The organism is Euryarchaeota archaeon (genome assembly GCA_016207515.1).
In the GTDB taxonomy this organism is placed as follows: Archaea; Thermoplasmatota; SW-10-69-26; order JACQPN01; family JACQPN01; genus JACQPN01.
This window is the reverse complement of the sequence record JACQPN010000025.1, coordinates 1-57,671: the sequence shown is the minus strand read 5'-3', so window position 1 is coordinate 57,671 and position 57,671 is coordinate 1. Positions and strand designations below refer to the sequence as shown.

At 63.6% G+C, this 57,671-nt stretch carries 23 protein-coding genes (1 of these 23 running past the window's edge); 18 read left to right on the top strand and 5 right to left on the bottom strand.

Features of this window, described 5'->3' with window-relative positions:
• The 3 genes from HY556_11060 to HY556_11050 all read left to right on the top strand — a co-directional run.
• Window positions 1-237 carry the 3' portion of a hypothetical protein gene (locus HY556_11060; protein ID MBI4394313.1) on the top strand. It extends 441 nt beyond the left edge of the window, so only the last 237 of its 678 coding nucleotides appear in the window; its start codon lies off the left edge, out of view; it ends in the stop codon at window positions 235-237.
• Complete coding sequence (locus HY556_11055) at window positions 237-695, top strand: hypothetical protein (protein ID MBI4394312.1); 459 nt, start codon at window positions 237-239, stop codon at window positions 693-695. Before HY556_11060 ends, HY556_11055 begins: the two co-directional genes overlap by 1 nt.
• A 570-nt stretch (window positions 696-1,265) precedes the next feature.
• Window positions 1,266-3,590, top strand: coding sequence for a hypothetical protein (locus tag HY556_11050; protein MBI4394311.1), 2,325 nt, complete (start codon window positions 1,266-1,268; stop codon window positions 3,588-3,590).
• Between the two features lie 872 nt (window positions 3,591-4,462).
• Here HY556_11050 and HY556_11045 read toward each other — a convergent pair.
• Window positions 4,463-4,747, bottom strand: a complete 285-nt coding sequence (locus tag HY556_11045; GenBank protein ID MBI4394310.1) for a hypothetical protein — start codon at window positions 4,745-4,747, stop codon at window positions 4,463-4,465.
• A gap of 39 nt (window positions 4,748-4,786) precedes the next feature.
• Between HY556_11045 and HY556_11040 the strand changes: the two genes are divergently transcribed.
• The 5 genes from HY556_11040 to HY556_11020 all read left to right on the top strand — a co-directional run bounded on the left by HY556_11040 (window position 4,787) and on the right by HY556_11020 (window position 13,194).
• Complete coding sequence (locus HY556_11040) at window positions 4,787-5,164, top strand: hypothetical protein (GenBank protein ID MBI4394309.1); 378 nt, start codon at window positions 4,787-4,789, stop codon at window positions 5,162-5,164.
• 380 nt (window positions 5,165-5,544) lie between these two features.
• Window positions 5,545-5,892: a hypothetical protein gene (locus HY556_11035; GenBank protein ID MBI4394308.1), complete on the top strand. Its 348-nt coding sequence runs from the start codon at window positions 5,545-5,547 to the stop codon at window positions 5,890-5,892.
• A 243-nt stretch (window positions 5,893-6,135) separates the two neighbouring features.
• Entirely contained in the window at window positions 6,136-8,571 is a 2,436-nt protein-coding gene (locus HY556_11030; GenBank protein MBI4394307.1) for a hypothetical protein, read from the top strand.
• A gap of 270 nt (window positions 8,572-8,841) precedes the next feature.
• The gene (locus HY556_11025; GenBank protein MBI4394306.1) at window positions 8,842-10,911 is read left to right on the top strand and encodes a hypothetical protein; all 2,070 of its coding nucleotides are present in this window, start codon (window positions 8,842-8,844) and stop codon (window positions 10,909-10,911) included.
• Between the two features lie 213 nt (window positions 10,912-11,124).
• Window positions 11,125-13,194 carry a hypothetical protein gene (locus HY556_11020; protein ID MBI4394305.1) on the top strand — a complete coding sequence of 690 codons (2,070 nt, stop codon included), beginning with the start codon at window positions 11,125-11,127 and terminating at the stop codon, window positions 13,192-13,194.
• Between the two features lie 84 nt (window positions 13,195-13,278).
• Here the strand turns inward: HY556_11020 and HY556_11015 are convergent, their stop codons facing one another.
• Window positions 13,279-14,463, bottom strand: a complete 1,185-nt coding sequence (locus tag HY556_11015; GenBank protein MBI4394304.1) for a hypothetical protein — start codon at window positions 14,461-14,463, stop codon at window positions 13,279-13,281.
• Between the two features lie 366 nt (window positions 14,464-14,829).
• Between HY556_11015 and HY556_11010 the strand changes: the two genes are divergently transcribed.
• The 9 genes from HY556_11010 to HY556_10970 all read left to right on the top strand — a co-directional run bounded on the left by HY556_11010 (window position 14,830) and on the right by HY556_10970 (window position 52,854).
• Window positions 14,830-17,073, top strand: a complete 2,244-nt coding sequence (locus tag HY556_11010) for a hypothetical protein (protein MBI4394303.1) — start codon at window positions 14,830-14,832, stop codon at window positions 17,071-17,073.
• Between the two features lie 340 nt (window positions 17,074-17,413).
• Window positions 17,414-26,116 carry a hypothetical protein gene (locus tag HY556_11005; GenBank protein MBI4394302.1) on the top strand — a complete coding sequence of 2,901 codons (8,703 nt, stop codon included), beginning with the start codon at window positions 17,414-17,416 and terminating at the stop codon, window positions 26,114-26,116.
• A complete protein-coding gene (locus HY556_11000) occupies window positions 26,113-38,259 on the top strand; it encodes a hypothetical protein (protein MBI4394301.1) in 12,147 nt (4,048 codons plus the stop codon). Before HY556_11005 ends, HY556_11000 begins: the two co-directional genes overlap by 4 nt.
• Entirely contained in the window at window positions 38,256-42,389 is a 4,134-nt protein-coding gene (locus tag HY556_10995; protein ID MBI4394300.1) for a hypothetical protein, read from the top strand. The genes HY556_11000 and HY556_10995 overlap by 4 nt, the downstream gene beginning before the upstream one ends.
• The gene (locus HY556_10990) at window positions 42,390-48,689 is read left to right on the top strand and encodes a DUF4129 domain-containing protein (protein MBI4394299.1); all 6,300 of its coding nucleotides are present in this window, start codon (window positions 42,390-42,392) and stop codon (window positions 48,687-48,689) included. It abuts the gene before it with no gap.
• Window positions 48,686-49,915, top strand: coding sequence for a hypothetical protein (locus HY556_10985; protein MBI4394298.1), 1,230 nt, complete (start codon window positions 48,686-48,688; stop codon window positions 49,913-49,915). Before HY556_10990 ends, HY556_10985 begins: the two co-directional genes overlap by 4 nt.
• Before the next feature lie 10 nt (window positions 49,916-49,925).
• Window positions 49,926-50,915 carry a MoxR family ATPase gene (locus tag HY556_10980; GenBank protein ID MBI4394297.1) on the top strand — a complete coding sequence of 330 codons (990 nt, stop codon included), beginning with the start codon at window positions 49,926-49,928 and terminating at the stop codon, window positions 50,913-50,915.
• Window positions 50,916-50,920: 5 nt separating this feature from the next.
• Window positions 50,921-52,183: a DUF58 domain-containing protein gene (locus HY556_10975; GenBank protein MBI4394296.1), complete on the top strand. Its 1,263-nt coding sequence runs from the start codon at window positions 50,921-50,923 to the stop codon at window positions 52,181-52,183.
• Complete coding sequence (locus HY556_10970) at window positions 52,180-52,854, top strand: hypothetical protein (GenBank protein MBI4394295.1); 675 nt, start codon at window positions 52,180-52,182, stop codon at window positions 52,852-52,854. Before HY556_10975 ends, HY556_10970 begins: the two co-directional genes overlap by 4 nt.
• Before the next feature lie 23 nt (window positions 52,855-52,877).
• On the opposite strand, the gene HY556_10965 is transcribed toward HY556_10970, so the two are convergent.
• From HY556_10965 to HY556_10955, 3 genes are all read right to left on the bottom strand, one after another.
• On the bottom strand, window positions 52,878-53,879 hold the full coding sequence (locus tag HY556_10965; GenBank protein MBI4394294.1) for a hypothetical protein: 1,002 nt from the start codon (window positions 53,877-53,879) through the stop codon (window positions 52,878-52,880).
• 371 nt (window positions 53,880-54,250) lie between these two features.
• Window positions 54,251-56,029: an ATP-dependent DNA ligase gene (locus HY556_10960; GenBank protein ID MBI4394293.1), complete on the bottom strand. Its 1,779-nt coding sequence runs from the start codon at window positions 56,027-56,029 to the stop codon at window positions 54,251-54,253.
• Between the two features lie 156 nt (window positions 56,030-56,185).
• Window positions 56,186-56,926, bottom strand: coding sequence for a proteasome assembly chaperone family protein (locus HY556_10955; protein ID MBI4394292.1), 741 nt, complete (start codon window positions 56,924-56,926; stop codon window positions 56,186-56,188).
• Between the two features lie 162 nt (window positions 56,927-57,088).
• Between HY556_10955 and HY556_10950 the strand changes: the two genes are divergently transcribed.
• Window positions 57,089-57,529 carry a universal stress protein gene (locus tag HY556_10950; protein ID MBI4394291.1) on the top strand — a complete coding sequence of 147 codons (441 nt, stop codon included), beginning with the start codon at window positions 57,089-57,091 and terminating at the stop codon, window positions 57,527-57,529.
• Window positions 57,530-57,671: the final 142 nt, after the last annotated feature.

The following is a 57,671-nucleotide window of genomic DNA, read 5'->3' as shown; positions in this document are numbered from 1 at the left end:
CCTCGCCTCGGATACGATCCGCCGGAGGGGAAGATCCTCGGGCACAAGATCTCCGTGTTGGCGATGGACACCGACGCCCTTGAAAGAAAGATCGCCGCGAACGACCGATTCATCACAAGCGTACTTGAGCGTAATGTCGTGTTGTACGCTGCGCCCCGGTACGAGCTGCCCTGGGCGAGGATGCGGGCCGGTGCGCGTACGGGTAGACGGCGCAATCGACATCGAGGCTTCAGCTGATGGACGAGACTGAATTCAAGAGGGAATGTCTTGACCGCGGAAGAATGAGGCCGCTCAACACTTTGACTGAGCGAGAAAGTTGGGCCGGGAACGCTCGAGACCTTGCCGCCAAGCAAATGGGTGCGGCAGAAAGACTCTCGCTCGACCCGGACACGGCGGAACTCGCCGTCGGTCACGCTTACCAAGCGATGGAACAGAAAGCGAACGAGCTTTTGGCGATCGCCGGGTACCAGTCGAAAAGCCACGTATGCACGCAAGCCGCCCTCGCCAGGTTCTTGGGCCAGGAACGGCTCGCGAAAGAGCTATCGATCGCCTACTCTGATCGCCAGGTCTATGATTACACTGCGGACCCCGGTACGATGCGATTCGCAAGAAGCGTGCCAGAATTCGTAAAGCGGGCGATCGGGTTCGTAGAATCGGTGCAAATCCTCATCGAGGCCCGAATGAACGGTCGATAGGTTCCGCTTTGCGACACGTTGACGATTTCGCGATCGCGCCTGGTCGCGGGGTACGGGTGATCACTTCGATTTTCGACGACGTTGGACGTCAGTGCGTCTGATCTTCGACGACTTTGGACATCCGTGCGTCAACAAGGCATGCGGCGAGCAGGGCATCATTGGAGAATCGCTTGAGCGTCGTCCGGCCCCGGCATCGGCCCAATTACGTCCTCCAGGAGGCGGTGCCCGGCGTTGCCCGACACTCGAGAGGTCCGCGGGCCTGTGGACCCACCCCGCGTTACCGCCCCCCTTCCGGCCTAGGCCCGGTTTCACCGGAATCCTGCCGCCACGTCGCTTTGCCGGGTTCGTCAGTTAGTGTGAAACTTACGCACTTGCTCGCCCTGACGCATAGAGTCTCCCGAAAAACCTTTTAAAGCGACAAGAGAATCAGTGAAACGCCAAGGATGAACACCAGCTAGGGGCCAGGGAGACTCGCCCGCTGGTGGGAGTCTGGGAGTACGGAGGCTGGCGTTCTCGTGTGAGGGCGCCCTGACGTACGTGGCAATTGAAAGAAAAACAGGAGGCAAGAACTTGACAGGCAAGAACACGGGAAGGCAATTCAGGAAAGTCTTGGCATTTGCGTTGTTTGCCACACTTGTGGTGACACCGCTATTGCCTGCTGCGAATGCGGCCCACAGGGGTCAATGGGACTCCGGTGTGGCCCCGAACGACACCGCTTGGCGCTCCACCTATGAGCCCGACGACGAGTCGACGGAAATCTTCACGCCCGGAACGCCGATCGACAACTGTTTCCTTGATGTCGACGGCGTCGGCGCCGCTGACCTCACGGACGGCGTGCACGACACTTGCGAGACCGGCGTGGTCCGCGACGACATCGGGAACGGCAACACGTTCATGGATGTCCGCCTGATGAATCAGCAGGCCCCGGCGGGTAGCACGACCTACCTCCCATACCCTGCGATCCTCAGGAACCTAGGAGCGACGAACGACGAATTCATGGTCGGGAACATCGCGTTCTACGCGTGGTTCGGTTTCTGGGACGACCTTGACGGCGATGACCTCATCGACGACAAGTGCGCCTACTTGAACGACGCGACGGACGAGTTCACGACGCGTGGAATGGCCACCGGCGAGAACTTCGGTACCTGGGACTCCCCCACGTACGACAAGCTTGTCATGCTCTACTGGCTCCACCCGGGTAACTGGAGCCGCATCGGATTGGTCGCCGCGGCAGTGACAGACGGCCCCGATCTCGGCGAGCGCCTCAACTGGCCAGGCCCCGACGGTCAGATCAACGACCGCTCCGGCGGCGACGGCAACGGCGCGGAAGGCGTCGAGGACAACTGCCCGTCAAACACGGGTTGGTTCTACGAAGAGGGTGGCTCCTACCAGGTGTCGGACGCCATGCTCCACGACACCGTGATGGCTACGGCCATGAACCCGGCCACCGCCGCCGGCGAGGACCGCGCGTTCAAGCTCGAGGACGTCGACTACGTCGACATCGACCGCTACGTGGGTGTTAACCCCATGGTCGAGAGCCTCTGGTACGCGGGCTCGGTGGCGACGGAAGACGTGTTGAACGACGAGAACAACGCGACGGCGCCCTACATCGCCTTCGTCTCGACCACGGCGAACGACACGCTCATCGTTGCTTGTGAGGAGATCACGAGCGACCCAGCAGGTTGTGAGGAGTCCTCCACGGGAACCATCGGGGACTTCGTCGTCAGCCAGGCCGACCCGGTCGTCGCGCTCGGCGATGCGGCGTGTAACCTCGCGGCGAACTCCGACTGCGCTGACCTCGTTCCGGGCCTGCCGAGCGGCGTGAACCCGTTCTCGGCGGCGACCCCGGTCCACCCGCACGAACCGAACACGCCCGACGACAAGTACGGTTGCGGCGACGTGTCCTTGACGTGCAACGCCACCTACGGCGGAAGCGCCTTCGCGGGCACCTGCTCGACGGACACGACGGACAACCCCGTCGGTTCCTGCAACGGCTACACGGGTTACGGCTCTGGCTGGCACGCGTGGGTCGACGTCTGGCCCTACTTGAACGCGGAAGCGTTCAGGCGCGCAAAGGCGACCCCGAACGAAGTTTCTGGCGTCCCGGTCGGACAGGGCTCCCCGCTCTGCACGCAGGCCTTGACCTGCACGGGCGACCCGTACAGCCAACCGCCCGGAAGCCACGGCACCTACAACGACAAGGTCCTTGGCCCCGGTGAGTACCTCATCGCGCCGCGCAGCGTGGCCGGTGGAGACTCGTGGAACGGCTTCACGACGATGCGCCTTACGGCCGGTATCTGGAGCGACGGCAACGACGACTCCTGGATCGGCAACGCCGCAGCGACCGCAGCCACCTGCTGGGGCACGGGCCAGAACGGCGCCGGCACCAACAACAACCTCTTCGGCGCCGCGAACAGCGACCCGAGAAGCGGACCTGACAACAGGTACGCGGCTGGCGAGTGCCAAGAGCCCAACGACTACGATGATGGCTACGGCCCGACCAACCTCGACGGCGAGTTCATCTCGTGCGGCAACCCCATCGCGGTCCCGATCGCGAGCGCCACGACGACCGTGACCCCGTTGACGGGCGACGGCCTCTGGCCGGCGAACGCCCCGGTGTTGTGGTTCCGCGAATTCAACGAGCCCGGCAAGTGGAGCAACGAACACCCCGGTGAGGACGACATCGTCGCCCCCGCTGGAGCGTTCACCTTCGCGAACGGCTGCGTTGGACCGCAGGACACCGTCATCTTCTCGCAGGGCAACTTCGCGCCCTTCGACGTGAAGATAACGTCCACCTACGTGATCCGCGTGAAGGACCCCACCGACGCCAACGCAGTGTTCGTTGACGAGACCGTCGTGGACGTCGATGTCTTCACCCGCGTCGGCGGCGCGTAAGCGAGCAAGTAAGTAGCCAAGGAGCCCCGGGAGACCGGGGCTCCTCTTCTTTTCATTTCATCCGTTTTCCTTGCGGGCAGCTTGGGCCGTCTCAAGAGAGCATGTTATGCTCTTGGGCCCAGTTGCTTTGTCGCCTGTGAAACCTCCAGGGTGGACAGCTGGCGCCGAGCGCGTGGTTGTTCCCGCAAGAATCAACAAGCGGTACGTGACCGGGGACGCGTTGCGCGCTCTTGGGTCGTTGTTTTGGGTTCAACCTGGGGAGCTCGCCCATCACCTCGTGCCGCCGCCCGAACCTTTGGCGGGGCCTTTTGGTGCCGCTCCATCGGCCGCCCGCGAGCGCGCTCCATCTCGGCCCGTCACGTCGCGACGCGCCAAGCGATCTTGCGTCTTCAAGTGTGACTGTGCGGGAAAGCGCCTTCGACTCACAAAGGGGAGTGCGGGTAATTTTCTCGACTCAAGATAGCACGTGTCGGAGGAGCAATCTATAAGGGTTGCATCGCCATTAGTGGAACGGCGAGAGGTGGCTTGTTTTGTCGCGGGGCAGGGTTGGGTTGTTGGTGGCGTTGCTGCTCGTACTTCCGGCGATGTTAGGAACGGCAACGCATGGGAGTTCGGAAGGAAGCGCGAGCGAATATGAGCAGCGAACGTTTTACTCTTGGAATGAAACGGTGATGGACGTTTTGATTGTCCCTCCGCTTCATGGACCCGTGGTGATGAGCGGAGCCCTGCTTTACGGACCGTCCGCCTGGGAGGCGACGCCGCTGAATACTTATGCTGCGGCAGCGCGGAATGCCGCAGAATCTTGGGAAACCGCGGTCGGCCAGTTTGGATCGAGCGCGTTAATAAACGCATTCATTGTGAATGCGTACGTTCTAGGCTCGGACACCGTGCCCGAAGAAGCTTTGACGGACCCAGAAATCCTCGTTGTCCCCGTTGAGACCTTGGGCCCGGCTCTCTATGGGGCTAGTGTTGACCACAGGGTAATCACGCACGGCGAGCTGCCTGGAAAAGTGATAGGCCCCTGTGACCCAGAGAACCCCTTTTGCGATGAGGTCTTCATCGTTCCACAGCTTTGCGTTGCTTACGTTACGATGTTCCATTTCACAAGCGCCAGTTACGAGTTCTTCTTCAACACAGTCGCCCACGAGGTCGGGCATTGTCTTGGCCTCCACCACGCGCAAGGTACATCCGACGACATGGAACACGACACAATGCAGAGAGACGCGCAGCACATTCCGGTCGTGAGCCCCTTCACCGGGCACGACGACTGGTGGCAGCTCGATTTGCATTGTCCGAGCAGTATGAACGTCGCAGGCCTCGAATTGGTCTTTGCGCCCGCGCTCGGCCAACCAGGCGGTGACAGCGTGACGATCAGTTCCGCCGCCTATGACAGATCATCGTGTGGTTCGGTACCGGCCCTTTGGAACCCGGGTTCGCTCGTGCAGGTCGCTCGGTGCTACGGTTACTTTGACACGTACGCACTTCGGCCGGCGTTCAACATGTCTGGTCCGGGGCCGGTGCTTCCCTTTGTGATGGGACTATCAGGATGCCCTGGACCGCCGCCGGCGCCTTAGGCAGCCCCCCTCGAGCGGTCGGCCGGGTCAGGTCGATCAACACGAACCGGGGGACGCGTTACAACGTGTGCGCCGACAACAGGACCATTCCGGGTTTCCGTCAAACGACGGGGGAGTTGCTCGCAACCGATTCGATGCCGGGAAACGCTTGGAGCTAGAACTCCGGCGCTGGACCGGCGGCCACCTGTTGGGGCACCGGCCAGAACGGAGGCGGGTCCAACGGAAACCTCTTTGGCACAGTAAGCGACCCTAGGACCGGACCAGGCAACAGGTACGCGAGCGGCGAGTGCACGGACCCCAACGACTACGATGACGTCTACGGCCCGTCAAACCTCGACGCCGAATGGCTCTCGTGCGACAACAACCTCGCGGTCCCGATCGTGGCCAACAGCGCGATCGTGACGGTCGAGCCTTTGACCTCGGACGGTCTCTGGCCGGCGAACGCGCCGACGTTGTGGCTTCGGGAATTCAACGAGCCAGGCAAGTGGAGCCAGGACCACGCCGGTGAGGACGACATCGTCGCCCCCGCCGGAGCGTTCAGCTTCCCGACGAGCTGCCGCGGACCCGACGACTCGGTGATATTCACGCAAGGGAACTTCGCGCCCTTCGACGTGAAGATCACCGTGACGATGGACATACGCGTCAAGGACCCGACGGACCCCGATTCGGTGGAAGTCGTCGAGACCGTGACCGACGTAGACATCTTCACGCGCCGCGGCGGAAGCTAGGCGAATAAGGTAGAACGAAAACGGGGGCTCCGGGAGACCGGGGCCCCACTTCTTTTCATTTTTCTCCTATGGCACCAGAGGGCGCTCTCGCGCGGCGGTCCTTCATTCAAATCCGTTCTCCACATCCGTACATTGTCACCTTGGGGGGGTAATTAGTTATTAAACCGTGCGAAGCCTACGCACGCTGGTAGAGGGGCTGAGAGGGTCGCGGGACTTTTTTCAGCACTACGGTAGGGGAGTAACATGGCGAAGCATGCAAATCGCAGGGTAAAGGCAGGCTTATCGATCATCCTGGTCGCGCTGTTCGCGGGGGCAAGTCTTGCACCTCTGGCGACGGCTTCTCACAGGCATCTCTACGGCGACCCCGTCTACTACCAGACAGGCCAAGCGGGCACCGGTGTCAACGACGAAGGCCAGGCGGTCACGACGGAGCCGGACTTCAAGACCACCGAGTACTGGACGCCCGGGACCGCCGTCGAGAACTGCATCGCCGACCTCGACCCCGACATGAACCTCGACGGGAACGCCCCCTACGTGGGTGGGTGCGACCCCGGTGTGACGGCCGCGGACATCCTCGCCGACGACAACACCCTCTTCCTCGACGCCCAGATCATGCACCAAACGGCCGTGGTCGTCTGGGCCAACCACCAGTTCTACTGGCACCTCACGGGGCAGCAAAGCGACGTGATATTCCCCGGCCCGAACGGCTTCATGGGCTGGTTCGGCCACTGGAACGACAAGAACCAGGACGGCCGCATCGACGACGTCTGCAAGTGGGAGACCGACCCCGCGCGCGTGGCGACCGATGAATTCATCTGGAGGGGACAATCAAGCGGCGAAAACGGCGGAACGTGGCAATCGCCAGCGGCCCCGTTCAAGTTCGTGATGTACACGTGGATCGACCCGGGCACGTATCGTAACGTCCAACAGCAACCAGTCGCCTCCATGGTGCCTTTTAATTTCAACCGGACGCAACCGGCGCCCGACGACCAACCGCTCGACCGCACAAGTTCGGACGGCGCCAAAGTTGATTGCCCCAACAACCAAGGTTGGTTCCAAGCGACGGGCTTCCCCATAATGATGGAGGGGTCGGGCCTAATCCATGATCTAACGCAGGTCACGGCCGTCAACCCCGAGAGGTTGACCCCGGGAGACCCCCGCGTCGTGGACATGACGAACGCCCCGTTCGTCGACGTCGACAAGTACACTGCCCTGAACCCGCTGCTGAATGATCTTCTGCTCCAGCTGAACGACGCGGCCCGGACCGTCTGCATTCCGACGCAGTCCACCAACCCTTGCGGCCCTAGCACGGTGGGCAATGCAACGACCGCGGCAGTAACGACGGCCAACGACACCGCGAACGCAGGAATCGCGTTTGCCAACGCGACTCTCATCGCAACGTGTGCAAGCCTCGAAACGGAGACCGGGAAGGACGTTTGCGATCCCGAGAGCACCGCGTGTGAAGCGGCGGAAGGCGCAGGCGTCGAAGCGTGCGCTGAGGGCGACCCATCGGACCCCGTGTGCGCCCTGGTGCGAGATCAATCGGGCGTCGACGCGTGCGCGATAGACCCCGTGGCGGTCGCGAACGCGGCGCGTAACGGCGCATATTCGGACATCTACGGAGCGGCCGGTTCGCGCCTAACGCGCATCCAGGTCCCGCCGCAGCCGCACGAGCCGAACACGCCATTCGACGTCTACAGTTGCGCCGACGCGGAAGTCGCGTCGACTTGCAACGCGACGTACGGCGGAACGAGTTATGCGGCCGGTGGGACCGACGGGTTCCCGGTCTGCTTGACGGATTCGACCGACCAGCCACGCGGTACTTGCAACAGCTACGCCGGTTACCAATCGGGATGGCACGCGTGGGTCGATTCGGTCCCGCAAAACTACTTCCCGCAATCGATGAAACCATATGGCGCCCCCGCCGGGATAGTCGGCGGCGGCTTCGCGTTCCCCGGCATCACTCCGGGGGTCTACACGACGAGCGCTGGCCACGGAAAGTACAGCGACGTTTCGTTCGCGGTAGGGTACAACTACCACTGGGCCGCAAACGTGGGCCAGTGGCACGACAAGAATCTGGACACGTGGGTGCGAGCGGGATACTTTAGCGACACCAATCCGAACGGCAACGGCGGCCCGTCGTCCTCGGCCCCCTATGGGACCGGGACGGCCGTCATCCTTGCGGGAAGCGTCGACCCGACGAGCGAAGGCGGGGACTTCTACTTCCAGCAGGGCGGCAACAACTACACCGCCTGGAGCTCGCCGAACAACCTGATGGGCGAATGGATAGCCCTCTGCGGACTGCAGAACCGTGTTCTGGAGACGGGCATCAAGCTCGTCCCGATGACGAACGGTGTGATGGACCCCGAAGCCGGAAGCTGGGGCAAGGGGGTCATCGTCCGTTGGGAGCACCTTGAACCCGGTAAGCCCTCGGGCTCGTCAAACCCCGGCCACACGTACTTCGACCTGTACACCCAAGGCGAGATCGTGTTGAACGACTCGTGCTTGGCGACGACGGCGCGGGACGCTGTAGCGTTCCTCGGAGCGAACTACGACGGCATCGAGTTCGCGGTCGTGAGCTACGCGAGGATCAACGTGGACACGGACCCGCTTTCGAGCGAAGACGTGTGGGTCCCGGAGATCGTCATCGACGTGGACATCCACACCGTGACGCGGTGATAGACCAAGAGTAAGCAACCGGGGCGTTGCGCATCATGCGCGCGCCCTGGTCTTCCATTTTTTCATTTTCCACGACCGTTAGTTACGGCACCGCCCTGGTAACCGCGACGCCACGCTATTTTCGTCAATTGTCCAAAAACGTGCCCTATCCGAAGCCATTCTTACGAAAATGTTTATGAAGGTTTCCGGGTAATCAGGGGTCGGACGGACGGCTGAAAGACTACCGCACGGTAGTGCTTCCCAGCCAGCCCGCTCACGGAGTAGAGATAGATGTCGAGGCTGAGCAAATCAAAACGGAAGGCAATTCTCGCGATCACCGGGGTCCTGCTCTTTGCGGGCTCCGCCCTAATGCCGCTGGCGGGCGCATCACACCGCTATACAGCGCTCGTCGACCCGCAGACGGGCGACACTTTCGAGCCTGATTTCGCGTCGACGGACCGCCTGAAGACGTCCGCCGCTGACGGCGCCAACCCGGTCGTCAACGCCGTCATCGACACGGACGGCGACAGTGTGGCCGACTCTGCCGCGACCGTGGCCGACCTCGGCAACGGCAACACGATGCTCGACGCCGTGCTCTACTATGGGCCCGGCCAGGCAGCGTCCTACGTACATGTGAACGGCTACCTGCGGAACATCGCAGGCCACTCGAACAGTTACATCTACCCGAACTCGGACGGCCTCATGGCGTGGTTCGGCGAGTTCGACGACCTCGACGGCGACGGCACGATCGACGACACGTGCCCCGGGGCGCCGGACTACAACGCGGCCACCGACGAGTTCAGCTGGCGCGGAGCCGCGACCGGCGAGTTCGGCAAGTTCGACATGCAAACGTGGATAATACCGGGGAACCACACGGGGTTCGTCGGCGACAACCCCGACGTTTGGGCTTTCGGCGGCGCCACCGTTTACGATGATCCGGCCGACGACTCACCCACAGATCCGAGGCAGGTCGGGACCGGGACCGATGAGGGTGAGTCCAACATGCGCCCCGACTCCTCGATGGACGACCGCTCAAGCGGTGCCTCTGGCGGGGCTGCGAACACGGCTTTCCCGTCAGGTTGCCCGGCTAACACATTCTGGGTCATGGGGAACGGTTTCAACACGAACTACGGTGACAACACCCTCATCAGGGACACGGTCATCGTCGTGGGAGTCTTCGCAGACGGTGTGGGCAAGAATCAGATCGTCGAGCAGGGCTACAATCTCGAATCCGCCGTCTACACGGATGTCGACCACTACTCGACGATCAATCCGACGGTGCGCGACCTCTACGAGGGCCTCTCGGCCACGTCTCGGGATACGACGCAGTGGACCGGCCAGAACGTCAGCGCGATCGTCAGCCCCGAGGCGAAGCCCGTAATGGACGTCGTCTTCAACGGAGGCGCAACGGTGAAGAACGATGAAGTGGCCGCAGCGAACGGTAAGCTCTTCGCTCCGAACGAGCACGAGCCGAACACGCCGTTCGACCGCTACTCGTGCGGAACGGCGTCCGCCTTGAGCTGCAACGCGACCTACAACGGTTCGGCCTTCGCCGGCACCTGCGCCACCGACTCGGTGGCCCAGCCGCGCGGAAGCTGCAACAGTTACGGCGGTTATCAGAGCGATTGGCATCTGTGGGTCGACTCGACCGAATTCGCCTCGATGTGCACGTGCGGGACCTTCGCGGCCGGTATCTACGGGCCTAACTTCATCGGCCAGAACGTGCCGTCGTCCCACTCGGGCCGATACTCGGACAAGACGTTCACGCCTGGAAGCCTTTACGACTTCACTGGAAACGTCGGCCAATGGCTTGACAAGAACGCGGACACGTGGATCGGCCGATTGGCAGACAACACGCAAAGGTCTTCCGCGCAACCCTACCGGACGACGATCTACGATGTCGCGACCGGACAAAGCGTGGCCGGCGTGAACGAAGACCCGAACAACTACGGGGACAACGATCCGGTCCAGCTCCCCTCCGAGTTCCGCGGCCTTTGCACCGGGACGAACGACCCGAAGTTGACGTTGAGGCTCGTATCCTCGGCCCCCGGTGGAAGCTGGGGCGCGGGCGTTGTGCGCTTCAACGACTTCGAGCGCGTAGGGTTCGCGTTCGTGAACGGGCGCCAAACTGTTGAGAAGATCGACTCGGGACCCATCGACCTGCCCGTAGAGTGCATCTCGGGCACGGCGACGACCTCCGGTAACTGGGTCGGAAGGGATTACATAGCCTTCCTCCAGGGAAGCGTCAGCTTCGAAGTGACCGTGACGTTCTCGGCCACTGACATCACGGTGAAGAACGCGGCTGGTAACGACGTGACGGAGAGCGTCGTGGACGTCGACGTCTACAGCATGGTCCAGTAGCGCGATAGAAGCCAAGATCGCCGGGGCGCGTCATCGACGCCCCGGCTTCCTTTTTTCCAGTTTCTTTTCGGGACAGCATATGCCTTAGAAACTCGTAAGACACGCGCAGTCCTTTCCCGTGGTAACGTCGGGACGCTCATACATTCCCCGGAAAACGCTTAAGTGGGCCGATGGCTCTTTGCCTCGCGTCGCGCGGCCGGAGGGGATTCTTTTATGGGTTGGCGGCCGGCGGAGCATGGAGGCGAGACGTTGCGGGCTAGGGCACGGTCGAGACTAGGGATGGCGGCAGGGGCAGCGTGCCTGCTGCTCCTCGTCACGTTCGCTTCCCCGGTGGAAGCGCATCACCGTTACACGGCGCTCGTCGACTCCGAACAGGGCGCGACCTTCGAGCCCGATAACCGCTTCACGACAGCGGTCCTCACGGCCGCCGCGGACCCCTCGATCGACAGGACGATAGACTTCGACGGCGACGGCAGAGGCGACGCGGAGGCGACGCGGTCTGACCTCGGGAACGGCAACAAGTTCCTCGACGCCGTGATCTACTACGCCGCGGGCCCCGCGGGCCCGTACGTGCACGCGAACGCGTATTGGCGGCTCTTGTCCGGCTCCACGGCCCAGTTCATTTACCCCGGCGCAAACGGGCTCATGGCGTGGTTCGGCGACTTCGACGACCTCGACGGCGACGACGTGATCGATGAGACCTGCCCATCGGAACCGGGCTATGATCCAGCCACAGACGAGTTCCATTGGAGAGGCGCTGCCTCGAACGAGAAGAACAGGTACGAATTGGCTGCGTGGATAGTCCCCGGTAACCATACGGGTTTCCTGGCCGATTGGCCCGACGCGTACGCGTGGCCGGGCTTCGTCGTCTACGACGACCCGGACGACCAAAGCCCGCAGGACCCCGACCAGTTGACGACAAGGGACCCGACGGGCGAGACGGCACAATCGGACAACGGCGGGGAAGGGTCGCGTAACGAGCGATCCGATTTCTCCCTGGACGACCGTTCGAACGGCAACGCGGCCGGGGGGACGGACACGACGTTCCCGGCCGGGTGCCCGGGAAACACCATGTGGGTGGGCGGCAACGGGTTCGCAACCGTCTTCGCGGACAACGCGATGCTCAGAGAAACGGTGGTCGTCGTCGCGGCGTTCGCCGACGGGGTCGGCAGGGACCCGTTCATCGAGCAACAGTACGACATCGCGCAAGCCATCTTCGTCGACGTCGACGCTTATGATTCGGTGAACCCGACCGTCGCAGACCTTTATGAGGGGTTGTCGGAGGATTCGCGCGGCGCCATCGCTTCCGCGAACGAGGATTGGTGCGTGGACACGTGTGCGGCCGTGAAGCCGCTGATGGACGTGGTCTTGCCGGCGCGGGAGGGCGAGGTGAAGCCGGCGCCGGAAGTGGTGAACAAGGCGCTTCCTCCGGCGGAGCATGAGCCGAACCACCCCGATGACGCTTACAGCGGGGCGATCTACGGTGGCGACGCGTTCTCCGGCAGCTGTTCGAGCGATTCGATCGCACAACCGCGAGGCGCTTGCAATCTCTACAACGTCTTCCAGACGGATTGGCGCCTGTGGCTCGACGTCCAGGCGTACTCTGCCGTGTGCGCTTGCCGACCGTTCACCGGGGGGGCTTACGGTCCGGTCTTCATCGGCGACAACGTCCCATCGGCGAAGGCCGGAAGACACACTGACAAGACGATGACGCCGGGCCACCTCTACGATTTCAGGGGAAACCTCGGGCAATGGTTCGACAAGAACGCCGACTTGTGGATCGGCGACGTGACCGGCACCGTCGCGGGTCCTGATGACCCGTACTTCGAGGGCGTTTCGCCGACGCAAGACCCGAACGATTACGATGACAACGACCCGAACGACGCCGGAAGCGAGTTCCGGGGCCTCTGCGTCGGAAACCAAGGCCGCCTGTCACTCGTTCTCGAGCCCGTCGGCACCGATGGCCAATGGCCCGGCGGCCTACTCCGGTTCGTGCAGTTCGAGACCATCGGGGGAGCGTTCACGAGCGGGCGAGACACCGTGCAACTCGTCATCAGCGGCCCTGTGGAGTTGCCACTCGAATGCATCGCGGGGACGGCCGCCACGAGTGGCCTCATGCTGGGCAGGGATTACGTGGCCTTCGGGCAGGGGAGCCTCACTTACAACGTGCGGGCGACGGCGATGGCGAAGAACGTCACGGTCGCCATCGAGCACGGGGAACCGGACGTTTTCTTCCTGGACGAGACCGTCATCGATGTCGACGAGTACAGCGTCATCGTGTGACGCGCTTCCTGCCGACGGCCCCGATGCCCTTCCCGGCGTCTGCTCCTGACCGGTCCTTCCCACGGTCAAACACGGATCCTGGGTTCACGGCTTTCGAAGTAGGACCACGCCTGCGGTCGCAACCACCGCGAGGGCGACAACGATCGTCGCGCTCTCGGGGCTTACGGCGTTGAGAAACGATTGCGGCGACGCCGTGACATAGAGATCGGAAAGCCGCGAACTGGTGCGTACCCCCGCGAGCGAGTCCACGAGCGCCAGGTTCGGGGGCCTTTCGACCGCGAGCCAGTACTTTGCGGTCGCCAACGCATCCGTCTGGAACACACCGGAGACGCCGGCGTCGCGTGCCGCTTGAAGGCCCTTCTCCTCCGCCACGAGGTTCGCCAGTTCGGTCTTCGTCGACTCCGCGTCCCGGAAACCGTTTCGCAGTTGGAACTGGATCCCGTCGTTCTCGTTCGTCCGGTAATAGATCATGTACCACGCGAGGGCCGTCAGCGTGTCGCCGTCGCCGAAGGAGGTGTACGCCTTCCCGACGTAGCGGCCGCCGTTGGGGCCGCTGATCGACGCGTTCCCGATGGCAGCACCGATCGCTTTCTCGAACTTCGCCTTCGCCGTCGTCTCCAGTGAGGCCCCGCTCGAATCGGCGGAGACGGCCGAGTCCAGGGCGTCGGCCGCGAACGCGGCGGTGAGCGCCGCCCCGTGGCTCGCGGAGAGCAATGCGTCGACGTCGGTCTGGACTGGAAGTCCCTGTGCGTTCGCGATCGTCTCGCGCGCCTTCTCGAACGCCCCGGCCCTGTCGAGGGCCCCGGCGTTGAGCCACGCGGCGTAGGTGGCGGCCTCAAGGCCCGGCGTCGTGCGCACCGTCCGCCAGAGATCGAGAACGCGCGAGGATACGGTGGTCTCTCGCGACTCGTACACGGCCCGCTCGGAGTCGGCAAACGCGAGGAGCATCTTCCTGTACTCGGAGCCGTTCGCGGCCGCGCGCTCGAGCCTCGCGTCGTCGATGAGGAAGTACGCCTCCGGGATGGATGCGACGGCGCCTATCAAGCGCCCTTCCGCCGCCCCCGTCCGGGTGTCGTCGAGGATCGTCGTGACGCGGGCGGAAAGCGAGGCGGGGATCTCTCCTCGCGTGGCGTTGAGCGTGGAGCGCGCGTCGAGCGTCCATTTCTCGACGAGGCCGAGGTAGGAGGTCGTTTCGACCTTGGCTTCGGCCTCGCCTTGGAAAGTCGGGAACACCATGAGGAGCGCTACGAGGATCGCCAACGGTCTCATTGTGGACGCGCGATTGGGTCCGCCATATTTAACCGTTCCACAAGGCGGTCGTTCCCGTTTTGATCAGTCGGTCTCGTTTCGACCGGTCCATCTTTTACCCGACGGACCCAAGGGAATCGAGATCTCGCCGTCGGGGACGATACGTCCGGCGAAACGTGGTCGCAAGTCGTCGCGCCCCTCGTGAGACCATAACCGTGTAGGCCGCGGTCGCGTCCCTTCGAGGCCCCGTGTCGCTTGGGCGGAGCGCGGCAGCGGAGAACGCGCCGGCGACGGCCTTACGTCGCTCCATGTGTCCCGGCAGTCCGTCGGCGCCCAGGAGGCCTCTTGTCGCAACCATTAAAACCCGGCTCGGGATAAGGCGGAACCATGCGTTTCTTGCTGGCCCTATTGGTCCTATCCGCCGTGGCCGTCGCCGTCCTTCCCGAGGCCACGGCCCATGACAGTTACGACGGCGTCGGCGCGGCGCGACTGTTCGCCATCCCGCCGGATGTGAACGCCACCATCAACGCGATTTCCTACAGGCCCGACGGGTCCGAGGCGCTTCTCGTCGGCGGCCAACTCCAGGGCGTCCAGACCGCGGCGTCGCGCTCCGTCATCGTGCGTTACACGGATTCAGGCATCGACTACGTCCTGAACGAGGAGGGGCCGGCGTTGATCGACGTCGAGTGGGCCCCAGACGGCTCCTACGCGCTCATCGTCGGCGAGAAGAACCTCGTCTACAGGTACGAGAACGGCGCCGTCCGCAACGTCTGGTCCACGGGGGCCCTCGGCACCGAGACCTACTCGGGGAGGCACGTCTCTTTCAAGCCCGACGGCTCCTACGCACTCCTCACCGGAAACGCGCTTCTAAAGTACGACGGCAACGACTTCACGCTCCTTTTCTCGTCGACGGGGAACTTCAGCAACGTCGTCTCCTGGGCGCCGGACGGCTCCTACGCGCTCATCGACATGGCGCACACGTACACGGCCACCGAGAACATCCGCTACGCCGGGGACACTTTCTTCGGTTGGCTCGTGAAGTACACGGACGTCCCGGATCCGCAGCTCCAGTTCACCGGCCTCATCTACGGGAAGTACGACCCCGAACGACTCGGCGGCGAGAAGCACGAGGTGCAGGACATCACGTTCGCTCCCGACGGGAGCTACGCCTTGATAGTGGGAAAGGACACGATCGGCGGCACGATACTCAAGTACTTCCCCGACGTGGCGCGCGCCGGCTACATCCAGATGGAGAAGGGCGAAGGGCGATGGACCGCGTGGAGGTTCCGGCCCGGAACAAACGGCACGGAAGCACTCGTCACTGGCGCGGCGCTGCGCCAGATCGTCTTCGTGAACAACGTGACGACACTTGCGAACAACAGCCTCCTCACGGGCGTCATCGACGTGTGGGACGCGGCGTGGGCGCCGAACGGCACGTTCGCGTTGACGGGGGCGCGCGGCGGCTACATCATCACGGTCGAGATGCTCCAACGGCCGAACCTGCAAGTGCTCCGGCCTACGAATTTCTCGCTCGCGAAGGGCACTTTGTTCTTCAACGGTTCGGCCTCGCCGGGAAAGACCGGGAGCCCCGTAGAGGCCATCGAGATATCGTTCGACAATTCGACGTGGGTGAATGCGACGGTGGTACCGACGGTCCCGGGAAGCGTCAATTGGTCGTACGAGTTCAATTCCACGACGTTCAAGGACGGCATCTACAACGTCACGTTCCGGAGTTTCGATGGCAGTCTCCACTCCCGACCCGTCATCGTGCAGATCTACGTGAGCAATTCCGCGACGGTGCATACGCCTGTTCTCAACGCCTCGACGGATCGTAGCCTCACGGGGAACATCACGCTTCACTGGACCACGGGCGGCGACTTCTCGCGCTGGATGGTGGAGGAGTCGGATTCGGAGGACTTCCCGGGCGACCAGAGGTTCCTCTACTTCGACTTCTCGGCCCACCACGTCTTCACCAAACGGGCGGACGGGACGTTCTACTACCGGGTGCGCGGCGTGACACCGGGAAGCGTCATAGGCGAGTACAGCAACGTCGTCGCGGTCACGGCCTACCACGATCTCGACGATGACGGCGTCAAGGACTCGGAAGAGATCGCCGCGGGGTCCGACCCGCGCGATGCGAAGTCGAACCCGATGGATCGCGACGGCGACGGGTGCGCCAACGACTCGGACAAGTTCCCCGACGACGTCCGTCGCTGCACCGGTCTTGAGATCCTCCCGGACGAGGTGAGACCCGTCCTCAACAGCGTAGATCCCAAGGACAAGTCCACGGTGACCACGGGTCGGCCTCAGATCACGGCCCGCTACTCGGACGACGTAGGTATATCGACGGCCGACGTGAAGATCGCGCTCGACGGGCGTGACGTCACCAACGGGGCGAAGATAACCGGGACCGAGGTGACTTACCAACCCCCGTCGGCACTATCCGACGGCCTCCACGCAGTCATCGTGACGGCGAAGGACCTCGCAGGGAACGAACTGACCCACGCGTGGACGTTCACCGTCCAAAAGTCGGCCTCGGAGAATTCACCTACTCCGGGGTTCGAAACGGTGCTCGCGGCGGTCGCGGCCGTGATGGCCGGCATGGTCATCCGGCGCCCGCGTCGCCAATAGGCGGAATTCGGGCGATTGGCGGCGTTTCCACGGCCCTCCGCGGTGCGTGGCGTCGCATGCTTCAAGCCCACGTAGGTCGCCAAAGGTCTGCCGGGTGCAGCCGTGCGTACGCAAATTGGCCCACCCATCGACCGTCAAGTTGACGAAATTGATAGACTCTGACGAAAATCTGGCCGATGGAAGAGGCCTAATCTTGCAGAAAGAAAGCCTGTATTTGCGGAACTCCGGTCAACAGGTGCGACGCAACGCTTAATACCATTGAGTCGGACTCTTACCCTACCTGCCCTTGGTCAGGGCGGCTTCCGGTATTTAAGCCGGGTCCAGGTGTGAGTGCGACAGGATGAGGCTTCGTCTCGGGGTCAAAAAGGTACTTGCCACACTTATCGTGGCGCTGCTTCTCATGCAGCCCATCCTTGTCCTCGACTTCTCCAGCCCACTCGGCTCCGCCTCCGCCATCGAGACTCCCCTTTCGGAACCGATCCGCCTCACCGAGATCGCGCCCTCGCAAGACCCATACGTCCTCGCGCAACGCGCTGCAAAACTCGCCAATTACGATTGGCGCCTCGGCAACGTCCTCACGAGCCTCGCGATAGCTCGCGGCCTCGACGCACGCGACCCAGTTCTACCGGACGTCTCCGGCGACCTTCCACTCGTCCCGGCGCTCCTCGCCCTCTCGTCGGCCACCGGTCGGAGCGCTCCGACGGACGCCGAACTCCTCAAAGCCGCCGAACTCCCCCCGAACCTCCAACGCGCACTCGCGCTCATCGTCGTCTCCGCCTCGAAGGCGGCGAAGATGCAGACGGAAGCGATGGGCGGTGCCACCGGCGACCAACTCGTTTCCCTCGCAAACGGTGGACTCGACGATGCAGCGGCTTCGGCGCTTCTCAAGCGCTTGGACCTCGCCCGCTCGTACGAGGCCGCACTTCTCATGGACTCCGCCGTCGAGGCCGCGACCCCGACGCTCAAGGGGTGGAGCGCTTTGCTCACCTCGAATCCGACGACGCGTCGCGCCGTGCAGGCGTCAAGCTACCCGCTTGAAATGGCGATCACGGACTCGCCCACGAGTGCTCTCGAAGCCTACGCCTTCACCATCGCTTCGAGCGGCCGCAACGTCCCATCCTACTCCTTCGTACCCCGCATCACTCCCGTCTCGAAGGCCATTGCTGACTTCTACAAGGCCGCGTACATCCCGGCGAACCCCGACGACGGGCTCGCCCTCCTCATCGCCGACCAGGCCGTGCCGCAAAAGACCGCGGACCTGGTGAGCGTCAATATCAACGCGTTGACCGACGCATTGCAACTCGAACGCCAGGCGTTCGCCCGATTGACCCCGGACGACATCTCCTGGCTGAAGAGCGTGTCGCCTCAAGTCGAGGCGGCAAGCGGCTCCAAGGAGCTATTGACCGAAGATCAATCGCGCACGATACAGCGTGTTGCCGACCTGGTCTCAAGAGTCGACCTGGAAGCACTCACCCGGGCCGCCTCGACGCTTCTTGGAGCCTCCGAATACTCGACTAACAACCACATCGTCCCAGGGGTCGACGATCCCGACGGTGTCCCCTCCGGCCCGCCATCGCCCCCGGGCGACCCGACGGGCGCGGTCTGCCCCGGCGGGACGACCCCGAACCAGCCGAACCCGGGAGACCCGGACGATGCGAACAACACGCGCGTACGCGTGCCGTGCACGACCGTCTTCATCCAGAACCGCGGCAACGCGAACGGGACGCGCACGGTCGGCATCGACACGAACGGTGACGGTGTCTACGAGCGCGAGTTCACGTCGCCGAGCGTCGCCTCCAAGGTCGATCTCGAAACGCTCGCGGTCATCATTTACGACGACGAGAACAACGACGGCGCGCCCCAGGAAAACGAGATTGATTTCAACAGCCAAGGCGTCGTGGATCCCGCCAACAACGTGATTTTCCACGACCCGTACGGCTTCTTCATCGTGGGCGGCGAGAACGAGACCCGTTTCGACAAACGCTACGCGAAGGTGAACTACTACCTCGTCCCGCTAGGCCGGCGCGACGACGCGTTGGGTGCATACAACGGCAGCATCGGGCCCCTGTCGCTACGTGACGCCGTCAACAGGATAGACGCGTTCAGCGCTCCCCCGGCACTTCTCCCGGGCGGATCGTGGACGATGCTCGTCACCCAGAACATGACATACCCCCCGAACATCACCGTGAACCCCGGTGGGTACAACTTCCTCACCCTCGACATGGGCGGGAACGACACTTATGTGAACAACATCGGTGGGACGGGGGACAACGAAGTCCTTTTCCTCATGAACATGACGTCGAGTTACTACGTCGAATCGGCGCATGGGAACCGGAGCAACACGGTCCGCGGCGGGCCCCTCCCCGGACTCTTCGGGAACAACCCGTTGTGTTACCTCTACGATTTCAACACCTACATCCTCTTGAACAACGGCAACATCGGGTACTGCCGCGGCCCCGATGACCGCCAGATGCCCGGCGCCGGACCGCCGCGGCCCGGCTCTCAGGCGGAATTATACGTGCAGGTGCAGCCGACGGCGGCCCTCGCCGTCGATCTCGGCGGAAACGACAACTACCGCAACGAGACCGGGGGCAACTACACCGTCGGGTCCGGGATCGCGGGCATCGGTGTCCTCTACGACGCCGCGGGCAACGATTCGTACTCGGGCCTCCAGAACTCGACCGCCGCTTCCTACATCGGCGTCGGCATCATCGCCGACCTCGCGGGAGACGACGATTACTACTCGCCGAAGAACGGGACGTCCATCGCCCGCATCGGCGGCACGTCGCTCATCTACGATGCGGGTGGGAACGACACGTACTACTCTGGCGAGTTCGGCATAGGGGTCGGCATCTTCGGGACCGCGGCGATACTGGAGAAGGAGGGGGACGACAAGTACCTCTGGAGCGACGGGATATCGACGATCGGGCGCGGGTACCCGACGCTTGGGGTCGTCCTCGACTTCGCCGGCGATGACGAAGGATTCAGGACGAACACGCGAGCGGAGGCGGGTGGCGTCGGGACCAGCGGCAACGTGCAACCGATGGAGGCAGAAGTCGCTTCGTTCAGCGCCGCCACCACGGGTCTCGAGCCGATCGAGTTTTATGAGGCGGCCAATAGGAGCAGGGCCGGTGGCATCGCCCTTGACATGGACCTCGAACGCGACGACTCCACGAGCCTTGATGGGGCCCACGTCCAACGTAAGTCGACGGAGACGGTCGACTTCAAGCCACGCCTTTCCACGCCCTCATTCTATAACATTTCCTTCGCCTTGTACGTCGACACGCCCGGCCTGTTCCAACTTTCCACGGAGGCCGATTCCGTCCTTCCGGGGAGTTACGTGCTTCAAGTCGATCTCGGCGGGTCGGACACCTACCTTGGAAGGGTCGGCACCGCCATCATCGAACTCAATGCCACGACGAACACGACCCGATATGACGAGGTCGGGACCGTTACGGGCGGAAGCGAACACTTCTTCGTAAACTCCACGAATAGTTTCTTTACGCCTGTTGCTTTGGCGATCGATGTGTCGGGATCCGACACGTATGGCCTTTCGGCGACGTCGGGCATAATAGGAAACCTCGGCTTCGGCCTCGGCGGCATCGGGATGCTCTTCGACCTTTCCGCGTCTGACTCCGACTTTGGACGCGACACGTACAACGTCCGCGGATACGGCGAGGGTGCCGGCACGGTCTTCGGGATCGGCGTGCTCGTCGATGAACGCGGCGACGACATCTACACTTCGAGGAACGTCTCCAGATTCATCCTTCATGAGGCGAACCAGAACGCGAGCAGGGCCCAAGGGTTCGGCGACTGGGGTGGTGTCGGGCTACTCATGGATCGATCCGGTTCCGACACGTACGAGGCGCTGCAGCTATCCCAGGGCGCCGTTCATGCGACGCTCACCGTGGAGGGAGGCGTCCTCTACGATGGCGGTGGCGAAGACACGTACCGCGCCCTCGCCCGGTCGCAAGGCTTCTTCAACTCGACAACCATCGGTACCCAAAACAACCGGTCCAGTCCGTATCGGTTTGGACAAGACTATCGGAATGGTAGGGGCCTTAACGACCAGATTGGCTCCCAATTGAACGGCACGCAGAACAGTCAAGCGGTCCCCGAATTCGGCGCCGGGCTTTTCATCGACGACGGTTACGCGCAGGACAATTACAATTCGACGCTCGCAGCTTTCGATCACAGGAACGATTGGCAGTGGAAGGCCGATGGGGGCGACGGGCGCTGCCAATGCGCAGACGGAAAAGGCGTGGACATGGAATACGACCTCGGCCGCGGCATCGACAATCCCGACCACTACGCGAATTGGCTTCTCGTCCAGGCGGACGGCGAGACGGCGATACGCCACGCGCGCGCGGTGCTTCTCTCTCCCAGTGTCCGTATCATCGAGCCGACGGGATCCGAACCGTTTTCAGTCTCCGACACGGTGAACGTCCGGGCGAAGGCGAACTTCGGTCTCCACTCGATCCTCGTGAACTCCGACGCGTTGGCGCAGATGGCGCTTGAGAGGACGGCGCAGTGCCTCAACGGCAACCGCCACGACATCGCGTTCCCGACCGAGCCATACGATGCGCACCGCGTGCGTGCGCTATTCGACGATCTCACGAGCCGCGGCGGCGTCCTCATGAACAACATCGGGAGCGTAGGGAATTCGAATGTCCCCGTGGGCGGCGACGACGTGGCAGCCATCGGCGATCCAGCCATCAACACGGCGGTTGGACTTGTCAACTGCCGCGGTTTCGGCATGTCGCTCGCACCCTTGCCAGGTCCTCAAGACCTGTACAACGCCGTGGTCCCCATGGGCCCGTCTGTCGCTCCTGGCGGTGGCGAGCTCGTCCTTGACACTCTTAACATTGTCCTTGAAGCGATCGCCACGGAGATCCCCGACGATGACGCGAAGGCGAAGTTCCTCGTTGTGAAGAACGGCATCAACCACGCGCTCGGGGCCATCGACGACTGTAGGATACAGTACGTCCGCGATGCGAAGGACTGTGCCCTCGGCGAGGCGTCCAAATCCATCCGCGAGAACACGACCTACGCGATCACGCTCCTTGAATCGACGAGCATGAGCGACTTCATCCCAGGCACATCTGGGCAGGGCCTCCTCGCCGCTTCCGAGGGGACGGGCCGCGTCGACCGCGTCGACTTCTTCGTCGAGGGCGTCCCGGTGGCGGCGAATCTACGCGTGGGCCCCGTCGGAAGCTCCGGCATCTACGGCTTCGAGTGGCGCACCTTGAGGCTCGCCTCGTCGGTCATCAAGGTCTCGTGGACGACGGAACTCGCGTCCGACTCGACCGTTCACTACGTCACCGACGACGGCACGGTGGCATCGGTCCACGACGCGGCGCTAACGACGGAACACGAACTGGAGTTCATCGCCGTCGGCGACGAGTCTTACACTTTCTGGGCCAACTCGACGATAGGCTCGTCCGCCTACGCGCGCACGAACCTTTCCACGTTCGCCTACCCGAAGATCACCGCGGGAGGCGACAACCACACCTCCATCGGCCTCAGGATAAACGACTTCGCCGTCTCGCTCGACCGGGAGGTCGGCGCCCCCCTCTACCCGGATTCATTGTGCGACAACTTCGGGTGCTTCACTTACAACGTGACGGCACTCGCGTACCTCAAGGGCTTCACGGGCGACAGGGCGACGGGAGACAGTTACGGTCTCTACCCGGGCGAATCGATCGTCAAGGCCTCGGTGAACAACCTCCCGAGGATAACCGAGTTCGAAGTGACGGACCTCAACCCGGGCTCGACGACCTTCTACTTCAACGCCACCACCTCCGAACCGGCGGAGTACGAAGTGAGGCTTTCAGGCGACGACCTCGACATCGTCCTCGCGGAGTTCCAGGAGGAGGGTTCCCCCGTCCGCGTCACCACGCGCTACTTCGACGTCTACCGGTTCATGGAAGACGGTTTCGACGATTTCAGCGTCCAATGGGACGGAAGACTCACGGATGGGACGTTCCTTCCCGAAGGCGAATACGTCCTCACGGTCGCCCTCAAGGACAGGCCCGTCGACGGCGCGCGACGTCTCAACGACCCCGCTGCGACGACGCTCCTACGCGCCGACAAGACCGCTCCGATGGTCAGTGTCCTGACCGTCCCATGCCACACCTATCTCGGCGTCTGCTACGCGAACGGCACGAGCGCCCCGGCAGGCACGATCACCATGAAGTTGAGCGGCGACCTCGCCCCATTCGTGGCGGGCGCGAGCCCCATCAAGACGACGCGCGTCTACGTGAAGGAGATGGACGTGGACGCGGGGTCGACCAGCACCTGCAACGACCTCCACCTTGAATACGCGAACCAGGCGGCGTCCGTCAATTGGTGCAAGGCCGGCGACACCGAGGCATACTCGGACACGTTCGTCTACGAAGGCATATCGGAGGGCCTCCACCGTTACTCGTTCATCGCGTTCGGCATCGACCAGGCGGGCAACGTCGAAAGCGGCCTTGCGACTTTCCTTGCAGCGCCCGACCCGTTCGGTCTTGCGAACACGGAGGCCACGACGACGCTCGACACGACCGTGCCACCGCTCCAAACCCTCTCATCGCCCGTCTCCACGGGCACCACGGCGACGAGCGTCACTTGGGAACTCGACGATCGCCACGCCGACACCGTGGGAGCGCGCCTCTACTACGGGATACAGAAGTCGGGGGCGACGTCCTTCTCCATCCGGGAGTACCGGACTTTCACGAGTTCGGTCGATTCCACGCTCTTTGACGCGTTGGAGGCGGGCGAGAGCGTCGGCGACGGGGACGTGGCCGTGTTCCAGATGAGGGCGGAGGACCGCGCCGGGAACCTCGGCCCCGCGAAAGTCAGCCAGACCGCCTTCGACTTCAGGGCCCCGACCGTCATCGGCGGCGAAGCGCCCGCGGAGCTCACGCACCAGAGCGTAATCATCAAGTGGGCAACGAGCGAGCCCTCCACGTCCAAAGTCGAGTTCGCACCCCTTGGAGGGGAGACCCTCGTGCCGGTCGAGGCTGAGACCGACGAGGACGGCACCATCCACTCGGTGACACTCACTTCGCTATCGGCCGGAGCGACGTACGTTTACCGCATCGTGGCGACGGACGTCGTCGGAAACTCGAACACGACGGCCTTACGCGAGTTCGCGACCAACCCCGTGATCTCGGCGCGTATCCTCTCGCCGGAAGCAGGCGCGATACTCGAAGGCGACTCCACGGTCCTCTACGTCCTCGACCAGATAGTCGAGGACAACTTCGTCACATACGAGGTCCGCCTCTCGGTGGACGGCGGCCTCACGTTCCCGCATGCTCTACGCCCGAGGTTCAACGCGTACGACTTCCCGCCCGTGGAACGCGCCGCGAACTTCGACTCGGCGCGCTTCCCCGATACGCCCCGGGCGGTGGCCCGCCTCATCGTGAACAACAGCCTCAACGGAGCGAAGCCCCTCATCATCGACAGCCCCGTTTTCACGATCGACAACTCGCCGCCCACGACCACCTTGAACGTGTCCGGCTCGCAAGACCTTTCGAGTTGGCGCAATTCCACCGTCACCGTGAGTTTCGAGACGAAGGACGCTGGAAGCGGCGTCGAGGCGACGCTTTACAGCCTCGACAACGTCACGTTCAAGAGTTACGATGGGCCGTTCGCGTTCACGCGCGAAGGCGAGTCCCCCATTTTCTTCAAATCCATCGACGTGGCCGGCCATTCGGAGGCCGCGACCGTCGGCTCCATCAGGATAGACCGGACGCCCCCGACGCTCAAGGCCGTCCTCAACGCGGGCGACACGCACACGGGGACTTCGAGCGTGAAGCTCTTCCTCTCCGCAAGCGATTCGCTCTCTGGCGTTTCGTCCGCCCGTGTTTTCAACCAGGGCGGGGTGGAGCTTCCCGTCGACAATCCGGACATCGCGGACGGCATCACATTGAACTGGCCGCTTCCGAAGGGCGACGGGTCGAAGGTGGTCTTCTTCCGCGTCGGCGACAATGCGGGCAACTCCATCACGACCAAGGACGCGATAATCGTCGACACCACACCGCCCGAGGTCACGGACTTCATCGTCGAGAAGCGGGAATTCACCTCCGTGGTCGTCGTCGTGAGGACCAACGAGTACTCGACGGCGGCCGTCGGCTTCGCGGAGACCGGCGGGTCCGACTTCCTCGGCGAGGTCAAGGACAACATCCTCTCCCGCTCGCACAGGATCACGCTCGCAAGTCTTCGGCCCGGCACCGATTACTCGCTGCGCCTCGTCGTCGCGGACCAAGTGGGTAACGTCGGCGCCGGGGCCGGCGGTGCCTCGACCGTCGAGGACAAGAGCCCGCCGGGCGTCCCTGGTGAACTTCGGGCGAGCGACCTTCGTAACGGTCTCGTGCGCCTCAACTGGAGGGCGGCCACCGACGACGTGGGCGTGAGCCATTACCTCGTACAGCGTTCCGAGGACAACAGGAACTTCGTCACCGTCGCCTTCGCGGAGGGCCTGAACTTCGTCGACGACAGCGCGGTTCCCGCCGTGCCCTATTATTACAGGATAGTCGCCCAGGACCGGGCCGGGAACATCGGCAGCGCGTCGCGCTCCGCGGTCGTGAAGGCGACGACGGCGCCGACCTTGTCGGCCGGCATGGTCTCGCCGGAAAGCGGCGACGGGGCGACGAGCTTCACTTTCAGCGTGGTCTACCGTGACCTCGACAACGACCCGCCGGCGTTCATACGCGTGATCGTCGACGGAAAGCCTTACGACATGAGGAAAGCTGAACAGTCCGTGGAGTTCAGGAGCGGCGTCAAATACTCGCTCGCGACCCACCTCGACGAGACGCGCCTCTCCACCGGCACCCACTCGTTCCACTTCGCTAGCGGCGACGGGCTTTCGCGCCTCCGCTACCCGGCGTTCCACGATTCAAGCGGTCCCGCGGTGGTCGGCTCCGTGTCCTCGTCGATAAGCACCGACTCGATAACGCTTCCCGGGCTCAAGGTCAACAACGTGCCGGGCTTCGAGACCGTGGCCTTCGCCGTCGCCTTGGTCGCCGCGGCCGTCTTTTCAAGGAGGCGTGTCCCGTGAAGAGGAAGGGCGACCGCGCCTTCGCGCTCCTAGCGCTATTCATCCTCATCGCCTCGGGGACACCCGTCCCGGCGGCAGCTCAGTTCGAGCCCACCGGGGACCCGTTGACGGATGCGACGGAAGCGAAGAACTTCACGGCGGGAACCGCCGGCAACGCGAGCGGCTACGCACCGAGGATGCTCATCTACCGTGAGGACTTCGAAGGCCCGGCGTCGCTAGCGGCCCGCGCCTTCGCGGAGGAGTCGCTACGGGGCTCGCCCGCGTGGGTAGTCCAGAACGTGGACACGAGCCAGATACGCATCGGCGGCATCAACCCCGTCACCGTGAACTCAGGCAACCAAAGTGCCGGCATCATGGGGCCGTCCGGCAGTTACGAGCCGGGGGTCGACACACGCCTCGTATCGCCCGTCATCGACCTCCGCTACGTCGTCGGGGCGAGCGGTTCCGCGGACAAGCCGTTCGAGAACGAGACGTTGGTCGAGAACCGGCAGGGCCTCAAGACGGCGTTCGACGCCGTCTTTGGCGGAAACGGCGTCTGGGCCAAAGACGCGAGGGCGAATTCGCACCTCATCATCACCGATCCGTCGGACCTTGACTACGTCATGGTCCCGCAAGGCCTTTCAGACCCGTTCGATGCTCTCTCTCCGGGTTGGTTGCCGTTCACGTCGCAAACGGCCCTGACGGACTTCCCCCTGAGCCCGAGGTTCCGTCAACAGGGGACGCACAACCCCGTCCAGGACCGCACGGGTGCGAGCCAGATCAACCTCACGTTCTTCCACAAGTACAACCTCTCCGCCGGTGACGGCGCCTTCCTCGAAGTGCGAGTGCTTAAGGACGGGAAGTGGAGCGAGTGGCGCCCCGTGGAGCCCGATGCCTTCACCCAGAACGACACGGACGAGCCGACGCTCGGCCTGCGGACCGATGCGTCCGCCGTCGTCGAGGGGCGACGCTACGAAGGCGGTTACACCGACCCCGCAAGGGTGGGACAAAAAGGGCTTCCCCAAAACGCCTGGCTTGGCGAATCCGGCGGCATGGTGATGAGCCGCTTCATCCTCAACAGGTACGCGGGCACCGAGATGCAACTTGGCTTCCACGTCGTCTCGAAGGCGGCCTACGTCATCGGCACCGGTTGGTTCGTGGACGACGTGAACATCACGGCCCCCGTCCCGCCGCGAGACCTGTACGTTCGAAGCGTCGACGCGCCTAGGGGTTCGGACATCGCTCCCGTCGGGCACTCGATAGCCCTCTCGACGACCATCAAGAACAACGGTTTCCTCTCCGCCGACAACGTCACCGTGAACTTCACCGTCGAACGCCTCGGCACGGGGACACTCGTCGTCTTCGGCGAGACCGTGGAAGCACCTTTCCTCGATCCACAGCAAGAGGCGCGCGTGCGCTCCGACACGCTCTTCACGCCGACGGTCGAGGGCGATTACCGGTTGCGAGTGCGCGTCGCCGTGGCCAACGAAGCGAGCCGTGGTTACGACGACATCAACGCGAGCGAGACCGATGCTTTCGCGTCGAACAACGAGGGCACGGTGGACTTCAAAGTCCAGAACGTCGGCGGTGTCCCCAGGATCCGCCTCGCCCTCACGCAACCGGAGACCTCGGTCCTCACGAACGCCCGCGCGGACAAGACCATCACGTTGACGCTCACGAATACGGGGAACGTCCTCCAGCACGGCACGGCGCGCCTCACCGTCGTACAGGTCGATCCCCTCGACATCACGAGGCCCATTGGAACTCCTGTCGAGGTCTTGCCGACCGACGGGACGAACGTCGACGTGCCGTTCGACCAGACGATATTCTCGCTCGGGACGGGAACAGGCGGCGTCACGCGCACTTTCAGGTGGGGTGCCGAGAACCCGGAACTCGGGATATTCAGGCTCACGGCGAACTTCACGAGCGGCATCGACGGCCTCGACAGCGTCCCGATCCTGAGCTACGTGAGGTCTGTCCCCGCGCCGTACTTCTCCGAGAAGTTCGAGTCCCGCCTCAGCGACCCCGATTTCGGCGACGCTTCGAAGTACTTGAGGATGGGAAACGGTTGGAACGTGTTCGGGCAGTACAACATCACGATCGGCCAGACGCCGATGGTGAGGCAGATCCCGCCGGAGCCCGTGAGCGCGCCGTACACTCTCGAAGCGACCGCGCGCGACCTCGACCAGTACGAACAAACGCCTCGTTACTCGCTCGACGACGAGAAGGTGCCAAGTACACAGTCCAAGGCGTATGGTGAGGCGGGAAGTTCGTCCATACTCGACGACTACCAGGTGATGGCGTTCCTCGACCTCACGAAGCTCACCGATTATCAGCGCGCCTACCTCACTTTCTGGCACGCGGGTGGGTTCAATTGGACGGGCGAGGCCTCCGACTTCGCGGAAGTAGGGCGTTCGCAGGGCCGGGTCGAGATATACTCGGGCCAGACCTCTATCGATAACGAGACGGCAAACGAGACCGCCGGCACGGGACCCGTGGAACAAGTAGGCGAAGTGAACATCTCAAGCGCCGACCCGCGCATCCTCGCCCAGTACAACGCCTCCCACCAGTGGACGCGGGAGCGGTTGGACGTCTCACGCTACATCGGGCACAACGCGTCTCTCGTCTTCCACTTCAGGAGCACGCCTCGACGCTTGTCGGACCAATATGGGGAAGGGACCTCCGCGACCATCTGTCAACCTGGCGACACCAACAGGGCCGTCGCTTGCGACGCCTTGCGGGAACCGTCGGAGGGTGTCTGGACGATCGATAACGTGCAGCTCCTCGTCGCCGAGACCTTCACGCAGGGCACACTACTCATGGAGCGGGAACCCGTGGTCGCAGCGCTTGCGAGGAATTTTACCCGCCAAACGACGAACAAGGACACGTTGAACTTCACGAATGTGAACAACGCGAACGGCGCCTTGGCCACGATACGGGCGGACCTCGGAACTGGGGTGAGCGCGGACGCCGGGCCGGAGACCGCCACCACCGGAATCGGTTGGCACGTGCGCGACTACGCGCCCATATTGGCCTCCACGAGCGCCTACCAGTACGAGAACCACACCGCGTTCTGGAAGATCGACCCCCGCTGCGGTAGCCCCAACAATTCCGGGGAGACCGAACGGAGTGCGTTCCGCTTCGCGCGCACCTACGGGTGGAGCTACGACTCCGACAAGTGCCTCGGCCTTTCGTTCCGGGAGCCTGACCCCGGCGGAAGCTACCCGCTCAAAGGCACCTACTCGATCCTCGCAAGCCCCCTTTTCAACCTCACGGGCGCCTCGCAGCCGATGCTCGTCTTCGAGCACAACTACACGTTCGACCGCGCCATCAGCACCGCGAAGAAGTACTCTGACGGGGGAACGGTGTGGATCGCGGAGTACGATGCCGACGGTCGCCTCATCGACCGCAAGATCGCCGTCCCGGCGGCGGACTCGCCCGACCAGTACCGTGGCACCCTCTCGTCGGCGCTCGGCGGCGCGGGGACGGGCGTTTCGCTCGGCGACCACCCGCTCATGCCGGCATACACTGAGCTCGCCGGCAGTTTCATCAACGAGACCGGCGGCCAAAGCTACAATTCCACGTCGTTCGTCCTGAGAAGCGGTGTACCCGTAGACCAGAACCTCACGAGCGACCCCGCCGGCTGGGTCGAGGCCCGTTTCGACCTCAAGGAATACGCCGGGAAACGCATCAGCGTGGAGTTCCACGCTGTCATCCAGAACGGAGTCAGCGGTTCGAGCGCGGTCGTTCGCGGCCAGGGTTGGCTCATCGACAACGTGCGCGTCCTGGAACGCGTCCTCGCGAACGACGTGGGTATCGGAGAGATAGTGAGCCCGCAGGCGGGAAGCCTCGTCGGCACGGGGATAGAGCAGTTCGTCTTCGCCCGTATCGCCAACAACGGCCTATTCTCTCAACGCGGTGTCGCCGTCCACTACAACGTCACCTTCGCCTCGAACGGCACGAAGGTCTGGCCCATCGACACGAGGGCGAATCCAACGCCCCCGGAGATGGACCCCGTTTGTAACGTGCCGGTGAACGACCCCGATGGGTTCCATTCGATAATGCAGCGCACTCCCGCCGCGTCGGCGGCCGACGCAATACCGGGCCTACGCGACGAGGACCCGAACAAGAACCACACGCTCGGCTTCTCGAAAGCGTGGGTGCCGCAAGACGAGGGCGTCTACGCGATAAACGTGTGGACGCGCCTCGAGAACGCGACCGAACCATACGACGACGAGAACTGCCTCAACGACAGAAAGAAGATAGAGCTCACCGTGCGCAACATCCGGGACGCGGGTGTGGCCGACGCGGAAGCCCTTCCGGACGAGGCGATGGTCGCGCCGTTCGTCGGTGGCATCGAAAGCCCGCGCACCTTCACGGTCCACGTCTCGAACACCGGTTCCCTTCCCCTTGACTTCACGTCCGCCGAGGCTAGCGAACGCCTCGTCCTCGAGATACGCATATTCGACGAGAGCGGCGCCATGGACATCGCCCCCATAGAGCGGGAGATCAAGGCGTTGCCCTTGGGCGCGACCGTCGAACTCGTGTTCCCCAACGCCTGGGTCCCGGCCCGCTCCGGCGTCTACAAGATATTCTTCAAAGTCAGGCTCGAAACGCTCGACGGCGTGCCGCTCGACGATGACGCGGGTAACGACATCCGCGGTTTCAGCTACACGGTCTTCGACCTCCTCGTCCCGGCCGAAGGCGAGACGGTGAAGACCGCTTTCTCCTCCACGCACCCCTCGTGGTCGCTCGGGAACCGTACTCACAACCCGGGCGAAGGCTGGTCCTTCGGCGGCGCCGACGGTTACCTCGACAACGCGCAAGGCAACCTCACGCTCACGACCCCGTTGAGCACGGTGAGTGCGCGGAACCTCTTCCTCTCGCTCGACCACTACTACGACTTCGAAACCGCCTACGACGGGGGACGCGTCGAGGTGTCCGTCGACGGCGTCAACTGGGAGGCCGTGCGCCCGACGACAGGCTACCCCGGCGAACTCGCCTCCGCTAGCCCCCTTGTGACCGACCTCTCGGCCGCGAAGGGTGCTTTCACCGGCCAAAGCGGCGAGGTCACGAAGAGCTTCTTCAACCTCGGAACGGCGAGTGTGCTCAAGGAGACGGCGCTTCTTTTCCAGGACGATTTCAACGCCGCGACCAAGACGCGGCTCCAAGGCGATTGGAACGAGTCCACGATGATCATCCGCGCGCCGGACGGCGGCCGCTTCTTCTTCAGCGACAAGCAGATCCCGGTGAATTGGTCCGCGTCGCACACGTCGTCGTCGCGAAACAGGGCCGAGGGAGCGTGGTCCACGACGAAGGACCTCAACGTCCGCTTCGAACTCGACCCGGCGGCGGTCCTGGGAAGCACCGACGAGGGACAACTGCGGGTCCGCTTCCGCGATTGGCGCGCCTTGGGCGTCACTACGCACGCCGTGAGTCCTTCTACGCCGAACGATGTGCGCGTGTTCCTTTGGGACACGGAGTTCGACGCGAACGGCGCCGCGCGCCTACGGCAAGTGGACGCCATGGGCTATTCCACGTCGGGTTCCAAGTTCTACTCCGACAACTACCAGGACTGGACGGAACGGGACTTCACGGTGCCGTTCGGCAACGACATCCAGTACGGGGCGAGGAACTTCCTCTCGAAGACGAAGGACCGGATGGTGAACCTCACCTTCGAGCACCGGTTGTTGAGCGGGCTCACCGAATCGAACCCCGGTCCTTCGCCGCGTCTTAACGACACGGACGGTGTCGGCCCCAACTACGGGTGGGCCTTCGACGACGTCGAGGTCTACATCCAGTACAAGGACGGGCGCCACCTGACGCTCTACCGCGACCCCGTCGATTATTCGAGTTGGGAGGACGCGAAGGCGGCGAACTGGAGCCAGTCGTGGGTAAGCGGGGGAGCGCCGCAGGGCGTAGGCATCACCGACATGAACCTCAGCTCCGACACGACTTTCAAGCTCACGAGCGAGATCCGTGGAAAACGGGTCGCGAACATCTACGCGCCAGACTGGTCGACGGCCGTCCTCTACCGCTTCGAAGCGCTTCAGCGCGTGGCCCCGGGTTCGACCGGCCGCGCCGGTACTGCCGCCATGAGCGGCGTCATCAAGGGAACCGTCGAGGAGCGGGGCTCGGCGGAAGGACCGTACGTCGGTTCGACGGGTGGCCTGCGCTTTGCCGGCGGCCGGGCCGAGGCACGGGTCTCAAACCAATCCGCCCTGAACGCCTCCGGAATGAACTTCACAGGGTCTTTCGCCGCGCAGATATGGTTCAAGGCGGACGCCGTGGACGGCGTCATACTCAATCGGACGGACGGAGCGGGGGCCGAGAGTTGGCGGCTTGGTCTCGCCTCCGGCGCACTCTTCCTCCACGTGGACGTGCCGGGTGCCATGGCGCAATGCACGAAGACGGGTGTCCTCGCCCAGCCGGGGTTCGGCTCGACTCTCGATTGGCACCACGCGGTGGTGCAACGCAACAGTCCTCAAGGCCGCTACGAGCTTTACGTGGACGGCAGCCTAGGATGCACGACGGCACCTGGTGTCGCCATCGCGAACGCGTTCGGGAACGGCATGCTCTACGTGGGCTCGAACGGCACCGGGACATATCCCCTGTTCGCTGGAAGCCTTGCGGACCTTCGGGTGATGAATGTCACGGCCTGCCCAGGCTCGTGCCTACCGACCGCAAGCCTCGGCGCCAACGCCTCCACAGTGCTCCTTCTCCCGTTGAACTCGATCCTCAACATGAGTTTCAACACGTCGCTCGACCGGAAGGCGTACAACTCCGCCGGCGATCTGCTCCTCCAAGGCGACGCGCAGCAACTTGAATTCCCCATCGTGGGCTCAGACGTGCCGGTGGCCGGCGTCAACGCGGTCCTTAACATCCCGTACGGGAAGACCGGCCAAGCCTCGACGGCCGCGACCACTCTCATGCAGCAGCCCCCACGTGGCGGCTTGAATGGCGCGGGCCAAGGTTGTTCCGGTAATGCCTGCCCGGTGCCTCCAACGGGCTACCTCCCGTCCGCCGCAAGTCTGACGGTCGAGACGTGGATCAACACCACCGACACCGACGGTTCCGTCGTCAACTTCCTCAACACCGCGGGTTACGAGTTGGGCGTCAAGGGCGGGAAGGCGTTCTTCAAGTTCGGCGTCTCCGGTTCGCCGACACTCTGCCAAGGCTCCACGAACGTCTCCGACTCCTACTGGCATCACCTCCTCGGTGTTCGCGATGCGACGACGGCCAGCACTCAGAACTCGCAAGGACAACAGTTGCGCCTCTTCGTCGACGGCGTCATCGACAAGTCGTGTCCGTTCGCGAGCACGGCGGCCTTGACCGGCGGCACGCCGAGCCAACTCGTGATCGGCACGGGCGCGACGGGCGGTCAGTTCAACGGGAACATCTCGCAAACACGGGTAGTCGGCGGGGCGCGAAACTGGTCGCAAGGGTTCGACAACATCACGTTCTCGAAGGCAAAAGTCTGGGTGCAGCGCGTCGGGAGCGATGGGCGCACGTTCTACGAGGCGAACTCGTCCGGAGCCGACAGCCGCTTCGTGACGCCCTTGGACCTCAAGAGCGCGGTCGACGACACGTACCTCTACCTCAACCACCAGTACTTCTTCGACACGCTCAGCTTCACCGATGCACGCGGCACGACCAGGGGCGCCACAAGCGGCGGGAGGCTGGAAGTGTCCGCCGACGATGGGGTGACCTGGAGCCCGATAGAGCCGGATGCATCGTACTCGGGGATAAGCAACCAGTACTACGATCTCTTCAACCACAGCTCGACTTTCGCCGCGCACACGCCCTTTGCGGGGCGCGAGAAAGACCCCGAGCGGGACAGCCAGTTCGGTATCGGCGGCAAGGTGTTCGCCGGTTGCTCCAGGAATTCGGGCCCGAGCCTAGGCCAACCAAGGACCGCCTGCGAACGCTCGTGGAACAGGTTCAACCTCACGAACTACGCGGGCCGCGAGGTGCTCATCGCCTTCCACGCGTACTTCTCGACGACCGACCACGCCGATACGGAGTATTGGAGGATCTACGAGGTGAAGGTCCAAGCCTCGGTCTTACGCCCCGAACCGGACGTCTCCGTCCGCTTCCACGCGGGTGCCGACAACTCGGGCACGCGCTACGGTTGGGACATATTGGCCGCAGAGGTCCTCGCCGTGAAACACCAGGAGAACGTGGCGATCAAGGTGCTGACACCCTTGCCCCAGACGCCGGTGCTTCCGTCGTCCGCGGGAAGCAACCCCATCGCGGTCAAGGTCGCAAATCGGGGCCAGACCACGGCCACCGTCGGGTTGGACCTCACGGTCCACTCGAAGTGCAACGTCCCACCGCCCGATTGCAAGGAGGACACGTTGGCCCTCGACCCGTCGGACCCGACCACCCGGAAGACGTTCTTCCACACGGACACGTTGGTACTTGAGCCAGGCGAGGTGCGCGTCATCGACGCGGGCGATTCGGGCGAGTTCACGTGGAGCGCGGAACCGAAGCGGTCCTACACCGTCTTTGCGAACCTCACGAACGAGAAAGTCGGCGACGAGCTCCTCCTCTACGACAACAACGCAACGTTCGACATCCCGGAGACGCTCGTCGTCCCCTATTCGACCTTGAGGGTCCGAAACGTCACGGTGAGCCCGAACGACTACGACGCCGAGAACGGGACCGCGCCGGATCTCAAGGTCACGGCGAGAATCGAGAACTACGGGTTCGATTCCGGCGTCACCGTCACTTCCGCGTTCCTCAACGTGACCAAGAGGAACGCGCCCGCTTCCGAGTTCAGCCGCAGCGAGGCGAACCTCACCATATTCATACCGTTCTTCAGGGACCCGTTCGAGGTCAAGGAGTTCGTGTGGGACGTCCCCGCGACGATGCTCGACGGCCTCGACGGCCTCTACGACGCGACGGTGGAAGTCAACCACGACGTCGTGTTGGCGGGGGTCCCCACTCAGTTCAAGGACGCGACCACGACCTCGTTCAACGTCGGAAAGGGGATCATCAAGGACGCGGTGACGAGAAGCACCGAGCCCGCGGCCAAGTTCAGCCAATTGTACGATCCCTTCGCCGAAGAGGGCCCGAAGGCCGCTTCGACGCCGCGCGACGAACATTTCGCAAGCTGGATCCAGAGCACGGGTGCGTGCCCAGCCTGCACCGGCCTACCGTGGCACACGGTGATGACCTACAATTACACGAAGAACTGGTCCATGACGACGGGACCGGTCGCGGCCGACCCGGGTTGCAGCGATATCGGCCCCCAGTGCCCGCAACCGTACACACCGGTACCGTTCCTCGCAGACCTACAGTCGCCAGTGGTATCGCTCGAAGGCATGCGTAGCCCTAGGCTCCACATGATGCACTCGTTCCAGTTCCCCCCGAACACCGCTCAAGGCGCCCTGCAGTTCGCGTTGTTCGACCTCAGCGATCCGGAGTTCCTGCCGACCGCGTCCAACTGGGAACCCGTCCAGGTGATTCGCGACGGGGGCAACAACCCGTTCATCCTCAACGGCAGTTCGAGCGACTTCGCGACCCCGAAGTTCGACCCGTTCGTCATGGACCTTGAAAGCAGCTTGCGGCTGTCGCAAGGCTTCGCAGGCGCCAAACAGTTCCGCCTCAGGTTCAACATCTCCGTAGGTTCGAGCGCCGGCGGGTGGATCCTCGACGACGTCACCATAAGCGCGAACAACGTGAGCCTCGGGCCCCGCCAGGAAGCACCCGCGATCGACGACACGGACAAGGTCTACAGGTTCGTCCTCAAGAACACGGGCGAGTACTCGGACGATTACCGCGTCGAGTTCACGGACGAGAACGGCAGGAACACGACGGTCCCCGCGGGTTGGCGCATCGAGATAACGGATTCGAGAGGAAGACCCCTCGTCGACGCTTCGCTCTCCCCCAGCGCGACCGTGAGGCTCGATCCGGGCCAGTCCGAGACGCTGCGGCTACGCGTCTACATCCCGCCCCAGGACACGACCAAGCAGAAGGAGGGCTTCCAATCGGTGAAGCTCTCCGCCGTCTCCGTCCAGGCGGCCAGTATCAGGGCCACCTCCTCGGTCAACCTCTCCTACAACTACTTGGACAAGCCGAACCTGGCGCTACAATCGCAGGCCATCACGGTAGACGATCTTGTGCCCGTAGGAAGGCCAAGGAGCCTCGACATCGCGGTGTTGAACGATGGCGTGGCCGAGGCCCGACAGGTACGGCTCCAGGTGGTCGACAAGGTCGTCGGGCAGCCGGACCAGATCCTTCGCCAGGCCGACGGAAGCGACCTGCCGACGCTCAACATTCCGGCACAGCAATCGAGGACCCTCTCCGTCGTCTTCACGCCGCGCGTCGCGGGACTCCACAACCTCTCCGTCACGGTCGATCCCTTTGACGAGATCCTTGAGACAAACGAGGCGGACAACGTCGTCGTCCGCTCCGTCGAGATCCGCAAAGCGAGCTTCCCCGACCTCCAATTGGGCGTCTACGTGGACAATCCGGAGCCGAAGGTCGACGACACCGTCCACATCGACGTGGACGTGGCCAACGTGGGAGGCGCGGAGGCCGTCGCAATACAGATGACGGCGCTTGCCGGAGTCACCGACATCCTCGCAGGCGAGCCGCCGCACTTCCTCGACGCTTCCATCCCCGCCGGTAGCACCCAACGCCTGAGCCTCACTTGGAAGGCGGTCTTCCCCGGCAAGTTCACGCTCTTCATCCGCGCCGTGACGAAGGCGGGTGTTCCGGAACTCGTCGAGACCGAGGAGGACAACTCCTATTCGCAACAGATAGTCGTCCGTAGCCAAGGACTCGTCGCTCGCCTCGTCACGCCGGCCAAGATGGCAAGGCAAGGCGAGACGATCGAAAGCAGGATAGACATCGAGAACCGCGGCAACACGGGCGACACCTACCTCCTCTCCTTAGAACTCCCCCGCCAATGGAGCGGGTCGGTGCGGGAAGGCCTCAAGGACGCCCGCGCGATGTTCCTCGACAACGGCACAACGGGCTCGGTCATGGTCGAGGCGAACGTGCCCGTCGATTCGACCGCGGGCGCGTACGTGGCGAACTTGCGCATCGCGAGCCAGAACACGAGCCAGGTGGCGACGGTCCCGATCAAGGTAGCGGTCGCGCAAGTGCATGGCCTGCGAGCGATACGGGCGGCAGCGGAGAGCGAACCCGGGACGTTCCCGGTGGACCTGGCGTTTGACAACACGGGTAACGGCCTCGACACCGTCACGGCCCAACTCGTTGAAGCGCCCTTCGGTTGGACCGTCTCGGCGCCGCAGATCGCGATCCTCCCCTACGAACGCGGCGTCGTGCCTGTGGGCCTCACGGTCCCGATGGACGCAGAACCCGGTGTCTACACGTTGAGGCTCGCCGTCCTCGGAAAGGAAGCCAAGAACACGACGAGTGCTTCCATCACGATCAGGCCCAAGGCCGTCATCGCCCCCTCGTTCGCGGAGAGCGCGTTGCTCGTGCGGCCATTGTCGATGACGCCTTTGAGACTCACGCTTGAGAACCTCGGGAACGCCAAAGCGCCGGCGAACATCACCGTGGGAGCCCCGCAAGGTTGGAAATACGTGCTCGAACGTGACAGCATCGTCCTCGCGACGGGAGACTCGAAACCCGTGTCTCTCGACCTTTTCGTCCCCGCCGACGCTTCCGTCGGGGACTACATCGTCTCCGTGACCGCCTCCACCGACGAGGGGGTGGCGAACGTCGGGAAGACGATTGTCCGCGTGAGGGCGCCCGACCTGTCGGTCGTCGACTTGCAGGTCACGCCGAAGTTCAACGTGAAGGCAGGTGCGCCCGTGACCATCACGGTGGCCGTGGAGAACCAGGGCGACACGTCCGCCGACGGGGTGCCCATCGGCCTCTACGTGGACGATACCCTCGTCCAATCGAAGACCCTGCCGCCGCTCGAACCCGGCGAGAGGACGAGCGTCACCTTCGAATGGGTGAGCGCCGGAGGCGACCACGTGCTTCTTGCCGCAGTCGACCCGGGAAGATCCATCGCGGAATACGACAAGGATGACAACTCAAGGCTTGGAGTGTTGAAGGTGGGAGGAGCCGACGGCAACGTGTTCGCCGAGGTGAGACGGGCGGTCCCGGGCTATGAGCCCCTCATGACGCTCGCGCTCATCGGCGCGGCCGCCGTGCTGATGTCGAGGAGAAGGCAGATGTGAAGCGGGGCCCACTCACGGCGTTGGTCCTCGCACTTCTCATCGTAGCACCCAGCCCGCCCTCCGGCGATCGATTGCTTCCCTCGTCGATGGCCCACGCCGACCAGGTGCTACTTGACGGCGTCAGTTACGCGTGGTGGAACGCCACGTGGCACATGCGCGTGCCCGTGCTCGTGAAACCGTTCCTCCTCGACCGTCTCACAAACAACGGGACCGCCGGGTTGGAGGGTGACCGGATCTCGAACTATCCGGCCGAGATAGAGGTCGATTTCACGGAGGCTATCAGGAACGCCAAAGGCGAGGCGCGCTGGCCGCAGGACCCGTTGAAGCGCCTTTCCTCATTCACGCTTGACACGGATTCCGTGCGCGTCGTCTGGTACAGCCAGGAGAACGGCGAGGTCTTGCGGACGGCGAAGGGAAGTGACGTCGTCCCCGCGACGTTCACCCCGGCGCTTCTTGAGAACCTTGAACGCCGGACCACCATCTTCGACGCGGGCTCGAACGCCATAGGGACCGTCACTTTCATCCTCGAAGGGATATTCGATTCACCCCGCCTCTACTTCATCTACTTCGACATACTTGAGAACGGGAAGAAACCGGCCGCGGTCTTCTCCGAGGAGGAGATGGCTCCCCTCGATGCCCTCTACTGGCTGTCGAGAGGCACGGAATTCTACGGTTACGCCCCGGCGGACGGCGTGCTTGCCGACAGCCCGGGGCCCGGCACGTCGCTCTACGTCGTGAGCCCCTACGCGAACACCACCGTCCGCCTGTCGAAGTACCCATCGGTCCCGTCCGGCGGCAACCCCCCGGAGCCGTACTTCCTCCCCGGCATAGGCTACACCCACGTGATGGGATCGGCGCTCGCGGGCGACCCGAGGGGGCGGCTTGAGATCCCCATCCTGCGCGGAGACCCGTTCTTTTTCAAGTTCGAATCCACGAGGCCTGTGACTCTTGCCGTGGGGCAGAAGGGCCTCCTTGATGGAAGCGCCGACGCGAATGCCATTTTTTCGACCGTCTACCCCTCCATCGACGGGCCTCCGGTCGGGAAGACCTTCATTTTCACGCCGATGACCGGTCATGAACACGAGACCGGCGCCGCGTTCTGTGACCAATATCCGAACAATGAGTGCACGATGGCGTTCGAGATCGTGACCTACGACTTGGCCGCGAACGTGCAGATCGTCTGCCTCTCGTGCCCTGTGGGCACGCCACCCATGAGCATCAGCGTCCCGCGTCAATCAATGAAGATCATGCAAGGCGAAGTGTACCCGGCGTTCCTCCCAGGTGCCTTGGCCCTGGTGACGAGCGACGCTCCAATATCGATCCATGCCGCCGGATACACGAAGGGGCTCGTCGGTTACCAGATGCACAGCCAATACGGCGCTCCTTTCGGGAAACTCCTCGTCGGAACAGCCAGCATCGACTTCGACGTCGTGGGGCAGGGCGCCGGGAGCGTCACCGCCTACGAGTACCTGAACCCGGCAGCGGCCGTGCGCGGGACATTCACGGCAGGCGCCGGCGGACACTCTTACAACAAATTCCAACCCGCGCACGCGTTGGATGCCCCCATCTATGGCTTCACTTCCACGGCCTCCAGGATATCCGTGACCTCGGGCGAAGTCGGCATCCACGCCGTGGGAGGAGTCGGGGGCAAGGTGTTCGAACCCGTGGTGACAGAGCACCACACGAACACGAAGAGGGCCCGCGCCTTCGCGTTCGCCATCTACAACGACACGCGGCTGAGCATATACAACTACTCGTCCGGCGACAACATCGTGAACCGCACGATAAGCCAGAACACGGTGGTCCTCAACAAGGCCGCCACCACCCAGAACCTGATGCCCGTCGGAAACTACCGTGTCACTTCGAACAAGCCGGTCTTCCTGTACAAGATGCTCGAACGAGAAAAGTCGTACTTCACCTTCTACCCTGGCCGCCTCGGCTCGCCCCTTTACGAAATGGGCCAGGCCGAGTACTTCGGCTACCTCCTCGCCTGGAAAGACGACACGCGTTTCGTCACGAACACGTTGAAACCCGGTGATTCGGCGGTCTTCAACTTCGTCGTCCGCAACCTCGCCCGGGACGTGAAGGGTCACGGCCTTTCGGACAGCATTGGCCTCTCGGTCGCCGTCGATCGGGACGGGTGGAAGACGAGCCTCGGGGCGGCGATAATCGAGAACGTCTCTTACCTCGAGGAGCGGGAAGTCCCCGTGGTGCTCCAAGTGCCATCGAACGCCTCGACGGGAGACTCGGTGACGCTCACCGTGACCGCCCAATCGGTCGGAAACCCCAACATGAAGGACCGGGCGCAGGGGCTTGGCACCGTGCAGACGAAGTACGAGTTCGAGATGAAGTTCGTGTCGAACGGGAAGAAGGAGATCTCCCGCGTCATCGCCGCCGGAGCCTCGACGGCTTACCAGATAGCGGTGAAGAACACCGGCACCGGCGACGACGTGCTCACGTTCTCAACGACGCGGGGAGACAGGCTTGGATTCAATTCGACGCTTCTTGGCCCCACCGGGGAAGCGCTAACCGACTCCTTCGGAAAGCCCGCCGTGACGCTTAACCTCATGGTGGGGGAGGAGAAGGTCATAGTCTTCAACGTGAGCGCGCCAGACACGGACCAACCGATCCCGTTCACGGCGACCATCCAAGCCGTGAGCGAGAACGACGCCAGCAAGGTGGATCAACTCGCGGCAAGTACCCTCATCAACGTCGAGAGCCGCATCAAGGTCGGGGTGGATGCTGCGTCCAAGTTCATCCTTCCCCGTAATTCCACGGTCTACCCCGTGGAGGTCACCAACCTTGGAGCGGCGACGACGGTGAAGATGACGTTCTCCGGGGCGTTTCCCGCGGGGTGGAAGGCGAACCTCTCCGACATCCAGTTCCCGCTCGAAGGCCAGGGAAAACTCGACCCCCTCGGCAACCGTCTCGATGTGAAAGTGGTGAACTTCACGCTTACAGCACCCGACGCGGTCGAAGTGGGGCGTCTCGTCCAGTCGCGCGTCATCGCGACGTCGCAACTTGAGACGTTGAACGCGACGCTTCCCAGCGATTCGGTGGTACTTGAGGCCGTCGTCGCGAACAATTTCACGAATGAACTCACCGCGGCACCGGGGAAGAACCTGCTCCCCGGTGAACCGATCTCCTATGAGATGCAGGTGAAAAGTCAGGCCAACGGGCCATTCCAATTGGAGATCAACCCCGCGGGCCTACCGGCGGGTTGGCGCTACCTCGGGCGGGAACCCCTAGCCCCGCAGGAGATGCTCCCGGGGGAAAGCCGCCTTTTCAAGGCCAACTTCGAGATGGTGAAGAACGCGAAACCGGGCGCTTACAACGTCTCCATCGGACTCACTTTCAGGGACGAGCGCGTCCACACGACGAACCTCACCACTATCAACTTCACGGCACTCGTGAAACGCCTTGAAGTGCTCTCCGTCGAACAGGAGGAGCGTAACGTCCTCGTGGCACCCGGGGCGTCAAGGCGCGTAGGACTCATCGTCGAGAACGTAGGGAACGTGAACGTCTCGACGAAGCTCGGCGTGAAGGGCCCGGCAGGTTGGGAGGCTTTCCTTTCCGACCCCGTGGACGGTGTCGTCGCCCTCGGGCCAGGGGAGACCGCGGCGGTGAACGTGACGGTGCGTTCGCCGGAGACGTTCGGCGAAAGGTCGCCGCGCTTCGACCTCGTTACGACCCTGTCAGGGACGGATCAAGCGTACCCGTTCAACGTGACGCAGATCCAGTACGACCTGGAGATAATCGACGTATCGAAGCCCGACCGCTTGAGCGCGGACGAGCCGGTCTCCTTCAACCTCAAAGTGGTGAACCACGGGACGGCACCGGCCACCGGTGTACTCATCGAGATGGTCATCGACGGCGTGGCGTTGAGAAACGTCACCATCGAGAGCCTTCCCCCGGAGGAACCGCGCACGGTGCAGATCCCGTGGACGGCGACGAAGGAGGCAAAGACGGCTCGCTTCACCGTGGACCCGGCGGGTTCGTACCGGGAGACGGATGAGGAGAACAACGCAGTGGAGGCCGACCTCTCCCGCAGTTTCTCCACCCCGGGACCCCAAGTCATTTATCTCCTCCTCTCACTTGCCCCTGCGGCCTTCCTACGACGGAGGAGGTAGATGGGAAAGGGCATCACTCGAGAGACGCGCCGGCCTCGTATGGCGACGGCCGGTGACCTGTTCGCGTTCCTACGCGCGCGAAGGCGCCGCCTCGCGGCTGCCGGGCTCCTACTCGTATCGGGCCTTGTCATCGTGGCAGCCGTGGGAAGCACTTACTTCGGCCGCTTCTCGGAAAGCAGGCAACTTGGCCTTGAGAACGTGACGGAGGACAGTTCGCTCGCGATCGCGGACTCGGATTCCGACGGCGTCTCCGACCTCGATGAGCTCTTCCGTTACGGGTCCGACCCGTTCAAGGCGGACACCGACGGGGACGGGGCACCCGACAAGTGGGAGGCCGACAACCGGCGACTCGACGCGGTGAGCGGCGTCTACCGGCCCGACGCGTCCGTTTTCGACTCCGGCGACGACGCCGACCGTGACGGGCTCGACAACGTAGGCGAGTTCGTGGCAGGCACCGACCCGTGGGCGCCGGATTCCGACGCCGATGGGATGCCCGACGGTTATGAGATCCGAAGCGGCCTCGACCCATCGCGTAACGACGCGGCCGCCGACAACGACGGGGACGGCCTCGTGAACATCGACGAGTTCCGCCGCGGCACGAACGCGTCGAAACGCGATTCGGACGACGACGGCCTCGAGGACCCGCAGGAGATCGACAATTACAAGACCGACCCCGTGCGCTTCTCGACAAGCGGCGCGGGGATAGCCGACGGGTGGCTGGTCTTCTACAAGTTGGACGCTCTCGACGTGGGCGTCGCGTTCCTCGACCCGGACGGCGACGGGCTCACCACCCAGGACGAGTTCCTCTTCTCCGCACGCGTCTTAGGGGTGCTGGCCGAGAACGTCACGAACCGGGCCTTCCTCTTCTCCATAGGCCTCGACCCTGGAAACAACGACACCGACGCCGACGGGATGGGCGACGGTTGGGAAGTGAAGTACTTCCTCGACCCCCTCTCGCCGGGGGACGCATCGGCCGACCTCGACTCCGACGGACTCACGAACCTCCAGGAGTTCCTCGCGTTCTCGGACCCGCGCTCCAAGGACACCGACGGCGACGGCCTAAGCGACTTGCAGGAGGTCGGCGGTTGGGAGATAACCGTGGAGGAAAGGACGTTCAGGACGACGTCAAGCCCTAGCCTTGCGGACACCGACGGCGATGGGCTCACGGACCTCGAGGAGTTCGATGGTTACGCCTTGCGGGGCACGAGGAACTTGACGTTCGCCCGGACCGATCCGAGGAGGCCGGACACCGACCTCGACGGCCTCGACGACGCCTTCGAGGTCTCATTCGAGTCGACGCCGCGTCTTTCGCCCGTGGCCGGGGACAGCGACGGTGACGGGCTTCTCGACGGCGACGAGCACGCGTACTGGACCTTGCGCTCGCTGACCGTGTCGGACGAGGCGATCGCCGCCATAAAGGCCGAGAGGGGAAGGCGGAACGTGAGCGGTGTTGAGACGGGCGAGGACATCAAGCGGGCCCTCCAACCCGGTGGGGACATTGACATCGATGGGATCCCGAACGTCGTGGACCCGGACTCGGACGCCGACACCATACTCGACGGGGACGAGTTGGTCCCCCCGAGAAGAAAAGCGTCGCTCGGACGGGAGGACCTGCGCACCCTGCCGGTCACCGACCCGGGGACGCGCGACAGCGACCAGGACCAGTTGCCGGACGACTGGGAGAACCGGTTCGCCTCTTTCAACGACACGCTTCTTGACTGGAACCTGAACGCGAGCGCCCGGGATTCGCTTCGCCTTTCGGACGGGAAATCCGACGCGGACAGGGACCTCGACGGAGACGGCGCCCGCTTCTACACGGGCGGCAGCGTCCTACGCCTCGTCTACACGAACATCGAGGAGTTTGCCCGGGGCACGAACCCGAACCTCGGCGATTCGGACGCCGACAACATCACTGACGGGTGGGAGGTCTACTTCAAGAGGAACCCGTTGAACTCGAGCGACGCCAGGCAGACGCTCTCAAAACTGGAATACGTGCGCTTCGCGGGGCGCGACGGGAGTCCCACCGCAGGCGAGCTCACCTCAAGCGTCCCGCTTGACGCAAAGAACAAGGAGAGCTTCGTGCCCACGGAGGCGTCCTCGAGCGGTACCGGGGGCGACGTCTTCTACAACATCCCGAAAAGCGGTGGGGGGTCGCGCACGGTAGTACGCGTCCACGGCACGTTCGAACTCACCTATGAGGCGGCCTACAATTTCTTCCTTAACCCCGACAAGACGGACACGGACGACGATTCGCTCCCAGACGCCTGGGAATTATACTACTCGGGCGTGAACCCCGCGATAGCGATAGAGCTGAGCCCGATAAATGGCGAAGGTGCGACGAGCGATTTCGACGCGGACGGCCTCACGAACCTCGAGGAATTCGAGCGCGGCACCTCCCCCGTCCCGACGGACAAGACGTCCGACGGATCGGACGTGGGCGACACGGACCTCGGCGGCGAGACCGATGGGAACGAGGTCGACAGGAGCCTAGACGCCTTGATGCCGTTCGACGACGACCCGAACGGCGATCTCGACTGCGACGGGATAACCAACATCCAGGAGCGGCGCACGCTGGTCGCGGACTTCGACTCCGACAGGGATTCCCTCCTCGACGGACCCTCCATCTCGACTTCGAACCCACCGCCGCCCCGTTGCACCATCGCCGAGATGAGTGCTCGGTTCCGGGCGCGCGGCATCGTCGAAAGGGCCGGAACCTTCCTCGGCGAGGACGAGTTTGGGACCGACCCGGCAGCATTCGACAGTGAAGATGGCGGAGGCGACGGGATGCCGGACGGTTGGGAGGTCTACTACGGCCTCAACCCGACGTTGAACGTCGGCGCAGTCAACAGCGACACCGTCGAGGCCGACGGTGGCGACGGCCTGGACGACCTCACCGAATACAGGCTAGGCCTGCCCCGCGATTGGGACCCCGCGACCGACGGCGTCTGGTGGTTCGGCTCGTCGCCTAGGTCTGTTCCCGGCGGCCCACCGGGTAGCGACACCGACGGCGATTCGTCGAAAGACGGGTACGTCGACGACGCGGACCAACAGGTGGGAAGCGACCTCGACTACGACAACGACGGGCTCGACGATTTCAACGGTGAGGACGCCCAGCCGTTCTTCGACCACAACAACTCAGGTAGCCTCGACCCGAAAGATCCCGTCGCCGCGAGGAACTGGGTGACGTCGCAACGGACGGCCACGCGAGACATCGACCGCGATGGGGACGGCGTGCCTGACGCGCGCGACATGGCAAGGACCAAGCTGACGATCGATTCGGTGTCGGCGAACTCCCTTTTCAAGGGCGACTCGGTGACGGTCACCGGGACGCTCATGGTGGATGAGGACACGGCGGACAAGGGCAAACCCGTCGGCGGGGCCATGGTGCTTGCGAACTTCGTGAGGAAAAGCTCGAACGAGTCGAGGGTCGCGGGCGCCGCGCAGACGATGCCGGACGGGACCTTCACGATGGTCCTTAGCCTCGCAAGCGACCACTCGTTGCTCCTTCGCGCCCCGGCGATACTGTTCGGGACGAACCACTCGGCCGGTGAGACCGTCACGTGGGCGCTCGACACGGGCACCGTCCCCTTGGGGCTCGACGACCGCCTGTTCGTTTGGGCCTACGCCGTGAGCGCCATCGACGGGCCGTACGCCTTTGCCGCGAAGAACCGGGATGTCACAGGCTCGATCGTCACGCGAAACGCCGAGGGCACCTACAAGCCAGACGTCGTCGCCTACGCGCAACCGTTCACCGTGAGGTCGGAGACGCGCATACGATTGCCGACGGACCTCAAGGCCGAGAACGGCGGCATACTCAACGGATCCGGGACGCTCCTTGACCGCGTGGGCCTGCCGATAAGCGGCAAGGACGTGACGATTCGTTTCAACAATGGGACGCAGTCCACGGTCACCACCGACGCCTCTGGCTCTTTCCAGTTCACGATCCCCGTCGGGACGCTTCCCCAGCGCGGACGCTACCCGCTTAACGCGAGCTTCGCCGGCGACGCGGACAGGTTGACGCTTCCCTCCACCTCCGAAGCAGGCGTCGACATACTCTTCGGCACTTCGATGACGGCCGTGGTCGAGAACGAAAGGCGGAGCGTGCGGGCGGGCGAGAGCCTAGTGATAACAGGCAAAGTCGTCGACGTGGACGACCACCCGGCGATCGGCAACGTCACGATGGCATCCTACGGCGCGGCGGTCGAGACCACTCTTGACGCGGCCGGCCGGTACCGCCTGGAGGCGCCGATCCCACGCGACGCGACGCCGGAGGCCCGGACGTTCGTCGTTCAATTCCCGCAGGCCAATTCCTTCTCGGCGGCAAGCGCCGTCGTCGAATCCGTGATCATCACGCAGTCCACGCGCGTGGTGCTTGATCCACAGTACTTCAGGCCCTTGGTGTCCGAGGACGTGGTGGTCGCCGGCCAATTGGTGGATCAGGCGGGTCGGCCCGTCCGGGATTTCTCCGTCAAGGAGAGGCTAACGGTGCGAGTCGCCCTCGGTGCAAGCAACGTCGAGGTCCCCGTCGACAACGCGACGAGCACGTTCAAGACCACGATCTCCAGGTTCTCCACCCCGGGGGTCGGCGAGACCTCCGTCGTCGTGAGTTTCACGGGGACGAACCTCTACGCGCAATCCTCGACCGTCGCCGTCTACAGCGTCGTGACCACGACGAGCCTTGAGTTCCCGCCGAAACGCCTCGAACGCGGCAACGTCGTCGTCCTGGGCGGACGCCTCCTCGACGCGCTCGGACGACCAATCGCCTCGCAGACGGTGAACGTGAGCTTCGAAGGCGAGGCACTCGAGCCGGCCACCACCGACGCGAACGGCCGGTTCGAACGCGGGGTCGCGTTGCCGGCGAACAAGACGCTCGGCCTCGTGGAGGCCCGGGCCCGTTACCCGGGTTCCGTCGACGGCCTCAAGAAAGCCAGTCCTGAGGTAGTGACCTACTTCAACGTCGTGACGCGTGTGACCATCACGCTGCCGGACAAGGTCCTCCCCTTCGGACGCCTCAACATCACGGGGCGGCTCACAAACGATGAAGGCAACGTCGTCCCAAGCGCACGCGTCAACGTGAAGGTCAATGGGGCGAGCATCGGAAACGTCGTGACCGATTTCGGCGGCGACTTCGAGGCCGAATACCTTCCCCAGACGACGGATGTCGTGGATTTCGTCATCGAAGCGAAGTACGTGGGCGAAGGGATATACGGGGACGCGACGGGAAGCGCCAAGTACATAACGATCGCCCGCACCACGGTGAAGCTCGACTCCGTCACGGGGTTCGTGCGCGGCGGCCAGGTCGCGCTCACAGCACGCCTAATCGACGAGTTCGGACGTCCGATCCGCGGCGCCGAGGTGGAGGCACTCCTTGGCGACGCGAAGCTCGCCGTGCTCAACACCGCAAGCGGTGGCGCCATGAACGCGAGCCTGCGCCTACCGATCGACATGGAGCGCGGAAAGTACCCCTTCGTCCTACGCTACCGTGGGGACAAGAACCATTTCGGCACGGATTTCGTCGAGGAGGTGAGCGTCGTCGGGGAGACCGACCTTCGCCTCTACACGCCGAACCGCCTCACGGTCGGGCAGTCCTTCGTCGGGAGGATCCAATTGCTCGACGACGAGGGCGGCCCCATCAAGGACGCGGTGCTGCAACTGCGCGTCTCCGGTTACATCTACCCGTTCCTGCTACGCACGAACGACACGGGCGAAGCGACTTTCCCGGCGAAGGTCCTCTCCGAGGGAAAGACACAGGTCGACGTGCGCTACCAGGGAAGCGACATCCTCCTTCCGGCGACACGCACTTTCAGCATCAATTCGCTCGCGGCCTTCGGCCCCGTGAGCCGCGAAGAGGCGCTCGTTCTAGCGGCCGCCGCGTTCGCCCTCCTTGCGGTGGGCCTCGCCGCCGCCTACGTGTATTGGAGCCGCTCGGCCGCAACGGAGGCGGCTGCGATCCTCAAGCGCGCCGAAGGCCAGTTGGTCGCGGGAAGCGAGTACGTCGCGACGATCCTTGCGGCATACCGGGCGCTCGTCGAGTACCTGCGGAAGTACGGCTATGCGGTCACACCCGACCTTACGGCCCAAGAGTTCTCCGTCGCCGTCAAGGCGGCGTTCCCGGTCGACGAGACCCGGCTCGACGAGTTCATCGGCCTATTCGAGGAGGCGCGTTATTCCGCCCACGAGATAGGTCCCGCCGAGCGCCAACGGGCGATCTCCGCTTTCAGGGCGGTACAGCGCGGCCTATCCGTCAACAAGGGCACGCGGCCAGGGCCCCCAACGGCCGGGGCGGGGGACGTGCGATGAAGGTCGACCTACGACGTGCGGTCGCGATTTCGGTCGTCTTCTTGCTCATCGCAGTCGCGTTGGTCCCGTACGTCCTTTCGCCAGGCAGGTCGCAACTTTCGGCCTACGGCGGCAGAGCCGACCTTTCGCGTTTCAGGGAGACGATACGCGACAACGGACTCGAGGCCGGCTCCATCGTCTCTTCCCCGCTTGTCCTCAACGGCGTCACCGACGCAAACGACCACCTCTACGTCGCGATCGGCGTCGAACGCGAATTCCTTGGCGGGGAGATAGAGGCTCTGCTCGCCTTCCACAGCCGCGGCGGGTCGATACTCGTCGCCGATGATTTCGGTTACGCCAACGCGCTTTCGCGAGAGTTCGGCGTGAGCTTCGACAGGAGGGCCTTGCGTGACGAATCATTCACCGCCAACCCGCTCGAGCTACGCAACCAATCTCTTGTGCCCGTCAATCTCTCATTGGAGGGACGCAACTGGTCGATCCTCACCGACGTCCCGACGTCGCTTGGCATCTCGCCAGGTGCCGACGGGGAGACGGTCGCAAGGACCACCCCGGCCGCCTACGTGGACTCCCCGACGCCGTCCGACCAGGCCGGAAACGGCGTGAAGGACGGGACCGATTTCAACGACCCGCGCGGATTCGCCGTCGCATACGTGTCGAAGGACCGTCGCGTCGCCTTCGTCTCCGATCCGCAGATCTTCTCGAACGAACTGATGCTCCGAAGCGACTACGAGAACCAGGAGATGGCCGAGCGGCTCGTCCTCACCCTGTTTCGGGACGCTGGCGGCTCGGTGCTCATCGACGAGTCCAGGCACGCCCCCGCAGGCGACGATTTCCTGGCCCGGTTGCTCATCTCCGCCGGCGTCGTGCCCACGCAGGACGCACTCTTGCGCGTCGTCGTCCTCGTTGGTGCGCTTGTCGCGGCGGTGCTTGCGATGTTCATGATCGAACGGCCAAAGGAGCTGCTTTCCCACGAGCCCCTCCTCGACGTCGCCGTCCCGCACCCGAACGGGGGGACGCCGATCTCCGAGCGGCTCCGGGAAAGCGCCATACACAAGGTTAAAATCGTCAATGGTATTGACAACGACGCCTGGCGCGACCTTGGCCCGGAAGGGCTCTCCCGGCTCGTCGGCGACGAGCGGTTGAGACAACTCATATATCCGGGCGGGGAGGTCAAGGCCGCCGAAGTGGCCGACCTCATCGGCCGCATCAAGGACTATAAGACATGATGGAGGAAAGATGGCGCAGAATCCTTTGACGGCGAGGGCGGGGCCCCCGAACAAGAACGTCGTCCTGGTGCACAACACGTGCAAGGCCCTCATCGACGAGGTCTCCAAGGTCATCGTCGGAAAACGCGACGTCCTGGAACTTGTCACCGTCAACATCCTCTGCGCCGGCAACATCCTCTTCGAGGACTATCCCGGCCTCGCAAAGACCCTGATGGCCCAGACCTTCGCCCGCGCCACGGGCTGCGATTTCAGGCGCATCCAGTTCACGCCCGACGTGCTTCCCGGCGACATCACCGGGACGTACATCTTCAACCAACAGACGTCGGAGTTCAATTTCCGGCCTGGCCCGGTTTTCACGAACATCCTCCTCGGCGACGAGATCAACAGGGCGCCGCCGAAGACGCAGGCGGCTCTTCTCGAAGCCATGCAGGAGCGTCAGGTCACGGTGGAGGGGACGACCCTGAAGCTCGATAAGCCGTACATGGTCATGGCCACCCAGAACCCGGTCGAACAGGAAGGGACATATCCTCTTCCCGAGGCGCAGATGGACCGTTTCCTCATGAGGCTCTCCGTCGGTTACCCTTCGAAGGCGGAGGAATCGGAGATCCTGCGCCGGCGCATCCAAAGGCGAAAAGACGACGTCGACGTGACCGCCATCACCACCCCGAAGCAGATCCTCGCGATGCAGGCGGTCGTCGAAGCGGTGCACATCGATGAGGAGATCATCGACTACATCTCGGAACTCGTCACTCGCACAAGGGTGGATCCCAACATCCTCGTCGGGTCCTCGCCGCGCGGAAGCCAGGCGCTTCTCAAGGCCTCCCGATCACTCGCGGCCATCCGGGGCCGCGATTTCGTGACACCCGACGACATCAAGGCCGTGATGCCCCACACGATCGCGCACCGCATGATATTGAAGCCGGAGGCGAAGATCCGCGGCATGAAGGCGGTGGACGTCGTGGCACGGCTCGCCAAGGAGACGCCCGTCCCGACGGTCTGAAGGCCATGATAACCGAGAAGGGCGCCTACGTGACGGCCGGCTCAGGGCTCGCCGTTCTTTTCGGACTCGCCCTCGGCGCCGCTCCGCTCTTCGCGTTGGGGCTTCTCGGGCTCATGCTGGTCGCGGTCACGTCGTTTTACGTCGAGACCCTGGACCTCGCTGTCACGCGCAAGATCCCGCGTACGACGATAGCCGAGGACGAGATCCTCGACATCGAGCTCACCGTCGCCAACCGCCGCGCCCACGGCCAACTCTTCTTCGAGCTCCAAGACCAACTCCCCTCCACGGCGGAGCTCGTCGAGGGCACGAATTTCACGCTCCTTGATCTTGCCGGGGGCGAATCGGCGCGCCTCGATTACGCCGTGAAGTTCCCCGTGAAGGGCCGTAACGCCCTTGGCCCCGTCCGCGTGAGGCTCGAGGACCCCTTCGGCATCCACTACAAGGACACGACGTTCGACGCCATCGACGCCTTGACCGTCCACCCGAAGCAGGAAGACATCAAGACCGCGATGACGAAATCGAAATACCCGTTGATCATCAGCGGCGACTACCAGGTCGGTCAACCGGGCCTCGGGTCGGATTTCTTCGCGCTCCGCGATTACATCGTCGGGGACTCGATCCGCGACATCGATTGGAAGGCCTCGGCGAGGACCAAGGGGCTCGTCGTGAAGCAGCGGGAGCGTGAATCCTACGCGCTTGTCACCATGATACTCGACACGCGGGCGGTCTCCAAGGTCGGGACCATGCGCCACAATTCGCTCGTCTACGGGGCGCGCGCGGCCGCGTCGATCGCCTCCTACCTCTTCGACCGGCGCGACAAGCTCCGTTTCGTGACTTATGGCGAGGCGATCACTGAGATACAGCCGACGTCGCCCGACCGCCAGATGCCGGAGATCCTCGACGCCTTGACGGCCGCGGAGGGCGCAGGGCAGCAGAGCCTCAACGACGTCGTCGACAAACTACTCCCGACGTTACGCCCGAAGACGCCCGTTGTCCTCATCGGGAACCTCCTGGCCGATCCCACGATCGATGAGGCAATCCGCAAACTGCTCGCGTACAAGGCCAAACTCATCGTCTTCAGCCCGAACCCCGTCTCCTTCGACGCGGAAACCTACGGAAGCGGCGCCGTGCCCGCCGAGACGCGCATCATGGAATTGGAGCGGGAGACGACGATGGCCGCGATCCGCGGCTATGGCGTCCCCGTCCTCGATTGGAAGACAGGAGAACCATTGTCCATCGTGGTCACGCGTGAGGTGGCGGCGAGATGACGCTCGGGACGGGTCGGGGCGCCCGGACGGTGAGGAACACCGCCCTCCTGGCATTCGCGGCGTCCATGGCGGCCTTCATCTTCGCGGTCCCCGGCGAGGCCCACCTTCTCGCGACCTTGGGCGGCCCGCTCGTCGGACCGGGGCTCCTTGTTCTACTCGTCCCCGCCGCATCATACGTACAGTCGAAGGACAAGCGATGGATCGCCGCCCACGCGATCCTCACCCTTCTTGTCATGGCGACTTTCAATGCGAGCCTGCTATCGACCGAGCAACTGCTCGTCACCTTCGCCGGGGCGGGGGCCTTCTTGCTTTATGCGGAACTCGCGTACATGGGCCTCGAGTTCTCGGGCCTACAGGCGAGGATCAAGAGCAAGGTGACAAAGAGCGGTGGACGCTCACGCGGCGTCCTGGACCTCGACGAGGTCGAGGGCCGTCTCGCAACGTCGCTTCGACAGCCGCTCCTCTCGGCCTTCGTGCTAGTCGCCGCAGGCCTTTACGTGGTGCGGCCCATGATCTCGGGGCTAAGCCCCGCCATCGGGGCCTCGATCGAGCTCCGCTCGCTCTACGGCGCCCTCTTCGGCGCAGGGGTGGTCCTAGCCGTGCTTACGCTGGGTCGCGTTTTCGGCCTCTCCTTCCGGGTGAAGGGAAGGCTCCCCAGGAGGGCCACCTAACTAGTGGCGGGAGCGGCCTCTCTCTAGGGAGCCTGCCCGTTGCCGGCTGCTGATGATGAGCGTGATGGGTCCAGTCCGTTGCCGTTTCCCGCACCGTTCGTGGGCGGACGGCCGTTGGTCGGCGGCGCTTGCGAGTGTCCGTTGAGGCCTCGATTGCCTTCGACGTCGAGGCCGTGGCCGTTGCCGCTCGCGAGGCTGTTGTTGAGGATCTGGATGTACGGTTCGAGGCCTTCGGGCTCCGGGCCTTTGGAATAGCAGACGCGTTTCATCGGGCATGCGACGCACATCTCGCGGCTCGGCCGGTAGGCGACGCCCGCGGTGAAGAGGTCGAAGTGGTTCACGGCGTCATCGACCGTCGGGGACAACCGGTACTTCTCGCCCTTTTGCTCTATGACGCCGTGGCTCACGAGGCGCTGCAGCCTGACCTTCAGGAAATGCTCATAATCATACGAGTTACGCAGTTCTTGGAATTTCTTGACGCCCCAGCGGGACGCCGCGTATTCCTTCAAATGCGCGTCCTGGTATAACGTGATGAAGCCCTTGAAATCGAATTCATCGAATTCGAACCGCTCGTGGATGCGGGCGGTCTCGAGGACCATCGACATGTCCTCGCCGTAGCGTTTCTTCAACCGGACGAACGAGCAGATGTCGCTCTTTTGCAAAGGCACCGACCATTGGTACGTGTAGGCGTCCCGTAGGCCACGTCCGATGAGGTCCACGATGGATTCCTTGTTGAAATGGGCGAGTTTCTCTCGCACCTTGTGGCTAGTGAAGCCGTAGAACTCGGCCGAGAACTGCGGCCGGTGGCCGTTCTCGGGCACGAACAGGAAGTTCGTCTTTCTCGCGGTGAAGCGGCCGAACGTGAGCCGCGCCTCGTTGATGTGCGAGATCGGGGAACCTGCGGCGATGTTCCCGTTCCCAAAAGCCTTGAGGAAGGCCTCATACACAGTGGAGTATACGTGTAACTTGAGCACTGAGTAGAAGGCCTTGTCTACGTCAAAGCCCTCGAGGTCACTCCTCGTCATCGCAGTCAACCTGACGGTACCGGCATCCACGTTCCTCGCTCAACCGCGACGGCTCCCGCCAAGAAGCGTCGGTGGCAAGCTTGGGCGTGTTTCACCCGCGGTCCGCCTTCTATTTCTTCTTCGTACTTCCTGCCTTTATCTGGTCATTTATAGTTTTGTGCGGGACCGTAGTCGGGCCCGTTGGAAGGGCGGGCCTCAGCCTCGGCCCTCGCTCCCACTATCCATCACTATGAAAACGGTATATAATAGTTACCAATAATCGTCGTTTTGACGGTTGTTTTATAAATCGCGAGTTTGGGCGTCCCAGCATCGCCAGCATGGAGCCCCCATGGAACGTCCGGCGGTCGCGAGATCTTCCGCCCGCGTGCCTCTCACGCCTCCTTGGCATCGCTCCCGAGCCTTCGCTTCTGGGCCTCGTAAAGCGTCACCAATTCACTCGTGGCAGTGGCGTCCTCCGGGCCCTTGTCATCGCGTATCCGCCCCGTGAAGCGCGGAAAACGCACTGCAAGGCCGGCGCCGTCCCGTACGCTCCCCCACGCCGCCCGGTGGATTGGTGACAGCGTCAGCTCGGCGCCGACGACTTCGAGGACAAGTCGCGGTTCGAACCAGTAATCGGGGACCATCTCGCAATCGACCCGCGCGCTCTTTCGATCGACCACGGACGGCTTGAGCCGCGCCGTGAGGCCCTCAAGCATCTCGTCAGTGAACCCCGTGCCGATCTTGCATACGCTCTCGAAGCGGCCCGTCTCGTCGTTCCTCGCAGCCGCAAGAAGCGCCCCGTACCGGCCCGCGCGCCGACCCTGCCCGCCGAAAGCTCCGATCACCACCAGGTCGAGTGTGTCCGACAGTTCGCCCTGGTAATCACGCTTCAACTTGACCCATTGGAAGCCGCGCCCGCCCGCGCGGTAAAGCGAGTCTTCGGACGTTGACTTCGCCATTATCCCCTCCGCCCCCGTCTCCACCGCCTTCATGAAAAAAGCCTCGAGTTCCTCGGAGCTCGAAACGATTCGGTACTCGCTCAACTTCACGCCCGCGTTCTCGGTCAGGCTCTCTTCGAGAAGACGACGTCTTTCAAGAAGCGGCCTTGTCGTCACGTCGACGCCGTCGGCGTAGAGGATGTCGAAGGCGAAAAGCGTCACCGGGTGCTCCGCGACCGCTTTTTCCAGATCGTGTTTGCGGCCCCTGCGTCGCGACACGTCCTGGAAGGGCCGTAGCTCCCCCGTCACGGGGTCGACGCCCACGCATTCACCCTCGATCACCGCGTCGCGCCCTTTGAAAGCGGCGACGAGCATCTTCTCGACGTCCGGAAACTGCCCGGAAACGTCCTCGAGGCGTCGCGAGAAGAAGCGGACTTTTCCCTTGGCGATGTGGGCTTGCAACCGGAGGCCGTCGTACTTGAGTTCGAGGGCGCACCGACCGCCCATCCTGCCCAATATCTCCGCCGAGGTCGGGAGCCGTTCGGCGAGCATCGGCCTCACGGGAACACCGAGGCGCAGCGTGAGCCGGCGCACGGCATGGAGGCCGCCACCCGCCGCTTCACGCGCCACGGCCCCGATGTCGGAGCACTTGTTGAACGCCTCCTCGAACGCGGGCCGGTCCTCTTTCGTTGCGAAGGCAAGGGCGAGGGCGTCGAGCACAGACATCTCCGCCACCCCAAGGCGCAGTTTCCCGTTCACCGTGCGAACGATGTAGCGGGCCTCGATGGGCGAGGCGTCACGAAGGAGCCCGTTGAGCCGTTGGATCCTCGCGTCCTGCGAGCCTTGCCCGCTGGACCGTGCCATCGCGTCGAACGCCGAGAAGACGTCCGCGACCGAGAGCGCGGAAGCCTTGACGAGCGATGCCTGACGCTTCCCCTTGAGCGCGGCCTCCGCGGCGTTTCCTATGTCGCCTTTCTCGATCGTCAGTTGGTCGAGGTGATCCTCCGCGACTCCGGTGATGGTCGAGATCGCTTTGGTGATGAGGCGCTCGGAGACGCCGAGCTCTATCCCGAGGAAATCAGGGTAGAGGCGCCCCATGGTGAGGTTCACGGCGTGTTCGATCTCCTCCGCGCGGCTCTCCTTGAAGAGTTCGGCGAGGATCGCCGTCATCTCGAGCCGCTTCGTGGTCGCCGCGAGGCGTTCGTAGTACTCGACAAGGCGCGAGTAGAGCATCCTGGGTGGCCAAAGCCGCTTGAAGCCTAAAAAACCCGCTATGTGGGCGCATCGACCATACGTCGCACGGCTAGAGTCCTTTCCAGCGACCCTTTTTACGCTTTCGCGGAAAAAGCGCCGACGGAAAACGATTGTCCGGTTACGTACGGATTCCCGTTACCCGTACATCGCCGGGCTCGAATCCTTCCCCGAGGTCTTCGGCTCCACCTGGCGCTGCATCATCCGAAGCGTCTTCTCGATGTTCTCCGCCTCACTATAGAGCGGTTTCACGTCGATCTCGACGTTCTCGAGGAGTTCGTCGATGACCTCGATGACCTTCGCGGCCGCGCGCGCGTCCGGATAGTTCGGGTTCGCCTCCGCGAGGATGCTGATGGTGTCCAGGCCGTGGGCCTTGCCAAGATTGAGCAGGACGCCCGAAACGCCGGTGATGATGCCGTTCCCGAACGGCGTGAGCTTGTGCCGGTCGAGGAGCGCCCTCGCCTCCTCCGTCGCCCCTATCGCATAGACGGCCACTTCCGCGGGCGCTTCCGCCGCCTCTATGACGAGCCCCTCGGGGCTGATGATGGTCTTACAACCCTTCTTCTTGGCGAATTCCACGATGGCCTCCGCGATCGGCCGGATGAGCTTCGGCGCGGGCTGGAACTCGCTGATGAAGATGCAGACGCCCTTACCGGCGTAGATTCGGACCGGGTACATCGGCACGGCGTTTCTCACGATGGAGACCGTCGGGAAGTACTTCGAATCCATGGTCCCCACTTGCTCGAGTTCCAGGATGTCGATGAGGTAGTTCGCCGTGATCGTGGAGACTAGCCCCACGCTCGGAAAACCATCGATGATGGTGGCGCCTCGGAGATCGACGGCCTTGAACTCGTGGACGACGAGGTCGTTCTCTTCCATTTTTATCTGGTCGTGTTAGAGTTGCGCATATACTTAAGGCCGCTAGAAGGAGCTGACAGGCCGGCCACATGGGTGGACCTCCGGTGACGTTTTCCGGGGTCGGCCACGCCCGCGCCACCGGAGGTGCTTGGTTTTTGTGCCCCGACGCGCTTTGCGCCCACGATGATGATTCTAGTCGGCTACGACGGATCGGACCCGTCCCGGAAAGCCATTGAGCACTCGTTGAAGCGCATGGAGCCTGAAAAGGACGAAGTGGTGGTCCTCACGGTCGTCCCGAAGGCGGTCGCCGAGCGCTCTTTCGTCGGGATGCTGCTTCCTACGGCCGACATGAGCGGCATCAGCGACGACAAGACCTTCGTCGAATCCGCCAAGGCGCGCGTGAGCGAGGTGGTCGAGAGCGTCAAGAAACGGGGTTACCGGGCGCGCGGCCACGTGAAGGTCGGGAACGCCGCCGATGAGTTGATCGCGGCCGCTGAGGAACTCAAGGTCGATGAGATCTGCCTCGGTTACAAAAGCTACGAGAAGCAGACGATGTACTTCATCGGAAGTGTCGCCGAAAAGGTCGTGCGCCACAGCAACCGGACCGTCACGATAGTACGATGATGGCTCCGATCCGAGGCGGGCCGCGAAGCCGATGGTGGCTGTGGAGCCGGCGAGGCGAGGTGACGCAGTCACCGAAGCCGATGGTGGCTGTGGAGCCGGCGAGGCGAGGTGACGCAGTCACCGAAGCCGATGGTGGCTGTGG

What these genes read in the sequence shown, in the direction of transcription:
- HY556_11055 (MBI4394312.1), top strand. Translation starts at nt 237, where the DNA reads ATGGACGAGACTGAATTCAAGAGGGAATGTCTTGACCGCGGAAGAATG.
- HY556_11045 (MBI4394310.1), bottom strand. Translation starts at nt 4,747, where the DNA reads ATGCCCGACCTCGTGGGCGACTGTGTTGAAGAAGAACTCGTAACTGGC.
- HY556_11040 (MBI4394309.1), top strand. Translation starts at nt 4,787, where the DNA reads ATGGAACACGACACAATGCAGAGAGACGCGCAGCACATTCCGGTCGTG.
- HY556_11030 (MBI4394307.1), top strand. Translation starts at nt 6,136, where the DNA reads ATGGCGAAGCATGCAAATCGCAGGGTAAAGGCAGGCTTATCGATCATC.
- HY556_11025 (MBI4394306.1), top strand. Translation starts at nt 8,842, where the DNA reads ATGTCGAGGCTGAGCAAATCAAAACGGAAGGCAATTCTCGCGATCACC.
- HY556_11020 (MBI4394305.1), top strand. Translation starts at nt 11,125, where the DNA reads ATGGGTTGGCGGCCGGCGGAGCATGGAGGCGAGACGTTGCGGGCTAGG.
- HY556_11015 (MBI4394304.1), bottom strand. Translation starts at nt 14,463, where the DNA reads ATGAGACCGTTGGCGATCCTCGTAGCGCTCCTCATGGTGTTCCCGACT.
- HY556_11010 (MBI4394303.1), top strand. Translation starts at nt 14,830, where the DNA reads ATGCGTTTCTTGCTGGCCCTATTGGTCCTATCCGCCGTGGCCGTCGCC.
- HY556_11005 (MBI4394302.1), top strand. Translation starts at nt 17,414, where the DNA reads ATGAGGCTTCGTCTCGGGGTCAAAAAGGTACTTGCCACACTTATCGTG.
- HY556_10990 (MBI4394299.1), top strand. Translation starts at nt 42,390, where the DNA reads ATGGGAAAGGGCATCACTCGAGAGACGCGCCGGCCTCGTATGGCGACG.
- HY556_10985 (MBI4394298.1), top strand. Translation starts at nt 48,686, where the DNA reads ATGAAGGTCGACCTACGACGTGCGGTCGCGATTTCGGTCGTCTTCTTG.
- HY556_10980 (MBI4394297.1), top strand. Translation starts at nt 49,926, where the DNA reads ATGGCGCAGAATCCTTTGACGGCGAGGGCGGGGCCCCCGAACAAGAAC.
- HY556_10975 (MBI4394296.1), top strand. Translation starts at nt 50,921, where the DNA reads ATGATAACCGAGAAGGGCGCCTACGTGACGGCCGGCTCAGGGCTCGCC.
- HY556_10970 (MBI4394295.1), top strand. Translation starts at nt 52,180, where the DNA reads ATGACGCTCGGGACGGGTCGGGGCGCCCGGACGGTGAGGAACACCGCC.
- HY556_10965 (MBI4394294.1), bottom strand. Translation starts at nt 53,879, where the DNA reads ATGACGAGGAGTGACCTCGAGGGCTTTGACGTAGACAAGGCCTTCTAC.
- HY556_10960 (MBI4394293.1), bottom strand. Translation starts at nt 56,029, where the DNA reads ATGCTCTACTCGCGCCTTGTCGAGTACTACGAACGCCTCGCGGCGACC.
- HY556_10955 (MBI4394292.1), bottom strand. Translation starts at nt 56,926, where the DNA reads ATGGAAGAGAACGACCTCGTCGTCCACGAGTTCAAGGCCGTCGATCTC.
- HY556_10950 (MBI4394291.1), top strand. Translation starts at nt 57,089, where the DNA reads ATGATGATTCTAGTCGGCTACGACGGATCGGACCCGTCCCGGAAAGCC.